The sequence below is a fragment of the Bacillus sp. MYb209 genome, assembly GCF_002975175.1.
In the GTDB taxonomy this organism is placed as follows: Bacteria; Bacillota; Bacilli; order Bacillales; family Bacillaceae_G; genus Bacillus_A.
This window is the reverse complement of the sequence record NZ_PCNZ01000005.1, coordinates 55,808-112,575: the sequence shown is the minus strand read 5'-3', so window position 1 is coordinate 112,575 and position 56,768 is coordinate 55,808. Positions and strand designations below refer to the sequence as shown.

Sequence of the window (56,768 nt, the reverse complement as noted above, 5' to 3'; positions counted from 1 at the left end):
AGCCGTTACGTGTATGGTGTCTGAAATATACCCGACTGCTCGTTTCTTTTTGCTTATAATAATAAGAGAAACTTCCAAGTCTATATACTCTTTTTTGTAAGTCTACTTTTATTATAACACATTTAGTGCCACAATAATAGAATTATCTGATTTTGTAATAAGTGTAAAAAATAAAAAGCGCAAGGAATTGTAGTTCCTTGCGCTTTTTTATATACGTTTGAAACGTCCAACGATTTCAACGGTTTCAGTAATATTCATAAATGCTCGATTGTCTACTTGGCGAATGATTCGTTTCATTTCGCCTAACTCGTAGCGAGTTACGACAGTGTAAATCATTTTCTTCTTATGGTTTGTATAGCCGCCGACAGCATCTACCATTGTTACGCCACGTATGCCGTGATGTAATAGTGAGCTTTTTATTTCCTCACCTTTTTCTGTAATTGTCATTATCGTTAATTTAATATGTTTTGTATGCACGGCATCAATTACTTTGCTGACTACAAACCGACTAATTAACGTATAAAGCGTAATATCCCATCCGAAAATAAATCCTGCTGCAACAAGTAAGATTAAGTTGAATCCAAAGATGATTGCTCCAATTGAAACATCGCGATGTTTCGCTACAATCAATCCAACAACATCAAAACCACCTGTTGAAGAAGCAAATCGGAATATGATTCCTGAGGCAGCACCGCAGATGACACCACCGAATACAGAAGAAAGTAAAATATCGTCTGAGACTTGGTGTACTGGGATAATGTTCATCGCTAAAGATGATACAGCTACAAAGTATGCCGTTAAAAAGGTTGTCTTCTTACCTAAGTAAAAGTGACTTAAAATAAGAAGCGGAATGTTTAGTAAAAAGATAAGTGCTCCGATATTGTAGTGCATTAAATAACCGATAATCATCCCTACACCAGCGAACCCACCGCTAATCATATTATGCGGGATAAAAAACATATTCATAGAAATTGCATACAAAATAGAAGCTATAAAAATAACAACTAGCTGTATGATAAATTCTAAGTGAAATGTTTTAGCTGCTGGGAAGGATAAAAAGGCGGTGTCGGGAACGTAATCGGCGTCTCCTAGTTGACCCATAGTATGTTTCATCTCCATATTCATTTTTGATTACAAGAAGAGAATAAAGCTTTTTTCAAAAACTGGCAATAGTTTTATTATAATGCAAAAATTTTATAAATTTCTAAAAAATTAAACCTATTCAAAGATACGTGTGAATATACTAAAGAAAGCGAATACATTGGTTTTCTAGCATAATTTTTTGAGAAAATATGCAAAAAAACTTTTGAGAACAAAAGGAAATAGAGAATGTTTGTTGAATGTGCTAAAATGACTTTATTAAGGATGTGAAGCGATGGAATTTTTATTGCAGGATGCAATTCTATATATATCGTTTGTAACGACAGCGCTTTGTGTATTAGAAGTCTTTTTTCTTGCTAACGTTTCTCGCTTTGTGCGTCAGCAAGCATCGAGCGGTAGACAGAGAGCTTTTAAACTAGTTGATACGTGTGAAGAGGGTACAAGAAATGTACCGCTATTTTCTATTTTTTATAAATATGGAATGATTCGTTCTGTCCGCAGACAAGAATCGAGCGGAGAGAGTGACGAGGTAGGTCCGTATACACCAATGTTTCGCTAATTAATTACGAAACATTGGAGGAATGAACATGTTAAAATCATACCGAGCTGGGCTCATTAGTTTATCATTATTACTTGTTTTTGTTTTATCTGGCTGCAGTAATGCAGGCACAATTGATTCACATAGTACGGGAATTTGGAACCATTATTTTGTATATCCAATATCGTATATGATTCAATTTGTTGCTCATCATATATCTGGTGGAAGCTTTGGGATTGCTATCATTGTCATTACGCTTGTTGTTCGTTCAGCACTGATTCCATTAGCTGTTTCGCAATATCGTAGTCAAATGAAAATGAAAAAAATGCAACCTGAATTACAGAAGCTGAAAAAGAAACACGGTGATGTGGGTAAAGATCTTGAAAAACAAAAGCTGTATCAAAAAGAAATGTCAGAACTAATGAAATCAGGCGGTTGGAATCCGTTAGCTGGTTGCTGGCCAATCTTTATACAAATGCCGATTTTCTCTGCTTTGTATTACGCGATTAGCCGAACTGAAGAGATTCGTACATCTTCATTTTTATGGGTAAACTTAGGACATGCAGATCCATATCATATATTACCGATTATCGCAGCGTTAACAACATTTATTCAAATGAAGGTGTTCCAATCAAATATAACGCCTGGAGAGCAAGTGCAAATGCTGAAAATACAGCAAATTATGATGCCAGCAATGATTTTGTTTATGGGTATTGCGGCACCGTCAGGACTTGTGTTGTATTGGATTACAGGTAACTTATTTACAATGACACAAACAATTGTATTAAGAAAAATAATGGAACGTGAAGAATTACAATTACAAAAAGCTTAGAGAAACACCGCTCGTGATGAGCGGTGTTTTTTATTTGCATCGTTAAGGAAATTTTAAGAAACCAACATTACTATTGGCATTGTATACGTAAGTGTACATGCTTTAGAAATATGAAGGAGGAAATTTCCTATGAAGAAAAAAACAGTTGGGTATTTAGCGATTGCAGGTGCTTTATCATTTGGAATTATAGGAGGAGCCTGCATACCAGCATTTGCGGCAACGAATACGCAAGCAGCTGAGCAACCTACAAAAACGGCGAAAAAGGATTTAGATGCCACTACAAAACAAAAAGTAAAAACGATTATGGATGATACAAAGAAACAATTAGAGGAACTAGGTGTGAGATTCCCAGAGAAGGGTAAGCACAAGGAAATGTTTGCAGGATTAGATGATCAGGCAAAAGAAAAAGCGAAGTCAATTTTAGAGCAAGAAAAGTCTGGAACATTAACTCGTGAGCAAGCGAAAGAGAAATTGAAAGAATTAGGCGTAAACCTTCCAGAGAAAGGGAAGCGTGGTGACATGTTCGCGAATCTAGATGATCAGGCGAAAGAAAAAGCGAAAGCAATTTTAGAGCAAGAAAAGTCTGGAACATTAACTCGTGAGCAAGCGAAAGAGAAATTGAAAGAATTAGGCGTAAACCTTCCAGAGAAAGGGAAGCACAAAGATATGTTCGCGGATTTAGATGATGCGACAAAAGAAAAAGCGAAGTCAATTTTTGAGCAAGAAAAGTCCGGAGCATTAACTCATGAGCAAGCGAAAGAAAAATTGAAAGAATTAGGAGTAAACCTTCCAGAGAAAGGGAAGCACAAAGATATGTTCGCGGATTTAGATGATGCGACAAAAGAAAAAGCGAAGTCAATTTTTGAGCAAGAAAAGTCCGGAGCATTAACTCATGAGCAAGCGAAAGAAAAATTGAAAGAATTAGGAGTAAACCTTCCAGAGAAAGGGAAGCACAAAGATATGTTCGCGGATTTAGATGATGCGACAAAAGAAAAAGCGAAGTCAATTTTTGAGCAAGAAAAGTCAGGGAAATTAACTCGTGAGCAAGTGAAAGAGAAACTGACGGAACTAGGCGTGAAACTTCCAGAGAAAGGGAAGCATGAAGACATCTTTGCGAACTTAGATGATCAGGCAAAAGAAAAAGCGAAAGCGATTCTAGAAAATGAAAAGAAACAACTAGCGGAATTAAATGTCGATCTTCCAAATCATAAATTTTTCATGAAAAAAGATGATAAATAATTGAACTATGCCGTATCTTTCGTGTGGGCAACCGAAAGATACATATGTGAGGAGGCTGTCTTTGGAACAGCCTCCTCTTATTATGTAGGTTGCTATCGTTGTCGTTTTTTGTTGGGAAGTCGATATAATTTCATTTACCAGATCACGTTGTTAACGAGAGAGCAAATTAGAGAAATATGGTAACTTCTGTTATAATATAAGGAGAGAAATATTTTTTATGTTATATAAAAAAATATATTGATTTTTTCTAACAATTCAATATAATGAACAATAACTACAAAATTCGACATCAAGAAGTGATGATGAGGACATGATCAATTTTTTACGATTCTCAGAGAGGGAGGCCTTTGGCTGTGAGCTTCCTAATACGGAAAAATGGATTACCACCTCTGAACTGCAGCAGTGAACGGATATCTAGTAATTGCTTGCCGGCAAAAACCGTTATTTAGACTTGAGAAATTGGTGAAGTGTGTCACTTTACTAATTGAAACAAGGGTGGAACCACGAATAAAACACTCGTCCCTTTTTTAGGGAGGAGTGTTTTTTTATTTCATTTTTGCATCACACTAGAATTGGAAGGAGGATACGCAGCATGCATCATGATGAGAAAAACAAAATTGGTTTAACAGTAGCACTTTCTATCGTAGTAGGAACTATTATTGGGTCTGGTGTGTTTATGAAACCAGGGAGCGTATTAGATTACTCGGGGAGTTCTAATATGGCAATCCTTGCTTGGGTAATTGGTGGTCTGTTGACGTTAGCAAGTGGTTTAACAGTAGCCGAAATTGGGGCGCAAATTCCGAAAAATGGTGGGTTGTATACGTATTTAGAGGAGATTTACGGAAGTTTTTGGGGGTATTTATCTGGCTGGATGCAAACAATTGTTTATGGACCAGCTATTATTGGAACGTTAGGTTTGTATTTTAGTTCTTTAATGATCAATTTTTTCTATTTAGATAAAGTATGGAATTTACCAATCGCAATTGGAACAGTTGTGTTCCTAGGCGTTGTAAATAGTATGGGAACAAAATATGGGGGCATCGTCCAAACGGTTACGACAGTTGGGAAGATGATTCCGATTATATTAATTGTTGTGCTAGGGTTTTGGAAAGGGAATAGTGATATCTTCAACGTAGTTGTACCGATATCAGAAAATCAAAGTATCGGGATGGCAATTTTAGCAACTTTATTTGCCTATGATGGTTGGATTTTGCTTGCTTCTATCGGCGGAGAAATGAAGAATCCAACAAAGTTATTACCAAAGGCAATGACAGTTGGGATTTTAATTGTAACTGCTGCTTACGTATTAATTAACTTAGCGTTATTAAATGTATTACCAGCAGCGAAAATTGTAGACCTTGGAGAAAATGCAACAGCGACAGCTGCGGGCATGCTACTTGGAGAATATGGCGGGAAAATTATTAGTATTGGTATTATCATTTCTATTTTCGGTTGTTTAAATGGGAAGATTTTAACGTTCCCGCGTATTCCGATGTCGATGGCAGAGCGTGGACACCTTCCGTTTTCTAAGTTTATCGCAAAGGCACACGAGAAGTTTAAAACACCAGCGAATGCGATTACTGTTGAAATCATATTAGGAATTATTTTAATGCTTATTAGTGATCCGAATAAGCTATCTGAGATTTCCGTATTCATTATTTATATTTTCTATGTAATGACGTTTATTGGTGTCTTTATTCTAAGAAAGCGTAACAAGGATAAAGAGCGTGCATATAGTGTACCGTTATTCCCAATTGTACCAATCGTTGCGATTTTAGGATCGTTGTTTGTACTTGGAAGTGCGATTATTAACGATCCGATAAGTTGTTTCTTATCGATTGGAATTGTATTTACAGGACTTCCGGTGTATTGGTACTTAAATAAGAAGAAAGAAACTGGAGTTTAATGATTGAAGGGCAGGCGTATAATACGCCTGCCTTTTTTGCTGTAAAAAAATTATACTTGCGTCCACTTTCTCTTTTGGTTACTATAATAGTAGTAACCAAAAGAGAAAGTGTGGGGGAAGACTTGAATTTTCGTGTATATATTTTAGCTATTGCGGCTTTCGTAGTCGGAACGGTTGAGCTAATTATAGGAGGAACGCTCGATTTAGTTGCCAATGATTTAGGTGTGTCGATTAGTGCAGCTGGTCAGCTTATTACAATATTTTCAGTAGTATTCGCTCTATCAGGTCCAGTTTTATTAGCAGTAACAGGAAAGTTTGAAAGAAAAAGATTGTATGTTGGGGCATTGTCGATTTTCTTAATCGGAAATATTATTTCAGCATTTAGTGTGAATTACGGGATGTTAATGTTCTCGAGGGTAATTTGTGCAGCGAGTGGATCGCTTATTATTGCACTATCGGTAACACTTGCTTCTAGTGTAGTAGAGCCACATTTTCGTGCGCGTGCAATTGGAATCATTTTCATGGGTATTAGTGGATCACTCGTACTTGGAGTACCACTCGGCCTTGTGCTTGGAAATGCATACGGATGGCGTGCTCCATTTGTATTAATTTCGATATTAACTGTTATGGCAATCGCTTGTATTTCGTTGTTCTTAACGAAAGTACCAGCGACATCAGTATTATCAATAAGAGAACAAATCGCTACGTTAAAAGATAAAAAAATTGTAAGTGCACAGTTAACATCATTTTTATTTTTAACGGGTCATTTAACGCTATACGCATATTTAACACCGTTTTTAAAAGATGTCATGCATGTTGAAGCAAACTGGATTAGTGTGTTTTACTTTATTTTCGGAATTGCAGCGGTACTTGGAGGTGGCCTTGGCGGCTGGCTTGCGGATAAATGGGGATCGCAGAAAAGTATTATTTCCATCATTATCGTATTTGCATGTGCAATCTTTATGTTGCCGATGATGACATTCTCATTCCCGCTCTTCATCATTATGATGGGATTATGGAGTATGCTGAGCTGGGCGATTTCGCCAGCACAGCAAAACTATTTAATTGAAATTGCACCAGAATCAGCTGGTATTCAGCAAGGTTTAAATAACTCTGCACTTCATTTAGGAATTGCGCTCGGTTCAACAGTGGGCGGAGTTGTTATTGAGAAATCATCTGTTATATATAACGCTTGGGTAGGCGGCGTTTTCATTATATTGGCGCTGCTTTGTACGATTTTCTCTATTACGAGAGGGCTTTCTAATCAGCTTGTGAAGGAAGAATCTATCGTTTGATAGGTTCTTTTTTTGAAGAAAATTAAAGGATTTAGTAGAGGAATAGAGAAGGTGGTAGGTAGCGAGGTGATAATATATGTATTCGAATTTTTCGATTATTGGTTTTCTAATGTCGATAGTTCCGTTATTTCTTATTATTTTTGTATTTAGATGGGTTCGTTTCATCTATCAAAATTCAGAGAAACAAGTGGAGCAGAATGAGAAAATTATTGAGCTGTTGATGGAGATAAAGGAGAAGAATAAGTAATAGTATTTATTTGTAAAATTAGTATATAAAGATATAAAGTAATCTAATTTTAGCAAATTTGAAAGGTACTTTTGAAAGTGCCTTTTTATTATGTTTAAAGGGTTGAGCACAAATTATCTTTATTTATCAATAGTCAAATGGAAATGAGGAATTCAAAACTCGCAGTTTATCCATTTAACTTTCTCAATATTTCGACAGTATGTTACAAAAAAACCACCTATTCTCTTTTTTTACTATAAGTACAATGAAACAGTAAGATTGCTTCATGTAGAAATTTATATATGGTGGTGGAGAGAGTGAAACGAAAGGTAATCGGAAAATGGTTTAGTTTTTTTAGTGCTCTTATTGTTTTATTAGGAATTGTAGTACCACAAGCAAAAGCAGAAGTAATGAACAGAGAAAAGTATGAAATGGATTGGAGTTATAGTAAAGCAAAAGATCGTGACATAAAGACCGAAATAATTAAAACTGCCTCGGGTAGTATTGCGTATTGTTTAACGCCTGATTTACGTTCTCCTAATGGAGAAGATTTACCTGATATTGGAAAAATATCTGATGCTGTATACCGTGTTTTACTTAATGGATATCCCAAAAAAAGCCCATCTGAATTAGGTGTAGCGACAGTGGAAGAAGCGCATTATGCTACACAATTAGCAGTATGGATTGCATCAAATGAATTAACTGAAGAAGATTTAGTTGTAAAAAATGAACAAGTACATAATCTTATGAAGCGTTTAGTAGAGGCTTCAAAAAAAGAAACTGGATCACAAGATGTATTTTTTAAAGTTAATTCTATAGATCCACAAACTGCAATGCAAAAAGGTGATTATTTAGAAACAGGGTTTTATGCAATTCAAACAAATGCAGTGTCTGGTTCCTATACAATTCTTCCTGAAAATGCTCCTAAAGGTATTAGAATTGTAAATGAAAGAGGAGAAGAGAAAAGTACATTATCAATTAATGAAAAATTCAAAATTTTAATTCCGAAAGATACGATTAGTGGGAATTTTAAAATGAAAGTGAAATCTACTTTAACAAATTTACAAGCAATAGCTTTTAAAGGCTCGGAAAAAATTCAAAACACAACGGTATTGTTACAAAGAAATAGTGAGAAAATCAGTACAGATTTAATCGTAAACTGGGAATCGGTAGGATCTTTAAGGATTATGAAATTAGGAGAGCAGAAGGAAGTATTAAAAGGGGCTGTGTTTGAAGTTTCTAATGAAAACTTTAAACAAAATGTTACTACAAATGATAAGGGGATTGCGGAGTTAGGAAATCTTTCTATCGGTATATATAGCGTGAAAGAAATTCAAGCGCCGGCTGGATATGTGTTAGACAATGCTGTTAAAAAAATTGAGGTGAAAACTGGTGAAACAGCTGTATTAGAATTGAAAAATGAAAATATAAAAGGTGAACTAGAAATAACAAAAGTAGATGTAGCCGATGGAAATACGAAATTACCAAATGCAGAGTTTACAATTTATAACGAGCAAGGGAAAGAAGTAGTAAAAGGAAAAACGAATGAGCAAGGTGTAGCGAAATTCAAACTGCCATACGGAAAGTACACGTATAAAGAAACAATAGCACCGAATGGATATGTAATTAATGGGGAGACATTCGCATTCGAAATAAAAGAGAATGGAGAAATTATTAAACATATCGTTCAAGATAAAAAAGTAGAAGGTGAACTAGAAATAACAAAAGTAGATGTAGCCGATGGAAATACGAAATTACCAAATGCAGAGTTTACAATTTATAACGAGCAAGGGAAAGAAGTAGTAAAAGGGAAAACGGATGAAAAAGGTGTAGCGAAATTTAAACTACCATACGGAAAGTACACATATAAAGAAACAATAGCGCCGAATGGATATGTAATTAATGAAGAGACATTCTCATTTGAAATAAAAGAGAATGGAGAAATTATTAAGCATACTGTAAAGAATAGGAAAGAAGAGAAACCCTCTACAACTCCTAAACCGGATCAGCCTCAAACACCGAGTGGAGAAGTAAAACCTTCTATAGATGATGTGAAGGCAATAGAAAAGCCTGCTAAGGATGAAGTTCGTTTACCAATGACAGGTGGTACGAAAGAGTTTGCGCTCTTATTTATTCTAGGGATTGGTTTTATTATTGCTGGTGCATATGTGTTAAGGTTGAAAAATAGAAAAGAAATGTAGAAAAATTGAGGTGGGAGTTTTACTGCCCACAAATAGCGGGATAAAAAAGAGCTGTACCAAATGAGTATGTAAAACTCCGTTTGGTACAGCTTTTTTTGTATGGAAAATTATATTATCTATTCAAATGGTAGAATCGATTTTGGGATTTGTTAATACCTCAACTTCATCAACAATTCCTTAATTTCCTCATCCTGCATAAAGAGATCATGGTGCTTCTCTGTAATCTTCGCAAGTGCAACGTCATGATAGAAGAACTCCGTAAAGAACTTCACGAAAGGTTGTGACATTGTTTTCATCGCTTGCCATGATTCTTGCTCTACACCAGCAAATAAAATTTCACGATCGTCAACGATGAGTAGTAAGTAACGCTCTAATGCGTTAGGTTCTTCAGTTGGGATTAGAAAATGCATGTTTTCTAAATCTGTTTTTACTTTTCCAACTATGAGGGACTCGATCTGGACACCCTGTTTTGCTTTTTCTTCTAGTAAAGGAAGATATTCTAAAAGGGTATCGTTCCATGCGGAGATGCGTATGGATTCTTTCGCATCTTCTACAAGTTGCCTACTTTGTACTTTAATAGAAGACTGCATTTTTAAACTCCAAACGCGGTCATCTGTAAATGACTTTTTAGAAATATTATTTTCAAGTTCTTTAATATTAGATTGGAATTCTGTCGTTAACTTTTCAATTGCTAGCTTGAGTGGTAATGCGGTATACAATTTTTTCTTTTCAGAAACAGAATCCATTACCATCCCTTTATCAATTAGTCGTGCTAACACTTCGTATATTTTTGCTTTTGGAACACCTGAATGTTTAACGATAGTTGTTGCATCTAATGGTTCATTGCTTGATACGACAACTTCATAGGCCTGGCTTTCATATTGTGAGAAACCGAATTTTTGTAGCATAGTTCCCTCCGAACGAATGAGATTATATGTTAAGGATAATGAACTATTTGTTTTTACACAAGTGTTGAGATAACAAGTAGGTTGATTGAAATGAGAATAAATTTCAAGTTTTTAAACTATATGGATTGAGCTTTCTGATTTATCTATTATACTTAATATAGTGATTAATATGATTAAATTTCATCGAGAAGGGGGTGCTTGAGGGACGATGTTGAGAAGTTTACGTTTAAAAATTGCAGTAGTATTTTCGGTGCTTATTTCTATGATGTTTGTAATATTAGGTACAGCTGTGTATCAATTGCAAAAAGAGAAAGAAACGCACTCCTTAGACCAGTATTCTGAAAATACGATGGATCTTGTGACAGAGCAGTTAACTGCATTTATGCAGCGAATTGAAGAAGATATGGGTCATTATGGAACTCATGATGATATTCAAAACATGCTACAAGATGGGGTTACCCCAGAAGAGGAGAGTTTTATTTTAAAGGAATTTTCAAGGTTTAAAAAGAATCATCCTGATATTTTAGATGTCTACATAGGGACGAAAGATAAAAAAACGTTGAGTGCAAATCTTGCTGAAGGAGGCAAAGTATCGGAAGGATATGATCCAACAAGTCGTCCTTGGTATAAAGCGTCAGAAGTAGATACAAAATCGATTATTTGGGGACAACCACAATATGAAATCGCGACGGGTAAGTTAAGTATTGGAGTTTCAAAAGCCATTGTCGGACAAGATGGTTCTGTGTTAGGTGTTGTAGCAATGGATGTATCACTAGGGACGATTCAAAAGCTACTCCATAATATTCAATATAATAATGGTGGAGAAATGTTTATCATAAATGATAAAAATATTGCCATTGTGTACTCGGAGAAAGTAAGAAAAGATGTTTCGAAAGAACCACTTGTTAAAAGTTTAAATAAAGATGAAACGAAATTTGCGGCGGCGACATTAGGTGGAAAAGATGTAGTAGCCTATAGTCAATTGTTTGATAAGATGAAATGGAAAATCGGGATTGTATATCCGAAAGAGTCCATTGATAACTTACTAATAGAAACAAGAAATACAGTTATTATAATGGCATGTATAAGTTTATTAATTGGAATATTAGCTTCATATGTATTCTCAAGAAGATTAGCAAGACCATTACAACTATTAACAAATCACGTTCAAAAAGTAGCGGAAGGTGATTTAACGTTGCAAATGAAGGTGACAAGTAAAGATGAGGTTGGTACGCTTACGACTCACTTTAATGATATGGTTGAGCAAATGAATGAAATGGTAAGTAAAATTAAAAATAGTGTATCGACAGTACAGCAATCGACTCACAATCTGCATTATTTAACGAATGAAACTGTAGCAGCTAGTAGAGAAGTTTCAGGTGCAATGGATGATGTGAGCGGAGGCGCGTCTACTCTTGCTAATAGTGTAGAGGAGGTTTCAGCGCAACTTGAAAATATGGTGCAGTCGATGGAAGAAATGAATAGTTCCGTTGGTGAAATAAAGGGAGTGACTGGCAAGGCGGAAGAAGCATCTAAGCAGGGACTCAATACGATGCGAAATTTAGTTCGTACAAGAGAACAATCATCTTCTATCGTTGTTCATACGGAAGAAGCATCCGGTAAGTTAGAGCAAAGGGTTGGATTGATTCGAAATGTGGTAGAACTTATAAAAGGTCTTTCGGATCAAACGAATTTACTGGCTTTAAATGCTTCAATTGAAGCAGCACGTGCAGGTGAGCAAGGTAAGGGCTTCTCTGCTGTTGCGGAAGAGGTTCGAAAATTAGCTGAACAATCAAAAGAGGCAACGGGTGAGATTGCAATAATGATTAGTGGTGTGCAGTTAGAAGTAAAACGAGTTGTAGAAGTTGTAAGTAAATTGAAAGACATTGCGGATATACAAAATAAAGTTACGACAGAGGCGGAGACAGAATTTCGCACAATTATGTCAGTTGTAAATACTATTAGTACCTCAGTTGAAAAAATTGTAGAAGAGGTAAATAACATAGGTCACGAGCAAGAAGAAATTACAGAAGTTATGCAAACAATTGCTAGCACGAGTCAAGAGAGTGCGGCTGTTTCTGAAGAGGTAAATGCAGCAACTGAGTCACAAGTGAATCATTTAGAAAAAGTAGCTCATACGATGGAAAGTGTGACAGAGAATATGCAGGACTTAGAGAGATTGGTTGAGCAGTTTAAAGTAGAAGAAAACAGATTAGTAAAGTGATGAGGATTTAGGTAAAATAGACAATGGATATATAAGAAGCGATTATAGGAGGTAAGTGTTACTATGGCAATTGTTGACGTATCGATTATTCCGGTAGGAACAGGTAATCCAAGTGTTAGTGAATATGTGGCAGAAGTACAAAAGGTGCTAGAGAAAAATGCTGATCGCGTGAAGTATCAATTAACACCGATGAATACAGTTATTGAAGGAGATCTTCCTGTCATTTTAGAAGTCATTCAACAAATGCATGAAGTTCCATATACGAAAGGTGCACAGCGTGTTGCGACAACAATTCGTATCGATGATCGCCGTGATAAAGTAAGTACGATGGAGAAGAAATTAAACTCTGTTCGATCAAAATTATAAGAAAAAGCAGCGATCTTCGCTGCTTTTTTCATATAGGAGGAAAATAAGATGAGTGAAAAGTTTAATGAGCAATTTGATGGATTATTAGAGAAATATACAGAATTATTGCTAGGAGAAAGTAATGAAGAGCGAAAAGAGCAGGTACAGAAATGGGCACTTTATTCTTATATAGCTAAGACGATGCCAGCTTTAGTGAAACATTGGAATGAGACGTATCCAGATGCAAAAGAAGAGATGGTACAGTTAATTACGAATATTAAAAAGCTGAATGATGAGAAGCGAAATGAGAAGTAAGAAGGCTTGAGATAATGTTACCTCAAGTTTTTGTTATTAATATCCTCATATAATTTAGATGAAATATAAATGGTTTTGTGAGCATGTCGAATATTTTCGGCATGCTCATTTTTTCCCTAGTAAACTCCTTTTTTCTAAATGTCGAAAAATATTTCTTCATATTTACAAGCGAGAATATAGGGTTTTAAATGTTTTGATAGTATTTTATAAATTATCTAAATAATTATTTGTATCAAATAATTTTAAACAGTGATATAATTTTGAAGAGGGGTAAAAAACAGATAAAGTATAGTCTTAGGGGTGAATTACATGGAACAATTAATGCGAAATTCGTTTCTTTTCTTGTCTAAAAATAAAGCGCTAACAAAACTGGCTAAAAAGTACGGTTTACGCTTTGGTGCAGGTCGATTCGTCGCAGGGGAGACGATTGAATTAGCGACAGCTGCAATTAAAGCATTAAATAAGCAAGGTCTTTGTGTAACAATCGATTATTTAGGTGAATTCGTTGATAATGAAGCGGAAGCAAATGAAATGGCTAGCGAATCGATTGAAGCGATTCGTGCAATTGGAAGAGAAGGTCTTGATTCGCAGCTTTCTTTAAAGATGACTTCTATGGGATTAGATATCTCTGACGAAATCGTAATGAACAATATGCGCCGTATTTTAGAAGCTGCAAAAGAAAATGGTGTGTTTATTACAATTGATATGGAAGACTATACGCGCTGCGGGAAAACAATTGATATCTTTAAACAATTAAAATCTGAATACGATAATATTGGTACTGTTATTCAAGCTTATTTATATCGTACAGAAAAAGATATTGAAGATTTAAATGCTTATAATCCTAATTTACGTCTTGTAAAAGGGGCTTATAAGGAACCTGAAGAAGTAGCGTTCCCAGACAAGAAAGATGTAGATGACAATTATAAAAAAATTATTAAAATGCACTTATTAAATGGAAATTATACTGCAATTGCTTCACATGACGAAGCGATTATTGAATATACAAAAAAACTTGCCGAAGAACACAATATTTCAAGGGATCAATTTGAATTCCAAATGTTATTTGGTATTCGTACAGAGCGTCAACTTGAGCTAGTAAAAGAAGGCTATAAAATGCGTGTTTACGTACCGTATGGAAACGACTGGTATGGTTACTTCATGCGCCGTCTAGCAGAGCGTCCAGCGAACGTTGCGTTCGTATTAAAAGGTATGATCAAAAAATAACCAAGGAGAAATTTCTCCTTGGTTATTTTAATTGCTGAAATGCATAGTGCGCCATTTTCTTCGTATCAGGATATAGTTGTGTACGAGTAGAAGATAATACGACGTTAATGATACGTTTACCGTCTTTTTCATCAACTGTTACAACTGTATATTTTCCGAGTGCTGATAAACCGCTTTTACTTCCAATCGCATATGGATCGTCATATAGTTCTTCTCGTCCATAGTTTGCAATTTTTGGAGAGCGCTCTGAAGTATGTAGTGTTGTATGTATTGAATTCATATATTCTAAAACGATCGGATACTTCAAGGCTTCTTTCGTAATAATAGCAATGTCATAAGGTGATACTTTATTTCCAAGTGCATCAGCACCGCTTGCGTTTTTGAAAGTTGCATGTTTTGTACCAAGTTCTTTCGCTCTAGCATTCATCATTTTAACAAACCCTTCTTTTGATCCTGCAATATGTTCTGCAATTGATTCAGCGATTGGGTCTGCACTAATGATCAGCATAAGCTTTAATGCCTCATCACGTTTTAATTTTTCACCCGCGTGAAGCTTAATCTTCTTACTTTGACTTTCCGTTTTAATCGCATTTTCCGTAACCGTAATTTCCTCATCTTCTTTTACATTCTCTAGTAAGAGAAGAGTCGTCATCATTTTGGCTATACTAGCCGGATAAGAGCGTTCATCTTCACGTTTTCCATACAAAATTTTCCCTGTGTCTGCATCGATTGTAATCCCATATTGACCAGTAATGTTAGGTTGATCTACTCTTACAACTTGTTGCCGTTGTGCATAAGAGAAGAAAATCATCCCTGTAAATAGTGTGGCAATCATTACAATCATAATTATTGTTCGTTTCATCGTCGTTCCCTCTTTTGTTTTCCATATGTACAAATAAATTGGGCAGAAAAAGCAGCCATTAATCATTATGCCACGTTCTCTGCCCAAAAATATAGCGTTATTTTTCGCCCATATTATGCTTCTTATATTGTTGGTTATTACCTTGACGCCCTTTTTCAACACCGTGATTATGCGGACCTGCATTTCCAGTTACGCTTGCTGCGCTAATTCCAGCTTTTGAAGGGTTCTTCTTAAGTTTTGCCATATATATTCCTCCAGTTTCGTCAGATTATAAAAAGGGAAAGTGCATTTTAATGAAGAAAATACACATGTATAGCATAGCCAAATGAAAGAAATATATTTATTTCAGAAAATTTTATCAATAAATATATTGCGAAAATTCAAACTGTATCATATATTTATTAGTAGAGGCTCACTCATTGATTGCGACTTATGTCGAAAAATTGAATGAGCATTCATTCAAGAATAGGGGGAGAAATGGATGTTCCAAATTAAAAAGGCTGCTGTTCTAGGTTCAGGCGTAATGGGTTCAGGAATTGCGGCACACTTAGCTAATATTGGTATTCCGACATTATTGCTTGATATTGTACCACCGGCGCTTACGAAAGAAGAAGAAGCGAAGGGACTTACATTAGAACATAAAAGTGTGAGAAATCGTTTTAGTAACACGGCTTTGCAAAAACTAGTAAAGCAAAAACCAGCTCCTCTGACAGTGAAAGGTAATCTAGCACTGATTGAAGCAGGAAACTTAGAAGATGATCTTGAGCGTCTTGCTGATGTAGATTGGATTATTGAAGTAGTAGTTGAAAACTTAGATGTTAAAAAGACACTATTTGAAAAAGTAGATGCGGTCCGTAAACCTGGCTCGATTGTGAGCTCAAATACATCAGGAATTTCCGTTGAAAAAATGGCAGAAGGTCGTTCAGACGACTTCCAGAAACACTTCTTAGGCACACACTTTTTTAACCCACCACGATATTTAAAACTTCTAGAGGTAATACCGACGAAAGAAACTGATCCACAAGTATTAAGCTTCATGAAACTATTTGGCGAAGACGTTCTTGGAAAAGGCGTTGTTATCGCAAAAGACACACCAAACTTTATTGGAAACCGCATCGGTACGTATGGCTTGCTTGTAGCGCTTCAAGAAATGATTAAGCGTGGCTATAGCATTGGAGAAGTTGACTCTGTAACAGGTCCATTAATTGGTCGTCCGAAGAGCGCAACGTTCCGCACATTAGATGTTGTTGGTTTAGATACATTTGTACACGTTGCAAATAACGTATATGAAAATGTACAAGAAGAAGAGCGTGATGTATTTAAAGTACCTGCTTTCATGCATGACATGCTTGATAAAAAATGGCTTGGAAGTAAAACGGGGCAAGGCTTCTTCTTAAAACAAGGAAAAGAAATTTTAGAATTAAATCCAGAAACGATGGAATATGAAGCGCGTAAAAAATTAAAAGCTGCATCCGTAGAGCTAAGTAAGCAAGAAAAAGGATTAGCGAATAAATTGAAAGCGCTTGTATACGCGAAAGATCGCGCAGGAGAGTTGTTATGGAATATTATCACACCAACTCTTTTATACTCTGCAAAACTTCATAAAGAAATTGCTGACGATATCGTTGCAATTGACCAAGCGATGAAATGGGGCTTCGGCTGGGAGCAAGGTCCATTTGAAATTTGGGATGCAATTGGCGTTGAAAAATCCGTTCAAAAGATGGAAGAAAACGGCGTAAATGTACCTGCTTGGGTGAAAGAAATGGTAGAGAAAGGTTTTGCTACTTTCTATAAACATGATAATGGCGATAGCTACTATTACGATAACGGTGAATATAAGCTAATCGAACGTAACAAAAAAGCAATTTCGCTTAAGCAATTAAAAGCGAAAAACGGTGTGTTAAAGAAAAATAGCGGAGCGAGCTTAATTGATTTAGGCGACGGCATCCTTTGCTTAGAATTCCATTCGAAGAGCAATGCAATCGGTATGGATATTACGCAAATGATTAACTACGCTGTTGATGAAGTAGAGAAAAATTATAAAGGTCTTGTTATCGGAAACCAATCGAAGAACTTCTGCGTTGGTGCGAACCTTGCAATGATCTTAATGGAAGCACAAGATGACAACTACTTTGAAATTGAGTGGGTTGTGAAAAACTTCCAAGATGCAATGACGAAAATTAAGTATTCTTCTAAGCCAGTTGTAGCAGCGCCATATGGTATGACACTTGGCGGCGGTACAGAAGTTTGTTTACCAGCAGCGAGCATTCAAGCTTCTAGCGAAACATATATGGGCTTAGTAGAAGTAGGTGTTGGTCTAATTCCTGGCGGAGGGGGTAACAAAGAGCTATACATTAAACACTTAAACAAGATGGCAAACGGTGTAGAATTCGACTTACAAAAAGTTGCGAATAAAGTATTCGAATCTGTAGCGATGGCGAAAGTTTCTACATCAGCACAAGAAGCTGTATCGAACAACTTCTTAGGCGATAAAGACGGTATTAGTGTGAATGGTGATCACTTACTATATGATGCGAAACAAAAAGCACTTGCTTTATATGAAGCGGGTTATAAAGCGCCTATCCGCAAAAAGATACCAGTTGTTGGTGAGACAGGATATGCAACGCTTGTACTTGGTGCAGAAGCAATGCATTTATCAGGTTACATTTCTGAGCATGATCTTCACATTGCGAAGAAACTTGCATATGTCATTGCGGGCGGAAAAGTGCCGTACGGAACAGAAGTTGATGAGCAGTATTTATTAGATGTAGAACGTGAAGCATTTATTAGCTTAGTAAGTGAGATGAAATCACAAGCAAGAATGCAGCACATGCTTGTAAAAGGAAAGCCATTACGTAACTAATAACGAGGGGAGATATCGTTCATGAGAGAAGCTGTCATTGTTGCGGGAGCAAGAACACCAATTGGAAAAGCAAAGAGGGGTTCATTAAAAACAGTTCGTCCTGACGATCTAGGGGCGTTAGTAGTAAAGGAAACGTTAAAGCGTGCGAATTATGAAGGACCAATTGATGATTTAATTTTCGGTTGTGCGATGCCAGAAGCAGAGCAAGGTTTGAATATGGCTCGTAATATCGGCGGGCTAGCAGGACTTTCTTACGATGTTCCAGCTATTACAATTAACCGTTACTGTTCTTCAGGTTTACAAAGTATCGCTTACGGAGCAGAACGCATTATGCTTGGTCACTCTGAAGCTGTATTATCAGGCGGAGCGGAATCAATGAGTTTAGTTCCGATGATGGGACACGTTGTTCGTCCGAATAGTCGCCTTGTAGAAGCGGCTCCAGAATATTATATGGGTATGGGACATACAGCAGAGCAAGTTGCTGTGAAATATGGAATTTCTCGTGAAGAGCAAGATGCATTCGCGGTAAGAAGTCATCAACGTGCTGCAAAAGCATTAGCTGCAGGGAACTTTGCTGATGAAACAGTATCTGTAGATGTAACATTACGTACTGTTGGATCAAATAACAAACTGCAAGAAGAAACAATCATTTTCGCACAAGACGAAGGTGTAAGAGCAGAGACGACGCTAGACATTTTAGGTAAATTACGTCCAGCATTTAACGTTCGCGGTTCTGTAACGGCTGGTAACTCTTCACAAATGAGTGACGGTGCAGCATCTGTACTATTAATGGATCGTGAAAAAGCAGTGAGCGATGGCATGAAGCCACTTGCAAAATTCCGTTCATTCGCAGTAGCTGGTGTACCACCAGAAGTAATGGGAATCGGCCCAATCGCTGCAATTCCGAAAGCGTTAAAATTAGCTGGTTTAGAGCTATCTGATATCGGCCTATTCGAACTAAATGAAGCGTTCGCTTCTCAATCTATCCAAGTTATTCGTGAACTTGGTTTAGATGAAGAAAAAGTAAACGTAAACGGCGGTGCAATCGCACTTGGACATCCACTTGGCTGTACAGGAGCAAAACTAACACTATCCCTTATTCACGAAATGAAACGCCGCAACCAACAATTCGGTATCGTAACAATGTGTATCGGCGGCGGAATGGGAGCAGCGGGAGTATTTGAATTACTATAAAAAAAGTGGAAGCGGCTCGTTCAGAATGTGAGGGGGATGGAGCTTCAGACGTAGAGGCGCTTTTTGCCTCGTAGGAAGAAGTGAAGCCACCGAACATTCTAGCCGCTGGAACTAGATTATAAAAAAAGTGCAGGTGGCTCGCTTAGAACAAGAGGACGCTAAAGCAAAGAATGGAAGCAACAAAGGGTTATCCCGCATTAACGGGCAGTAAAACTCCCACCTCGAAATTCGGCTGGAGCAAAGAAGTTAGGTGGGAGATCAACTGCCCGTAAACGCCCGATTGGTTCAACTAATAACCAGTGGGAAGGAACAAAACCCCCACTGATTAAAGTTTCACTTTATAAAAAATAAACGTGAGAGCCAGCTTCTTTCAAAATGAGAAAAGCGGCTTATGAAAATATAAAGGAGGAAATTTTCATGGAAAAAACAGTAGGAAGTGCGGTTAAAGGCGGTAGCTTTTTAGTAGATGAGATTACGATTGATCAAGTGTTTACGCCAGAAGATTTTTCATCTGAGCATAAAATGATTGCAAAAACGACAGAGGACTTTATCGTAAATGAAGTTCTTCCGGAGCTTGAATATTTAGAGCAACACGAGTTTGATCGTTCTGTGCGTCTTTTAAAAGAAGCTGGTGAACTTGGTTTATTAGGTGCTGACGTACCAGAAGAGTACGGCGGAATTGGTCTTGATAAAGTAAGCTCAGCGTTAATCGCAGAGAAATTCTCGCGCGCTGGTGGTTTTGCAATCACTCACGGTGCTCACGTTGGTATCGGATCTTTACCAATCGTATTATTCGGTAACGAAGAGCAAAAGAAAAAATATTTACCACTACTTGCAACTGGTGAAAAATTAGCTGCATATGCATTAACTGAGCCAGGTTCAGGATCTGATGCATTAGGTGCAAAAACAACTGCACGTTTAAATGCAGAAGGTACGCATTACGTATTAAATGGTGAAAAACAATGGATTACAAACTCTGCATTCGCTGACGTATTTATCGTATACGCAAAAATAGATGGCGAGCACTTCTCAGCATTTATCGTAGAGAAAGAATACGCTGGTGTATCTACAAGCCCAGAAGAAAAGAAAATGGGTATTAAATGTTCTTCAACTCGTACGTTAATTTTAGAGGATGCATTAGTACCGAAAGAAAATCTACTTGGTGAAATTGGTAAAGGCCATATTATCGCGTTCAACATTTTAAATATCGGCCGTTATAAATTAGGTGTTGGTACAGTTGGATCTGCGAAACGTGCAGTAGAAATTTCAGCACAATATGCAAATCAACGTCAACAGTTCAAACAACCAATCGCTCGCTTCCCATTAATTCAAGAGAAACTTGCGAATATGGCAGCGAAAACATATGCAGCTGAAAGCTCTGTATATCGTACAGTAGGTTTATTCGAAAGCCGCATGAGCACATTATCTGAAGAAGAAGTAAAAGACGGTAAAGCAGTAGCAGCTTCTATCGCTGAATATGCAATCGAGTGCTCTTTAAATAAAGTATTCGGTTCTGAAGTGTTAGATTATACAGTAGATGAAGGTGTTCAAATTCACGGTGGTTACGGATTTATGGCAGAGTACGAGATTGAAAGAATGTACCGCGATTCGCGTATTAACCGTATTTTCGAAGGAACGAACGAAATCAACCGCCTAATCGTACCAGGTACGTTCTTACGTAAAGCGATGAAAGGTGAATTACCATTACTACAAAAAGCACAAAAATTACAAGAAGAGTTAATGATGATGATGCCAGAAGAAGTAGGCGATGAGCCATTAGCACTTCAAAAATATTTAGTAAAGAACGCGAAGAAAATCGGATTAATGGTAGCTGGATTAGCAGCTCAAAAATACGGTAAAGCATTAGATAAAGAGCAAGAAATTCTTGTGAATATCGCTGACATTGTAAGCAACCTATACGCAATGGAATCAGCTGTTCTTCGTACAGAAAAAGCAATTAAAACAACTGGCCTTGAAAAGAATAAACAAAAAGTGTTATACACTGAAGTATTCTGCCAAGAAGCATTCAACGAAATTGAAGCAGATGCGAAAGAAACACTTATCGCAGTTGAAAACGGCGACATGCTACGTATGATGTTATCATCATTACGTAAATTAACTCGCCACACACCACTTAACGTAATTCCGAAGAAACGTGAAATTGCTGCGAAAATTTTAGAAGATGAGCGTTACACAGTTTAATAGATGAGAGGGAACCAGTAGCCTTATGGCTACTGGTTTTTTGTTGGTGGATTCTTGAAAAGGGCTGTTGAACATATGTATTTGTAAACGGTTTTTTTAATGGAGGTAAAGGAGATGCAGTTAATAAGAGTAGGAACAGTTCATCAAATCGCATTTTTACCGCGTCTATGTCCAATTAACTGTTACTTTGTCGAAGAAGAAACAGGATTAACTTTAATTGATGCAGCTTTACCATTTTGTGCAAAGAAGATTTTAGAATCGGCTCGAAAAATAGGGAAACCAATTACGAATATTGTTATTACACATGCACATGATGATCATGTAGGAGCACTTGATGCTATAAAACAAGAACTCCCGAATGTTTCGGTCTATATTTCTGAAAGAGATGCTCGTTTACTTGAAGGAGATTTGTCACTGCAAAAGGGAGAAAGAAACACGCCAATAAAAGTGGGGGTGTCAAGAAAGATACAGACTACTCCAGATTTTCTGTTGCAGGAGGGAGATAGAATTGGTTCTCTTGTAGCGATTGAGACTCCAGGTCATACACCAGGATCAATGGCGTTTTTAGATACGAGAAATGATGCACTCATTGTTGGAGATGCGTTTCAAACGAGAGGCGGGGTGGCGGTTGCGGGGCAATTGAAGTGGCTTTTTCCGTTTCCGGTGTTCGGGACTTGGGATGCGAATATGGCGTTAACAAGCGCTCAGAAATTGCTGGAATATAAGCCGACTATATTGGCGACAGGGCATGGGAAGATGATTAAAGATCCTTTGCTACATATGCAACGAGCGATTGAAGAAGCGGAGGGGAATTTAGCAATAAAGAAGTGAAGAATGGATTAGTAACTCATATTGTAGTTTTAGTAAAAAGAACCCTCTAATAATTTAGAGGGTTCTTGGCGCCCCATACCCATCAATTTTAGAGTACTAAGTGTCTTTAAGTAAAAAAACACCATTATTTCTGCATATTTCCACAAAAAGAATAGCGTTTTTTCATTATATGGATACAAACTTATCGTAACTTGATGGATATGTATAGTGTCGGCTGTATTATAATTATGTATGTGATAAAATCCATATCTAAAAAGGAGTGCCTCTAATATGTACAAACTCAAGACAACAGAAACTAACAATAGTGTAATTGAGTTTATTGAAAGTGTTGAAAGTCTTAAAAAGCGAGAAAATGCATATCAATTATTAGATATATTTACTGAAACAACAGGATATACAGCAAAGCTGTGGGGGCCAAGTATTATCGGATTTGGTACATACCATTATAAATATGCATCCGGTCATGAAGGAGATGCCCCATTAGTAGGGTTTTCTCCTAGAAAAGCTAAAATTAGTTTGTATTTTACAGAGGGTGATCCTAGGCGTGAAGAACTATTAAAAAACTTTGGAAAATACACGTCTGGAAAATCGTGTATATACATTAATAAAATAGCAGACATTGATATTAATGTTCTAAAAGAGCTAATTAAACAATCTGTAAGTTTTTTGAAAGAAACGTACCCAAATCATTAAGGGGATTTATGGAAAGTGAATCGATTAAATAAAGGATATGTTGAACACACTTCAGAATACTTGTTTTTAGACTACAAGATAAAGATTTCATAAGGGTTTAAATTCACTCTACCACAGTAAACTAAATACAAGCCCTCGGGCTTAAAACTAGAAAGGATTTCCATAACAGGGCATCCTTTTTTCTTTTTTTGCAGTTCAGCCGAGAAATGTGTAAAACTAGGCCGTAGAGGTACATTTTTCACTAAAAGAGGTACTATGCATATCCATCAAGCCAAGAGTCTAAGGTATTCCCAAAACTAAAAAATTTTCTTTCTCTAATTGTTTATAAGAATTCGACTCATTTTTTTCGTTTTGGGGGTAACCAGTTTCGGTAGCTTGACGGTAATGTGGTGCTACTCCTAAATGATATTATTTTGCAGGCTTTAAAAAGGTATATATAGCTAAGAAAAAGCCAAAGAAAATAAATACGATAGGATCGTGATATGGATTAGGCTCAGAGCTTTTCTGGATTTCTGTAAGGAAGTCATGTGTTTTCATGTTTATCTCTCCTTCAATTAATAAGTTTTATATGATGCGAGTGTCATGGTGAATAAGCAAGATGGTGTAATAACAAATAGAAAGAATTTTTGTAAAGGTGCTACTTTTAATTTAGGTGATTGATTTGATAACTAGGATGTTATGAGTTTTCGGAGTTTTTATTTAATAATTATTATATAGTAATTTGAATTCTAAAACTATAGAATGCAGGGTTTTCACAATATGTAAAATTGCATATTATTCTTATTTTATTTTTCGTTATGTTATTTATATATTCATATTAAGAATTATAGATAAAAATGAATTAAAACAAGTGGAGGAATAGTATGAGTAAAACAGTATTAGAAGCTTATAGCGTAGAAGAGAGAACGGACAATTTAACATATAAAAATTTATTAGTAATGATAGCAAGTATTTTTGGGTTCCTATTAATAGGGGGATTATTCCTTGTTTTAGCTCTTGGGATTTATGGAGAAGAAGCAATACGTAATAATTTAGAGGTTTATTATTTAACCCTATTTGAGGCAGCTGTTGTTACTATTGTTTCATTTGCTTATAAACCAGTGCTTCATTTTATTAAGAACATTTGGGATATATCTGTTTTGAAGAATGGGAAGACATACTTGTATCTATTAATTGATGTTATTATCATTTGTTTATCACAATATTTAATGTTTGATGTGTTTAGTTTTGAAAGCCCAGAGAAACAACAAGAACAATTAGGAAACATACCTCTTCAAAATGGCATAATTCAAAGTGTTATATATATTTTAAGTACCGATATAATTACACCAGTTATAGAAGAAATTTTATTTCGAGGTATTTTATATCGGTTTTTGGAAAAAAAATATAATTTTCTAATTGGTATCATGGGTTCTTCCTTCATTTTTGGGATTCTTCATGATGGTTATCCGATTACAGCAATGATGATGGGGATTGTATTTGCTATGTTATATAAGAAGACGCAATCTATTGTACCTAGTATCATTTTACATATTGCATGGAACTTACTTGTGAGTATAAGTATGATTGCCTCTTTATAAAATTGAACGAATATTTAGCATGAAAGATGAATGGCCTAGCTATTCATCTTTTATTTTGTTTATAAGTAGGAAAAGTTAACGCATACAATCCAAAAAGAACCAAATACTAATGACGAATGAACAAAGAAAGGCAGGTATGATCTATGCAAAATTTAACAGAGCTTGAAGTGGAAAACTTACGTCATTTAATTGGTGGACATGCGACAATCATTAACAAATTGGACCAGTATGCACAGGCTTGTACAGATCCACAACTGAAACAAATGCTGCAAAAGGATGCACAAGATGCACGAAATACGAAACAGCAATTAATGACTTTTTTAGGATAGGAGGAAGAGAGAAATGAATGAAAAAGATATGGTAAACGATTATTTAGCAGGGTTAAATTCAAGTTTAACAAGTTATGCAAATTATATTTCTCAGTCTGATAATGAACAGTTACATCAAACGTTAATTCAAATTCGTAATCAAGATGAAATGCGTCAACGTAATATGTATGAATACGCAAAGCAAAAAAGTTATTATAAGCCAGCAGCACCGGCTAATCCGATGATTGTGCAACAATTAAAAAGTCAATTAAGTGCGGAATAGTGTGCTGAAAAACGAGCGAATGAAGTCGCTCGTTTTTTTGTTTTGTACATGTCAATAAATATGTAATAAATATTTTTCCAGTTGTAACAAATATGACGAAAATTGAATATAACAATTCACAAAAAGGACAAAAGTTTGTTCAATGTTTCACAAAGTATCCATGGTTTCTATCGTGGGAATCTCTATAATGAAGAGTGTAAAGAACAAAAGAAATAGATTATATGATCAATTAGGAGAGATTGCTATGAAAAGAAATACAAGAAAAATTGCAATTATCGGTACTGGATTAGTTGGATCAAGCTGTGCGTATTCCATTGTGAATCAAGGAATCTGCGAAGAGCTATTGTTAATTGATATAAATCATGAACGTGCAGTTGGAGAAGCGATGGATTTATCGCACTGCATTAACTTTACAAATACAAGAACAAAAGTATATGCAGGAAGTTATGAAGACTGCAAAGATATGGACATTGTCATTATTACAGCAGGACCAGCGCCGAAGCCTGGACAAAGTCGTTTAGACACTTTAGGAGCAAGCGCTAAGATTATGGAAAGTGTTGTTGGCGGCGTAATGGAAAGTGGATTTGATGGCATTTTCTTACTCGCATCGAACCCAGTTGACATTATTACATATCAAGTGTGGAAGCTATCTGGATTACCTAGAAATCGTGTGATTGGTACAGGTACATCACTAGATTCTTCTCGCTTAAGAACAATTTTATCTGAAATGTTACATGTAGACCCTCGTAGTATTCATGGGTATTCATTAGGAGAACATGGTGATTCTCAAATGGTTGCTTGGTCTCATGTAACTGTTGGTGGAAAACCAATTCTGCAAATTTTAGAGGAACAAAAAGAATGCTTTGGTGAAATAGATTTAGATGAAATTGTTGAGAAGACTGCAAAAGCTGGATGGGAAATTTATAAACGTAAAGGAACTACTTATTACGGAATTGGAAATTCTCTAGCGTATATTGCTCGCTCAATCTTCAATGATGATCACCGTGTTATCGCTGTTTCAGCCATTTTAGATGGTGAATATGGCGAATACGATATTTGTACAGGAGTACCAGCAATTATTACTAGAGACGGTATAAGAGAAGTGGTAGAACTGAACTTATTAGAAGATGAAGAAAGCCGCTTTGCAAAATCAAACGATGTTTTACGCGATTATATGAAAACAATTGGTTACTAAATTATAGGAGAAGGTGAAACAAATGAAGGAATATATAATGTCTCGTATGTTTAAAGCTTCTGCCGGAATCGCACAGGGTATTTTCGTATCCCTTGGAATTGGTTTACTGATCGAAAATATAGGAAGAATTGTTGATATCCCGTTACTTATTACAATCGGAGTTGTTGCAAAATCACTTATGGCACCAGCAATTGGAGCCGGGATTGCTTTTATGCTCGGTGCAAACGGACTTGTAATTTTCTCAGCGATGGTAGCTGGAGCAATTGGAGCTGGTTCAATTTCAATTACTGAAGCTGGTCTCATCATTAAAACAGGCGAACCAATTGGTGCATTATTAACAGCGACTTTAGCAGTTTATATTGGTAAACGATTAAGTGGAAAAACTGCTTTAGATATGATGCTCGTTCCATTTGCAGCAATATTAGGTTCTGGTTTAGTCGGTATTTGGTTAGCTCAAAATATTAGCCCAGTTTTAAATACAGTTGGAGCATTCATTAAAGATAGTTCAGCTGGTAGCCCATTTATCGCTTCTATCGTGATTGCTGTAGTTTGGGGACTATTACTTATCTCTCCAGCTTCATCAGCTGCTTTAGCGATAGCACTTAGCTTAGATGGTGTTGCAGGCGGTGCAGCACTTGCAGGATGTGTTGCTCAATTTATCGGATTCTCTGTTATTTCAGCGAAAGAAAATAATTTAGGTGGCATATTAGCTCAGGCACTTTGTACTCCAAAAGTACAGTTGCCGAACATTACTAAAAATCCAATGATTCTCGTCCCAACTGTCGTCGCCAGTGCTATAGTGGGCCCAGTATCAGCATTAATTTTCCAACTGGAAGCAGGAAAAGAAATTGCAGGTCTTGGATTAAGCTCCCTTATCGCACCAATTAATTTAATTTCCAGCCAAGGGTGGGAGGTTGTCCCAGCGATGATAATCACTTATATTATCATCCCAGTAGCTGTTTCTTATATACTTTACATTGCTCTTAAAAAAGCAGGTCGTATTCATTCTGGTGATATGACTGTACCGCAATCTTAATTTGAAAATCTCCTTAATATAGAGAAAAGCAGACTGAAGAAGCCACAGTCTGCTTTTTTACATTTTATGATTTTGTTTTACTGGAACTGTCACTGTTTCTTTTGCTAATAAGAGCTGGACACCGAAGTATAGTACACTTGCGAGCGTCATTCCAGAAACTGCATCTACAAAGGCATGCTGCTTCGTAAATAATGTTGATAAAATAATAAGCGTACCGAAGAAAGTAAGGATGTAATATTCCAAAGTATGCTGTTCTCTACGCTTAAAGGCAGCTAACATAATTACAAATGTCGTAAGGACATGAATGCTTGGGAAGCAGTTTACTGGATGATCAATACTATAAATATAGCGGACTAGTTCGGAAAATACATCTGTTCCAACGACGGTTGGGCGTGGTACAGTTGTCTGCCAAAAAAAATAAATCGAAAAACAAGCAAGTTTTCCAAGAATTACACTACTTAAAGTGACATAATATTGCTTTCGATCAGCAAAACAGTAATAAATAAGTGCACCGTATAAGTATGGAAACCAAAGTAAGTAAGGAATAATAAATGCTTTCACAAATGGAATCCAATCATCTACTACAGTTGTGACATCTACTGCGTGAACAGTAGATTTATTTAATACATCGTAAAGGGGACTTACGAGTACGAGTAGAAGTATATAACTTAACGGAAGAAGAGATGAAAGTTTAAATTTTTTCATGATAATCTCCTATGTTTTAGTAATGTAAATAAATTCAATTGATTATAATATAGAAAATCCAATTGGGCTATCGATTTTACTTACATTTTCTTGAATTCACCTTACATTTTTGTCACTTGACTTAAAAGAGGGGGAGGGTGCTATATGAAGCGTTCACTTTATTTCTTAGTTTTTATATTGTTATGCCTAGTGAGTACTGGGTGTGCAAAGGATAAAGAAGGAGAGAATTTAGAATATAACGGGAGAGCACTCGTCATTGGAGTTGTTGGTGAAAAGCCGAAAGATACATTTAGAAATATAAAGTTTGAAAAAGTGAAGTTAGAAGAGATGCGGGAGAAATCAGCAAAAGTTGATGGTTTTCTCGTCATGAAAGAATATTTTCAAGAAGCATCAAAGGAACAGTATACGGACTTATTTTTATCGTTAAAGAAGCCGGTGTTTTTTATTGGTTTACAAGATAGACCGTATTTGATTTTTACTGAAAAAGATTTAGATTTTGACAATGCTCCAAGGGATAGGGCAATGATGTATACGCAAGGTTTTGTGAATATGGGAAGACCCGAAGGACAATATTGGGGTATAGGATTATATAATGATACGGTTTCCAATCAAAATATTCATAATATGTATATAGTAGTATTTCAAACCATTTCGGATTATTTAAGTCGATGATGAAGGAGCCTGTAAAAGGGCTTCTTATTTTTTAAATAAACGTTTGTTTAAGAGATATGTTCGGTATAGAAAATCATGTTTTTCAACGGTGATATAGAAAAACATGAAATTAATCAAACGTTTGTTTAAGAGGTATGTTTGGTATGGGAAAAATCATGTTTTTCAACGGTGGATGTAGAAAAACACGAAATTAATCAAACGTTTGTTTAAGGTATTTGTTCGGTATGAAAGAATCTACGTATTCCAAAGGCTGAGGTAGAAAAATATGAAATTAATCAAACGTTTGTTTAAGATATATGTTCGGCGTGGGATGAGAAAAAACTTTTAAAAAAATTATATATTTATTTTTTCTTAATAAATGGCGGAAAAATAAGAAAAATTAGCAGGATTATTAAAAATTATCACGAAATAAGTAAAAGTTTAGCGAATAATCGTTTGAAATAATAAAATGTTTTCTATATGATAAAGGTAAAGGTTAGTAAAAAAGTAGGTGAATTTATGACAGTAACATTTTATTCATATCCAAAGTGTGGCACATGTCAAAAAGCAAAGAAATGGTTTGAGGCAAACGATGTAGCATATGAGATGATTCATATTGTTGAAAATCCACCGTCAAAAGAAGATTTACGTAATTTACATGAGAAAAGTGAATTACCATTAAAAAAATTCTTTAATACAAGTGGTATGCGTTACCGCGAACTTGGTTTAAAAGATAAGTTAAAGGATGCAAGCGAAGACGAAATGTACGAGCTTTTAGCATCTGATGGCATGTTAATTAAACGTCCAATTGTAACAGATGGAACGAGTGGAACACTTGGTTTTAACGAAGAGCAGTTTGAAAGTGTGTGGAAAAAGTACCAATAAGGTATTTTTACATAATTAATACATTCACTGGAGGTACAGTCATGAGCATTCCAAATAATTTACGTTACTCTGAAGAACACGAATGGGTAAAAACAGAAGGTAATGCGGTTGTTATCGGTATTACTCATTTTGCGCAAGGTGAGTTAGGCGATATCGTATTCGTTGAACTTCCTGAAGTAGGTGCAACAATTCAAGCTGACGAGCCATTCGGAAGCGTAGAATCTGTTAAAACAGTTTCTGAATTATACGCACCTGTAAGTGGTAAAGTTGTAGCAGTAAACGAAGAATTAAGTGACCAACCAGAACTAGTTAACGAATCTCCATACGAGGGTGCATGGATGGTTAAAGTTGAACTTTCTGATGCAAGCCAAGTTGAGAAGTTATTAACTGCAGAAAAATATGCAGAAATGACAAACCAAGACTAATTATAGTCGAAGAAAAAGGACAGCCTTTGTGCTGTCCTTTTTTATTTTATGTACATAATAAGTTTTAAATCACATATAAATGAATCAGCTATTAGGGGAATAACTTCTCTTCGGTAAGATTTCATGTGTTTTTTGTGCGAAAGAACCTTAGCCAACAGGGCTAAACAGTCGGTTCCGCTTTTCGTTATGATCCAGCTCCAGCGGCTAGATTGTTCGGTGGCTCCGCGTCTTCCTGCGAGGCAAAAAGCGCCTCTACGTCAGAAGCTCCATTCCCCTCACAATCTAAACGAGCCGGTTCTGCTTTTCGTTATGATCCAGCTCCAGCGGCTAGAACAGTCGGTCATTTCACTCCTTCACTTGAGGCAAAAGGCGCCTCTAGTTCAGGAGTTCCAATGCCCTCTTGTTCTGAGCGATCCGCTTCCGCTTTTCTTTTGCAAAAATAAACAGGAAACAACATGAAAATAACGAATATACTATATACTAAGTTAAAGGTTGTATAGTATATGGTGATCGGGTGATGACATATGATTTATGTGGAAAAAGTCATTATTGTAGAAGGTAAATCGGATAGAAGAAAGATTGAATCTATTATTCGTGAACCAGTGGAAATTGTTTGTACAAATGGTACAATTGGTTTGTCGAAAATGGATGAGCTCATTGATCAATTTTTTGATAAGGACGTATATGTGCTAGTGGATGCTGATGATGCAGGAGAAAAGTTAAGGAAACAATTCCGAAAAGAATTTCCGCAAGCAGAGCATATTTATATTGATCGCTCGTATCGCGAGGTGGCGACTGCACCTTCTTCACATTTAGCAAATGTGTTATGGGGAGCTGACATTGACGTTTATACAGAATATTTACGGTAAGGAATGATAGAAGTGATTGATTGGACAGGTGCCGAAGCTACAGCCCTAATAGGAAATGAAGAAAAAACAGTGTTATATGTGTATACACCAATGTGTGGAACATGCCAATTAGCAAAGAAGATGTTAACGGTCGTCGAGATGACGATTGAAGATTTGAAAATTGGAATGTTAGATTTAAATTATGCCCCGCATTTAGCGAAAGAGTATGGGATAGAAAGTGTACCGTGTTTACTTATTTTTGAAAATGGGACACTGATGAAGAAAATATATGCATTTCATTCGGTTGAATATTTATATACGGAATTAAAGTAGGCGGCAAAGTTTTTGCCGCCTCGACATATTTCTTGGGAAATATGTCGACATGCGTGATAGATACAGTATTTGTCGAGCGAAAGTAACAGGATTGCTCTTTAATAAGAGGGAATGGTATGTAATAGAAAGTGATATGAGGGATGTGATTTAGGATGAAATTATATTCTTTGCTGCAATCATTTGTAAATTACGCTAATGGTCAATATCATTTAGAACCGCTTTTAAGGCAAGGAGAAAGAACTGTTAATTTTCGTTTTGGAGATGAATGCTGTTCGTTACAAATTTCAAGAGATTATATAGAACTTTTGAAAGAGGCGAGAGGAACGGAACAAATCGTTTGTTTAGAGGAAGAGGATGTACAAAAATTAGTGACTGGAAATATGAGGTTGCAAAAGTTAATGAGTGATGGACGGGTACAATATTCTGGAACGTATCGAACGATGTTATTAGTTGAATCGATGTTTCATATATGTAAACCGATGTCAGTCGGAGCTTAAAATTCTGAAGTTTCTTTTTTTACGAAAATTTCTGTTGACACAGCATGTGGATATTGATACAATTCAATTCATAAAATATAGACAATTTCATAAATTTTAAATCAGACGAAAATTTAATCTGATTTCTCTTATTAAGAGAGGTGGAGGGACTGTGCCCTGTGAAGCCCGGCAACCGTCAACTTATGTTGAAATGGTGCCAATTCCTGCAAAGCAAATGCTTTGAGAGATGAGAGAGAGGGATAATGTTGTTATATACGCATATAAACCTTTCTGCTTCTCTAGAAGCGGAAAGGTTTTTTTGTTGTTTGAATGCGGAGGACATTCAAACAGCAAGATGAGCAGTAGCGATAGATTACACGCATCAAAAATAAAAAATTGCGGAGTAAATCTAAAATCTTTATGAAATCTAGCTCCAGCGGCTAGAACAGTCGGTCGTTTCATCCCTTCCTATGAGGCAAAAAGCGCCTCTACGTCAGGGATTCCAACGCCCTCTTGTTCTAAACGAGCCGCTTGCGCTTTTTATTTAAAAAAGGGGTGATACACCATGATTTTATTAGAGAATGTAAAGAAAATATATAAGGCAAAAAGCGGTGATGTCACTGCTGTAGATAACGCCAACTTACAAATAGAGAAAGGCGAAATATTTGGTGTTATCGGATATAGTGGCGCTGGGAAAAGTTCTTTAATCCGATTGTTTAATCAGTTAGAGAAACCAACGTCTGGGCAAATTACAATTGCGAATCGTGTGATTTCAGCAATTACTGGAAATGAACTTCGTAAGGCAAGACAAGAAATCGGAATGATTTTTCAGCATTTCAACTTACTTTGGTCACGAACTGTGCGTGAAAATATCGCATTCCCACTTGAAATTGCAGGTGTCGATAAGGCGGAGAGAAGAAAACGTGTCGATGAGTTAATTCATCTTGTTGGATTAGAGGGAAGAGGAGACGCGTACCCATCTCAGCTAAGTGGTGGACAAAAGCAGCGCGTCGGGATTGCAAGAGCGTTAGCTAACAATCCACAAGTACTTTTATGTGATGAAGCAACGTCAGCTCTTGATCCGGAAACGACGGATCAAATTTTGGATTTATTGTTAGATATTAATAAGCGTCTCGGATTAACAATTGTATTGATTACGCATGAGATGCACGTTATTCGCAAAATTTGTAATCGAGTTGCTGTAATGGAGAAAGGGAAGATCGTAGAAACGGGTCCAGTACTTGACGTATTCCGTAATCCACAGCAAGACATTACAAAACGATTTGTACAGCAGTTAACTGATTCTGAAGATACGAATGAAACGATTGAAAGTTTAATAGAAAAGTATCCAGATGGAAAAGTAATTCGTTTGCAGTTTGTCGGTGAAGCGGTAGAAAGACCGGTACTTCAAAGGTTAATGCAGCGCGGTGATATAGAAGTTAGCATTTTGCAAGGAAATATCGCACAAACGAATAACGGCTCTTACGGAAGTTTAGTCGTTCATTTAAATGGTGAAGAAACAGCAATCCAGCAAGCAATAGAAGGGATTCATCAAGATCAAGTAGAGCTGGAGGTGATTGCACATGGATAAGTTAATCGCAAATGTTGATTGGAATCAAATGTTAGAAGCAACTGGTGAAACGTTATATATGACGGCAATCGCAGCGCTTGCCACATTTGTTTTAGGACTTATTTTAGGACTATTACTCTTTATGACAGCGAAAGATAATTTATGGGAAAATAAAGCGATTAATACGGTGATTGGAGCGTTTGTAAACATTTTCCGTTCTATACCGTTCATCATTTTAATTATTTTATTAATCCCATTCACAAAGATTCTTCTTGGAACAATTCTCGGAGCGAGTGCAGCGCTGCCAGCTTTAATTATTGGAGCGGCACCATTTTACGCGAGAATGGTTGAAATCGCACTTCGTGAAATTGATAAAGGTGTAATTGAAGCTTCAAAAGCAATGGGAGCAAAAACAAGCACAATCATTTTGAAAGTATTAATTCCAGAAGCGTTACCAGCATTAGTATCTGGTATTACGGTAACGACAATTGCTTTAGTAGGTTATACAGCAATGGCAGGTGTTGTTGGTGCTGGTGGCCTTGGAACACTTGCTTATTTAGAAGGGTTCCAGCGAGGAAATAACGATGTAACAATCGTTGCGACAATTTGTGTATTACTAGTTGTATTTTTCATTCAGTGGATTGGTGATAGTGTAACGACTCGAATAGATAAAAGATAATGAAAAACGGGAGGGTATTTCAAATGAAAAAATTATTACTTACAGCACTTATTACAACTTCGATTTTTGGGCTAGCTGCTTGTGGTGGGAAAGATAAAGATGAAAAGAAACTAGTTGTTGGTGCTTCTAACGTACCGCACGCTGTTATTTTAGAAAAGGCAAAGCCGTTACTTGAGAAAAAAGGAATTGAGTTAGAAATTAAAAAATTCCAAGATTACGTGTTGCCGAATAAATCATTGGCGGATAAGGATTTAGATGCAAACTACTTCCAGCACATTCCGTATTTAGAAAAAGAAATTAAAGATAAAAAATATGATTTTGAAATAGCGGGGAAAATTCATTTAGAACCAATTGGCGTGTACTCTCAAAAATATAAGAGCTTAAAAGAACTTCCAGACGGGGCGACAATTATTATGAGTAATTCTGTTGCTGATCATGGACGTGGTTTAGCAATTTTACAAAAAGAAGGCATTTTAAAAATTAAAGACGGAGTAGATCCAGTTAAAGCGACTCCGAAAGATATTGCAGATAATCCGAAAAACTTAAAATTCAAAACGGATATCGAGCCTGGTTTATTACCACAAGTGTATAACAATAAAGAAGGCGATGCAGTTCTAATTAACTCTAACTATGCAATTGATGCGAAATTAAATCCAGAAAAAGACGCAATTGCAATTGAAGGTAGTGATTCACCGTACGCAAACGTAGTAGCAGTTCGTAAAGGCGATAAAGATAAGAAAGAAATTAAAGCTCTTGTAGAAGTGCTGCATTCTAAAGAAATTGAAGATTTTATTAATAAAGAATATAAAGGGGCAGTTGTTCCTGTAAAAGAATAATCGTTTGAAGAAGGGCTGGTGTATGCCGGCTCTTTTTTCTAACTACATAACTATAGGGGAGAAGGGGAGACGTCATATGAAAAAGATTATACTGTCAGCTGTTACAGCACTGTCTGTATTTACATTAGCTGCCTGCGGGGGGAAAGAGGAGAATAAGCTTGTTGTTGGAGCTTCTAACGTGCCGCACGCTGTTATTTTAGAGAAAGCACAACCGATATTAGAGAAAAAAGGTATTAAATTAGAGATTAAAAAATTCCAGGACTATGTGTTACCGAATAAAGCGTTAGCGGATAAAGAAATTGATGCGAACTACTTTCAACACATTCCGTATTTAGATAAAGAAATTCAAGAAAAAGGATATAAAATTGTAAACGCAGGAAAAATTCATTTAGAGCCAATGGGCATTTATTCTAAGAAATATAAAAGCTTAAAAGAGCTTCCAGATGGAGGAACGGTTATTATGAGTAATAACGTAGCTGAGCGTGGTCGTATGTTAGCGTTGTTACAAAAAGGCGGCGTTATTAAATTAAAAGACGGTGTAGATGTTGTTAAAGCGACAGTAAAAGATGTTGTAGAAAACCCGAAAAATTTAAAGTTTAAAACAGATGTAGAACCTGGACTTTCACCGAAGCTGTACGAAAACAATGAAGGTGATGCTTTATTTATTAATTCAAACTACGCAATTGATGCAAAATTAAATCCGAAAAAGGATGCAATTGCAATTGAAGGATCAGACTCTCCTTATGCAAATATTATTGCAGTTCGTAAAGGCGATGAGAAGAAAAAAGAAATTAAAGAACTAGTAGAAGTACTACATTCAAAAGAAATTCAAGATTTTATTAATAAAGAATATAAAGGTGCTGTACTTCCGGTAAATGAATAAGTGCAGGAAAGGACTGGAAATTACCAGTTCTTTTTTCTTTATATAAATAAGAAGAAAGGTGTATCATATAAGGATGCAAGGGAAATACTTATATACATTTGTGAAAAAATTGTTACATTTTTTCAGCGTTTGCGATATCATTTTATTTGATATAAGATTAGAATGAGAATAAAATGAGAATATGAACGTTTTAGTAATTTTTAAAATGTATATATAGGATTAATGGAGGTATTGAGATGGCTGGTTCTACATTAACGGTTAAAGACTTACATGTATCAATTGATGGCAAAGAAATTTTAAAGGGTGTAAACCTTGAAGTAAAAGGTGGAGAAATCCACGCAATCATGGGACCTAACGGAACAGGTAAATCAACTTTATCTTCTGCAATTATGGGTCACCCAAAGTATGAAGTAACAGAAGGTAGCATCATCATCGACGGTGAAGATGTATTAGAAATGGAAGTAGACGAGCGCGCGCAAGCAGGTCTATTCCTAGCAATGCAATATCCAAGTGAAATTAGCGGAGTAACAAACGCTGACTTCTTACGTTCTGCAATTAATGCACGTCGTGAAGAAGGCGAAGAAATTTCTCTTATGAAATTTATCCGTACATTAGATAAAAACATGGAATTCCTAGAAATGGATCCAGAAATGGCACAACGTTACTTAAACGAAGGTTTCTCTGGTGGTGAGAAAAAACGTAACGAGATTCTTCAATTAATGATGATTGAGCCAAAAATCGCAATCTTAGATGAAATCGACTCTGGTCTTGATATCGATGCATTAAAAGTTGTATCTAAAGGTATTAACCAAATGCGCGGTGAAGATTTCGGTTGCCTAATGATTACGCATTACCAACGTCTATTAAACTACATCACTCCAGACTTCGTTCACGTTATGATGAACGGTCGTATCGTTAAATCTGGTGGCCCTGAGCTTGCACAACGTCTAGAAGCTGAAGGTTACGACTGGATTAAAAAAGAATTAGGTATTGAAGACGAAACAGCAGAGCAAGAAGCGTAAGAGAGGAGCATAAACATGACAATCGGTACATTACCTTTCGATCAAGAAACAATCCGTCAGCGCGCAAGCGAAGTAAACGAAGCTGCTTGGTTGACTGAGTTCCGCTTACAAGCTCTTGCACAAGCAACTGAACTTCCAATGCCAACGCCTGATAAAACGAAAATTGACAAATGGGACTTTATCGGAAAAGGCGACGCTGCTAAGCAAGAGCCTGTAAGTTCTTTAACAGAGCTTCCAGAGGCAGTGAAAAACTTAATCGATGAAAATAACAGCGTATTGGTACAACGTACTGGTACAACTGCGTTCGTTTCTTTAGCAGACGAAGCGAAAGAAAAAGGTGTTATTTTTACAGACATCGTAACAGCTGCAACAGAGCATACTGAACTAGTACAAAAGTACTTAATGAAAGACGGCGTGAAAGTAGACGAACATCGTCTAACTGCACTTCATGCTGCATTAATCAACGGCGGTGCATTCGTATATGTTCCGAAAAACGTTGTTCTTGAAACTCCACTTCAAGCTGTATTCTTAGTAGACGGCGAAGAAGCTAACGTATATAACCACGTATTATTCGTAGCTGATGCGAACAGTACTGCAACTTATGTAGAAAACTACGTTGCAAATGAAAATGCTAAAGGTATTGCAAATATCGTAGCAGAAGTAATCGTGGAACAAGGCGCACAAGTGAAATTCGGTGCGGTTGATTTATTAGCGAAAGATGTAACAACTTACGTTAACCGCCGCGGCATTGTTGGACGCGACGGCCGTATTGATTGGGCTCTAGGCCTTATGAATGACGGAAATACAATCTCAGAGAACGTTACGAACTTAATGGGCGACGGATCATTTGCTGATACAAAAACAGTAACAATTGGCCGTGGTAACCAAACACAAAACTTTACAACTAAAGTTGTTCACTTCGGTAAACACTCTGAAGGTTGGATTTTAAAACACGGAGTACAAAAAGATAGTGCAACATCTATCTTTAATGGAATTGGTAAGATTGAACACGGTGCATCTAAATCAAATGCACAACAATCTTCTCGCGTTCTTATGTTAGATGAGAAAGCTCGCGGTGATGCAAACCCAATTCTTTTAATCGACGAAGATGATGTAATGGCAGGTCACGCAGCTTCAGTAGGCCGCGTAGATCCATACCAATTATACTACTTGATGAGCCGTGGGATTCCAAAACGCGAAGCAGAACGTTTAGTCATCCATGGATTCTTAGCACCTGTAGTAAATGAGCTTCCAATTGAAGGAGTAAAAGCACAGCTTGTTGAGGTAATTGAAAGGAAAGTTCGCTAATGAATATTCATGAAATACGCAAACAGTTTCCAATTCTTGATCAAAAAGTGAACGGCAAACAACTTGTTTATTTCGATAGTGCAGCAACTTCTCAAAAACCAATTCAAGTCATTGAAACGTTAGAACGTTATTATAAAGAATATAATTCTAACGTGCATCGCGGTGTTCATACGCTCGGTACGAAAGCTACCGACGCGTATGAAGGTGCACGTGAGAAAGTTCGCAAGTTTATTAATGCGAAATCAATGGAAGAGATTATTTTCACGCGCGGAACGACAACTGCATTAAATACAGTAGCAGCTAGCTATGGTCTTGATAATGTAAAAGAAGGCGATGAAATCGTCATCTCTTACATGGAGCACCATAGTAACATCATTCCGTGGCAACAAGTTGCGAAGAAAACTGGCGCAACTTTAAAATACCTTCCGCTTCAACTAGACGGTACAATTTCTTTAGAAGATGTTCGTCAAACAGTTACACCGAATACAAAAATCGTTTCTATTATGCACGTGTCAAACGTACTTGGAACGATTAACCCTGTAAAAGAAATCGGAGCAATCGCACATGAAAACGGTGCAATCATGATCGTTGATGGAGCACAAAGTGCACCTCATATGAAAGTGGATGTACAAGATTTAAACTGTGATTTCTACGCATTATCTGCTCATAAGATGTGCGGACCAACAGGTGTCGGCGTATTATATGGTAAGAAAGAATTGCTAAACAATATGGAACCAATTGAATTTGGTGGTGAAATGATTGATTTCGTAGACTTACAAGAGTCTACTTGGAAAGAGCTTCCGTGGAAGTTCGAAGCAGGTACACCGATTATCGGTAATGCAATCGGACTTGGTGCGGCAATTGATTTCTTAGAAGAAATCGGTCTTCATAATATTGAAAAGCATGAACATGAATTAGCGCAATACGCTTTAGAAAGACTATCAGAAGTAGATGGCGTTACAATTTATGGTCCAAAGCATCGCGCTGGTCTAGTTACATTTAATATTGAAGACGTACATCCTCACGATGTAGCAACTGTATTAGATGTAGAAGGCATTGCGGTTCGCGCAGGACATCACTGTGCACAACCACTTATGAAGTGGCTAAAAGCTTCTTCAACAGCACGTGCGAGCTTCTATTTATATAATACAAAAGAAGAAATTGATACATTTGTTGAATCGCTAATCAAGACAAAGGAGTATTTCACAAATGTCATTTAATAATTTAGATACGTTATATCGTCAAGTTATTATGGATCATTACAAAAATCCTCGTAACCATGGCGTGTTAGAAGATAGTGTTACCGTTAACTTGAACAATCCAACTTGCGGCGATCGTATTCAACTTACGATGAAAGTAGAAGAGGGTATTGTACAAGAAGCGAAGTTTGAAGGCGAAGGATGTTCAATTTCAATGTCTTCAGCTTCAATGATGACACAAGCAGTAAAAGGAAAGAAAATTGAAGAAGCACTTCAGCTTTCTAAAATTTTCTCTGACATGATGCTAGGAAAAGAGTATGATGACAGCATTGATTTAGGAGATATTGAAGCATTACAAGGCGTATGCAAGTTCCCGGCACGTATTAAATGTGCAACATTAGCGTGGAAAGCGTTAGAAAAGGGCTTAAACGAAGATAAGTAATGTTAAAGGTTCCTAAAAACGAGGTTATATAAGGAGGGACACACCAACATGGCGAAGCAACTGCCAGATATCGGCGATTATAAATATGGTTTCAAGGATAAAGACGTTTCGATTTTCCGTGCTGGACGCGGTTTAACAAAAGAAATCGTTGAAGAGATTTCACGTATGAAAGAAGAACCACAGTGGATGTTAGACTTCCGTTTAAAATCACTGGATAAGTTCTATGAAATGCCAATGCCACAATGGGGCGGCGACTTAAACGACTTAGATTTCGATGAAATTACGTACTACGTAAAACCATCTGAGAAATCTGAGAAGTCTTGGGATGAAGTACCTGAGGAAATTAAAGCGACATTTGATAAATTAGGTATTCCTGAAGCTGAGCAAAAATATTTAGCTGGTGTATCTGCACAGTACGAATCTGAAGTTGTATACCACAACATGAAAGAAGACCTAGAAGCTCTAGGAATCGTCTTCAAAGATACAGATAGCGCATTAAAAGAGAACGAAGATATTTTCCGCGAGCATTTCGGAAAAATAATCCCACCAACAGACAACAAATTCTCTGCATTAAACTCTGCAGTTTGGTCTGGTGGATCATTCATCTACGTTCCAAAAGGTATTAAAGTTGATACACCACTTCAAGCGTATTTCCGTATTAACTCTGAAAATATGGGACAATTCGAGCGTACGCTTATCATCGTAGACGAAGGCGCACATGTACACTACGTAGAAGGTTGTACTGCACCTGTTTACACGACTAACTCACTGCATAGTGCGGTAGTAGAAATCATCATTAAGAAAGATGCATATTGCCGTTATACAACAATCCAAAACTGGGCGAACAACGTATACAACCTAGTTACAAAACGTGCGGTTTGTGAAGAAAACGCAACGATGGAATGGATTGACGGTAACATCGGATCTAAATTAACGATGAAATACCCAGCAGTTATCTTAAAAGGCGAAGGCGCTCGTGGTTTAACATTATCTATCGCGATTGCTGGTAAAGGCCAACACCAAGATGCTGGTGCGAAAATGATTCACTTAGCACCAAACACATCTTCAACAATCGTTTCTAAATCGATTGCGAAGCATGGTGGTAAAGTAACTTACCGTGGTATCGTACAATTCGGACCAAAAGCGAAAAACTCTCGTTCTAATATTGAGTGTGACACGTTAATCATGGATAACCAATCTACATCTGATACAATTCCTTATAACGAAATCAAAAACGATTACGTTTCACTTGAGCACGAAGCGAAAGTATCTAAAGTATCAGAAGAACAATTATTCTACCTAATGAGCCGCGGTATTTCTGAGCAAGAAGCTACAGAAATGATCGTAATGGGCTTCATCGAACCATTTACTCGCGAGCTTCCAATGGAATACGCAGTAGAAATGAACCGCCTAATCAAGTTTGAGATGGAAGGTTCTATTGGTTAAATAGAAATATGAAAGCGCCCTGCTATGCAGGGCGCTTTTTTATGTTATATATGGAGCTCGGGCGTAGATACCCCACTTAGTATTTAGCTAAATGTATCAACGATTATTCAAATATATCGACTTGTCGACAAAGACATGGAGGACGGCCGAAAATACCCCTTAATACGTGAAAAGAGCCATCAAAAGACGGCTCTAAAATCCAAACGCTACAAATATAAAAGGAACGCATACTAATATAAAAATAACTAATATAAGTAAGACGAAGATACCGATAAATCTTAATTTGCTCTCTTCGTTTTTACATAGGGCAATCATGCTGAATATGAGGCCGAGAATAATAAGTGGGACACTAATAAATAGAAATAGATTAGGCAAGTAAAGTACGGAAGTGATAAATAAAATGCCTCCTGCTAATGAAAACCATAGTGAGAGAAAACTATATCGATTAATAGAGAACACCTCCTTACATAGATGATAATGTGAAATTTTCCATGTTGAAAGGAGAATCTTTTGCTTTTTCTTATAATGCGAGTACAATGTAGAATAGCAAGAAAAGACGAAAAGTATTTACAGGATTATTGCGTACGTGTAGCGTAAATGGCAGTAAGGAACTGAGAGGAGGTTTTTTCTCTGAATATAAATAAAGAAACGATCATCCACCTTTATCATACAAACGATATACATAGTCATTTTGAAAATTGGCCGCAAATTTCTCGGTTTGTACTAGGGGAGAAAAAGCGAAGGCAGGAAGCGGGAGAGACTGTTTTAACTGTGGATATTGGCGATCATGTGGATCGTTTTCATAGTATTTCGGAAGCGACAAATGGACTTGGGAATACAAAGTTATTAAATGAGGCGTTATATGATTATGTAACGATCGGAAATAATGAAGGAATTACATTAGCGAAGGAGCATTTGAATCGTCTATATGATGATGCTGGGTTTGAGGTGCTCGTAGCGAATTTATTTGAAAAAGAGGGCGTACGTCCAGCATGGGCGAAGCCTTATAAATTACATACAACGACAGATGGGATTACGATTGCCTTTATTGGATTAACGGTAGCTTATCCAGAGTTTTATCATATGTTAGATTGGCATATTGAAGATCCAATCATCCATTTAGAGTCTATTTTAGAAGAAGTTAAGGATACAGCTCATATTACGGTTGTGCTTTCTCATCTTGGAAAAAGTATGGATGAGTATATGGCGGAGCATTATGATATAGATGTTATTTTAGGGGCACATACGCATCATTTATTTGAGCGTGGTGTTCTTGTAAACGATACTTTGCTTTGCTGTTGTGAAAAGTGGGGACATTACGTCGGTCACGTTCAGCTTACTGTGGATAAAGAGACGAAGCAACTCTTGAAAAAAGACGGTAGAGCGATTAAGACAGAACGGTTAGGTGCTTATAGCGAGCCGTTATCCACAATTGAAATGCTAAAGGAAGAAAGTAAACAGATAATGGCTGAGCCTGTCGTTCATTTAAAAGAATCATTGCCGGTCGATTGGTTTAAGGAGACGTCATTTTCTCATATGTTGGCAAGTGCACTTAAAGAGTGGTGTAATGCGGATGTTGGGATGGTGAACGCTGGTGTACTTCTTGATGGATTAAATGAAGGTGTTGTGACGCGCGGAGATATTCATCGAATTTGTCCACATCCAATTAATCCATGTCTATTAAAAGTACCAGGGAAAACGTTAAGAGAAGTTATTTTGAAAGCGCGCCGTCCGAATATGGAGAATCTTGAGGTGAAAGGATTCGGATTTCGTGGAAAAGTAATGGGGAAAATGATTTACGATGGTTTGGAAGTGATTCCAGATACGATTCCAGGGAATAAAATTTTACTAGAAGATGTATTGATTAATGGCGAATCGCTGGAATTAGACCGGATATATACGGTAGGAACGATTGATATGTTTACATTCGGATACTTATACCCAGAGCTATCCACACTTTCTGACAAACAATATTATATGCCAGAATTACTTAGAGATGTGTTAACAGATATGTTGATAACTTATACATCTTCAGTCAAACTATAGGCTAGTTAACTTGTAACACTCATTTTTCTCTTGTCATAAAGATAAGAAAGAGAGGAGTGTGAACTATGGTTAATGTAGAGCCAATTATAATTGATAACTATACGTTCATTGCTGTTAGCGTAAAACTTCCAAAGACAAATTTGCTAGCTGTAATGAGCGATAAAGGATATATTATGTGCGGTGCTTTAGATGTAGGTCTTCTAAATGAGAAGTTAGGAGATCGAGGAATTATTGCTGGCCGTGCAGTTGGTGTAAGAACGATTGAACAACTTCTTGAAGCACCACTAGAATCGGTAACGACTGGAGCAGAAGCTTTAGGTATTCCAGTAGGAACGATTGGAAAAGATGCACTATTAAAAATGAGATAAGTATATATCGTCCCTCTTTCTTGCATAGAAATAGTATAAGAAGGAGGGTTTTCTTATGCGTAAATTTCGTTCGAACAATTCGCGGTTGCGAAGGGGACCGATTTCCTTTCGGTATATACTGCTTATTTCGTTTATTATTTTTATCGTAATGGTAGTTCAAGGTTTATGGATTGTAAATAAAAGTATTCAGCCAGCGTTAATTAAGTATGGAGAAACAGAGACGCATAAAATGGCAACAGCAGTTATGACGAAAGCGGTAAAAGACCGAATTAATGAAGGGTTTGATGTAGATTCATTAATGAAAGTGCAAACGGATAGGAATGGGAAAGTATCTACAATTGATTTAAATACAAAACAAGTAAATGAAATATTAACATCGACTACTGCATACATAGAGAAATATTTACAACAAGTAGAAAAAGGGGATACGAAAGCACTTGGTATTTTTGAAGAGAATGGGGTATCTATGTCAATTCCTTTTGGACGCATAACCGATAATGCGCTTCTTGGTAATATAGGGCCGGATATTCCGATTAATTTTACGCCAATTGGTCATGTGAATACGGATATTAAACAGCTAGTTGAGCCGCAAGGAATTAATAATACAGCGATCAAAATTATTATGGAAGTGGAAGTGACGTTACAAGTTATGATTCCGTTACGCACGAAAGAAATTAAGGTGAAGCAAAATATTCCGATTGCGACGCGCATCGTTCAAGGTGAGGTGCCTACTTATTACGGAAGTGGCGGAGTTGTTGTACCAGATAAAAAATAACCGTAGCAATTCGCTACGGTTATCGTTTTGTATTTGCTCGTTCTTTTCGTTCCCAAAGGCTTAAATGCATGTATGGATCGAAAGCCCATTCTGTATAGCCATTGTCTTTATACATGCCGAAATGTAAGTGGGGTGGGAACTTTCCAGCTGTGCCAGGAGGACCGTAACCAGTACTACCGACAAATCCGATTACTTTTCCTGGTTCGACAATTTGTCCGAGCTGTATTTCTTTAGAGAACCCGCCTAAATGAGCGTAATAGTGGTAATTATTATGAAGATCACGAATACCAATGCGCCATCCACCAAGACGATTCCATCCTTTTGTTTCAATAACGCCATAGCAAGTGGATCGTACAGGTACGCCATATCCAGCAAAAATATCGGTTCCTTCATGAATTCTCCTGCCGCCAAAACTTCTACCAGCACCAAAAGTACTACGATAGCTATGGTCACTGCGAATAGGGAGAGGGAAAGCATTTCCTTCTAAATTAATGCGCCCATAATGTTTATAAATTCGGGCGTATTCTGTAATTAATTCAACTGTTTTTGCACGTCTATAATATTCCCAAAGCATAATGTTAATACGGTCTTCTGACGTTCCTTGTTTCTTTAAAATGGTTGCTGCTGTATGCAGAAGATCACGGTCGTTATTTGCATTTGCAAATCCATCTTTGTCACCATCTAAACCCATTCCGCCAAATAGAGAAATCGTATGGGGGAGAGTATCATTACTATTAACAGGTCCAGCCCATATTTCAGGTTTGAAATAAAGGGAAATGATGGCATCTGGTTTTTTCGGAATATCCTTTCTTACGCCCCGTATGTTTCTTTCATATTGATCCATTGCAGCTAAGTAATACCACGGAATACTTGAAGATTGCTCAGTTTCTTTATATAGTGCCATGCGCTTTTCATATATGCTTTGCTGATTATCTTCACCGTAAGCGATGTTTTGGTGGAGAAGAAAGCAAATCGAAAGCAAAAGAGAAATTTTTCGAAGCATGAAATAGACTCCTTTCACAACATCACTCTTTTTAGTGTGGGATATACGGAGTATTTCATTATAGGGAACGATTGGAAAAAATCTTAGAATCTTCATTTGAGCAAATCGCTTTCATGCGTTAGAATAGATATGTTACATTGAAAGAAGCGAACACGGTAAACTATTTCATATTGTGCGGAGTTGATAACCATGACAAAACAAACAGAGTATAAGCGCAAGCCCGAATGGTTGAAAATTAAGTTAAACACGAATGAAAACTATACAGGCTTAAAGAAAATGATGCGTTCTAAGAATCTTCATACAGTTTGTGAAGAGGCGAAATGTCCGAATATTCATGAATGCTGGGCTGTAAGGAAAACAGCAACATTTATGATCTTAGGTGCGGTTTGTACACGTGCTTGTCGTTTTTGTGCGGTTAAAACAGGCTTGCCAACTGAGCTTGATTTACAAGAGCCAGAACGCGTAGCAGATTCTGTAGTACAAATGGGCTTAAAGCACGTTGTTATAACAGCGGTTGCACGTGATGATTTAAAGGATGGCGGGGCAGCTGTTTTTGCTGAAACAGTACGCGCTGTTCGTCGCAAAAATCCATTTACGTCAATCGAAGTATTACCATCTGATATGGGTGGGGTAGAAGAAAACTTAAAAATGTTAATGGATGCAAAACCAGATATTTTGAACCATAACATTGAAACAGTACGTCGATTATCTAACCGAGTTCGCGCTAGAGCAAAATATGATCGTTCATTAGAGTTTTTACGTCGAGCAAAAGAAATGCAGCCTGATATTCCAACTAAATCGAGCATTATGGTGGGCTTAGGTGAAACAAGAGAAGATTTAATTGAAGCAATGGATGACTTACGTGCAAACAATGTGGATATTTTAACTCTTGGACAATACCTACAACCATCTAAGAAGCATTTACCAGTTATTAAATATTACCCACCAGCAGAATTTGCAGAGCTTAAAGAAATTGCACTTAGCAAAGGATTTAGCCACTGTGAAGCTGGTCCACTTGTACGTTCTTCTTATCATGCGGACGAGCAAGTACGTTCTGCAAAAGAAAAAGTAGCAGAAGCGAAATAATGAAAAAAGAGAGCTAATGATTAGCTCTCTTTTTTCTTATACTCTAAAACTGTATTTTGACACGTTGATAAAATTCGTTTTAATTCCTCTGTGGATAATTCAATTGTAAATTCAGGTACACCAGGTGTGATTAAAACTTTCTTGTAAGTATAAATTGAACTGTCCACAATAATCGTTACATCTTGTGAATAACCGAAAGGAGCTACACATCCTGGCATGCAACCAGTCTCTTCTCTTAGCTCATCAGGAGAACAGAGAGATAAGCTTTCTCCTGTTATTTCTTTCATCTCTCCTCGGTTGAGGCGAGTTCCCTCTAACGTAAAGAATACGTAATACGCCCCGGATTTTGATTTTAAAAATAGGCTTTTACTTGGAGTACCTTGTAAGCCGAGCCTTTCACGAACGATGCGATCAGTCTCATAGTCAAGTACTGGTTCGTGTTCAAACTTTTCATATGAAGCATTTGTTTTATGTAGTAAAGAAAGTACGTCTTCGTACATATTGAATGATACCCCTCTCTATGTTTTACTGCAGTCTCGCCATATCTTCTCGCGGTGTCAACTGAATGTATTGGAAAGGGATATTACTTGGATGGCGCTTCCCATAATCGTTTTATGATAGATTGTTCATCAAGTGTAATTTCATAAATATCAGGATTCGTTAAAGTTTTCCATTCGTCAAAGCCAATAGTATGATCAAAGTGCTTTAAAATTAATGTGAGTAAGTTGCCGTGTGTAACGAGTAATGTTGTGTCATGCTCTAGCTTTAAAACTTCCTGAATAAGTGAGATTGCGCGATCCATCGCTTGTTTTGTTGACTCTCCGCCCAAAAAGGCAATATCTATATTGGTAAAAGTGTATTCTAGTTTTTGAAGCCAATCATCCATTGAAACAGTGCTTAATATGCGTTCTGCTAACCGTTCATCTTCTTGAATAGATAAATTAGCTTGGAGGGCATATGGCCGAATAGAATCGATAGCTCGGACAAATGGGCTTGAAATAATATGATCTATTTGTAGATGATTTGCTATGAGGAATGTAGCAACGGTGTTTGATTGGTCTCTTCCCATGTTTGTTAATTCGGCATTACGCTCTTGTCCAGTTGCTGAACAATGCCTGATTACAATAATTTTCTTCATATTTCATCCCCTTCTTTCAAGTTGACGATATATACTTCGACAAATGTGGGAAAAATTCCTTTTTCTTGGAAAGGGCATAGTGATCTAAGTATGTGGAAAAGTAATGTGGATAAATGAAAATTTGAGGTGCAATTATGAAAAAAATAATATGCATTGTATTCAGTATTTATTTTCTCATACAATTGTCCACAGCATATGCACAATCAAATCAAGAATTAGAATACCCGAGCAATCAAAATAAGTCGTTTGTGAATGAAGATGTGTTTTATGAACAGTTAGATAAGAAGGTCTATAAGGAATACAAAAATGCGGCGTATAGTGTTCGAAAGAAAATTTTATGGAAAGAAGTACAAGATGCAGAATTTACCTTCCGAAAAAAAACAGATGTTGGCTGTCGAAGTAGAGTGGTGATTCAAGATGTATTTGTTCATCCTGATCGCCAAGTGTATTTTTTTGCTTCCTTTTCTCAAGATGAAGTAGATGAGTTTCATAAGTATATAGTTATAGATGCAGAAATAAAGAGGGAGCTTTTAGGAGGAAAAAGCTATCACCATTGCGATAATCCACATGAAAAATAAACCACCAAAATTGGTGGTTTATTTTTACTCTGAAGCACTCACTAATTTCTCTTTCATTTTGCGAATAAGAACGAAAGCGCCAATCGCGAAGAGAAGAGTAATTCCTTCTGCTACAAAGATGTTAATCATTTTTGTTTGGTAAAGTGCTGCGAAAAAGTCCACAAGTGCGTGGAATAGTATAGCGTATACGAGGAAAATGTATTTCTTTTGTTTTACTGCGTATACGACAAGCATTGTGAAAGCAATTTGCAGAACGAGTGCCATAATTCTTTCTAAGCTACCAAGTAAGTATAAGTAGGCAGGTTGCTCTATTAACAAGTCCTTGATATGGCTCAACTGTGGGTATTGTTCAACCATTCGAGCGAAGCTACCATTGTTAATAGATGTTGCAAAGGTAAGAGTTTGAAGCCCAGCGAATCCGCCGACTAAAATCGATTCAATACCGCCGTGTCCAATTCCGTACGCAAGACCGTCTTTATAATCTCGATATTTTTTTAGTAAGTAGTAAAAGGCAACGAAACGACCTAGTTCTTCAAAAATACCAGCAGTTAGTCCGCCGAAAATCGAAAAGATAAATGGGTTCTTTAAAAATTCAGCTGTTGTGGGATTACCACGCATGAATAATTGGAATGGTGTTTCGAGAATTTGGGTAAACCCGATAAAGATAAGGATACCAACGCCAACTATTTTCCAATTAATATTATATTTCTTACGGAAATAAACGAGTACAATAATTGGGACCAGAACCGAAACAACGAGTTGAATTATGATACTGGCAATTACAGTATTTGAAACCATACTTTCACCGCTTTCTAATGTATGTACATATATATTATGCATGAAATGTAGGAGAATGTGGAGAGATGAATCTTTCAAAAACAAAATGAAATTTTTATTGACTCTAACGTTGCGTCATACTTTATCGTATGTATTAAGGGGGAGATACGCATGACAATGAGGATAAAAGAAGTAGCTAATTTAGTTGGAATTAGTGTGCGCACACTGCATCATTACGATGAAATTGGGTTGTTAACCCCAGATGAGACGACAGAGTCTGGATATCGTCTGTATTCCAATGAAAATTTAGAAACACTACAGCAAATTTTATTTTTTAAAGAGCTTGGCTTCCCTTTAAAGAAGATTAAGGAAATTATCATGAGTCCTTCATTCGACCGTGAAGAGGCATTACAGCTTCATAAGAAAATGCTTCTTGAAAAGCGAGCTAGGTTGGATAAAGTGATAGCGACAATTAATAAAACAATTCAGCATACAAAGGGAGAGATTGAGATGACGAATAAAGAGAAATTTGAAGGATTTGATTTTAGCCATAACCTGTACGAAGAAGAAGCGCGTGAACGATGGGGAGATGAGGCTGTAGATAAAGCGAATAAAACAGCGAAGGGTATGTCTACAGAGAAACAGGAGGAGTTTAATACTATTTACAGAAATCTAGCGACACTTCGAAATGGAGCACCGGATTCTAAAGAGGCGCAAGAAGCAATCGGGGTATGGTACGATTACTTGCAAAACTTCGGTGAATATTCATTAGAGGCATTTAAGGGACTCGGTCAAATGTATGTTGCTGATGAGCACTTTACGAAAAATATTGATAAGTTTGGTGAAGGTTTAGCGCAGTTTATGTGTGATGCGATGGAGGTTTATGCAAATCGTAAGAAATAGTAAAAAGGTGGAGGTTTTCTCCACCTTTTTATTTTTTTATCATATCATTTAAAGTTTGATCCCCCGTATTGTTCAAATGAGGATTATCGCTCATTTCACGTTTTAACATATCAAGACTTTGTTCATATTCTTTATCGTTTAAGCTACCAGATTGGAGACCTTGAATTTGAGAAATCAACTTTTGGTTTGTTGATACATATGCTTTATAATAGCGAGGGACGATGGACAAAGCTGTTTTATATACTTGATCTGTTACGAGTTTCGGATCCGTTGTGTTTGCACGGTATACAACGAACACTTCATCGTCGGTAACGAGTGTAGCGGCATTGGTGACATCAGGAAGTTTGACTGTCATGCTCGTAATCATTTCGGCGACTTTCTCACGGTTAATAGCGCCTACTTGTTTGTTAGATACTTCATGCTTCTGTTTAGAAGAATAACCGAATCTCGTTAACCTTGTATTTGTGTTTTCCGTATGATACATGTCGTTTTTGTTGGAAACAAGAACACGACTTCCTTCTTCACGCTCCATTTCGGCTTTATTAGTTGATTGGCAGCCTGCAAAGAAGGAAAGAGTGAGAAGAGAGAGTATAATTTGCTTTTTCACGATGTATCACCTCCTTCTCCATAGCATGCACTAATTTTCAATTTTTTGTATTTGAAATTGTTGGTTGTTATGCTTTGTGATACGATAAAAAGAAGAATGCTTAGAGAGGAAGTTCATAATGGAGCAAAAGCAAGAGATTCATACTACGGTGAGCGTTAATAATGTTCAGTACGAAGTAATTAAAAACTTTCGTGACGGTTTTAGTGAAGAAGCACTTAAAGAGCGCTATGCAGAAATTTTAAATAAATATGATTATATCGTTGGAGACTGGGGTTATGAGCAACTTAGATTGCGTGGATTCTTTGATGATAGTAATCAACGTTCGACATATGATACGAAAATTAGTACTTTATCAGAGTATTTATACGAGTACTGTAACTTCGGTTGTGCACACTTTGTATTACGAAAAGTGAAGAAATGAAAAAATCCTCTTACGATTGTAAGAGGATTTTTTCATAGCAGTTATACCAATTATGAGGAGGCTGTTTACTCTCAAAATAAACAGCACCTCGGCAAATATAATTGTTTTTTTCATATAGGCTTAATGAAACAGGGTTACCTGTAAAGCAATCTAGGCGTATTCCTTTGTAACCCTCCCGTCTTGCTTCATCTTCCCAAAAGGATAATAGTACTTTGCTATATCCTTTTCCTTGCGCGAGCGGATGGATGACGAAAGAGTGAACGATAAGAAAGCGTCCGTATGTTTCTGACCAGTCAATCAATTTGTATTCTGGAGACTCTGCTTCGTTTAAGACAACAGCGCCGACAAGTACTTGGTCTTGGAATAGACAATACAATTCGTCCTGTTCTAAATGATAGGAAATATGTTCGAGCGTCGGATAAGAATCGTCCCATTGGTAAATTTGATTCTGTAAGAGTGCTTCTTTACATTCTGTATACATCAAATTTAATTCGTCCAATAAATCAATTGTGCCTTTTTTTATTTTTAGCATAATCGTCTCCTTTACAAGAAAATTGAAATAAAATCACCTTCAGAAAGTGTTGTATTTGGTTTCATTTGTTGCCCGTTCAATTGGATATACCCATTTTTAATTTTATCCACAATGAGTGTACGGCTCCAATCTGAAATATATGTGGATAACACTTTATCAATCCGGTGGAAACCAAAAACTATGTCTAATACGATCGTTATTTCGGCTATACCACTTTCTTTGTATTGTGTAATGGAAATGGTAGTACTTGTTTCAGTTTGTTCTTGCTGAGCCATATCGACAGTTTCGACGTGATCAGTAAATGATTTATAAATGTGAAGCTTTTGGTTCCACGTATGATCTTTCGGACATTTATAAATTGCAAATCGGTATATGTTTTTTCCATTTGCGTTATGCCTGCGAATATTCGTATCAGTAAAAAGGGCAGTGCGCCTACAATTTTTACAATATTTTTCGATTGTGGATAACTCATTTTCATATAAACTCCAAGAAAGTTGTACTTTCTGCATTTTCCTTCACCTCTTATATAGTGGTAAAGGAACGTAATACAGCTATTTGGATGTCTTGTAGTATGAAGACATGAGAAGTAGACAAAAATAAAAGGAGATTCCCCTAAGAGGAACCTCCGTAAACATCATACTACAGATGCGTTACGTTCCTTCGTAATGGGAATGGGCAGACTACTCCCTTGAAAAAGCACGGTGCTTTTTTGAGAGTAATGCTATCCAATTGCTGGTCCATTACAAAGTAAATGTTGGCATACGTAGATAACGTCCTTTCTATCCAAATAGATTTGTTCATAAGTATAACATAAAAGATTGAAAATTCAAAACTTTAAATGTAAAAAAACACCAGCTAAAATAGCTGGTGTATAAGATAAATTATATAAGTTCAAATAAAAATGAGCGTAATTCTTCTGCAATTTCTTCAGACATAGAAAATGCATGCTCTAAGTAGCCTGGTTCGTTTAAATCGTCAGGACCGATGATAGCAAATTTGTTGCTCTGCATATCAAGGACTATCGTTTTACCGTAATGACGATCAGAGTATAGAAGCGCTAAATCATGACGCTCATTTTCCCCCATAAAGCTAACGAAACGAGTTTTTGTAGCGACTGTATCGTCGTACAGAAAGAAACGTTCTTCCATACACATGGCTCCTTTATTAAATATCTAAGTTTAAGTGTGGTTTATGGTCTAAATGGTGGTGTGTTTTAATGAATCGTACCGTTCTTGTTTTGTAACGCATAACGATAGAATATGTTTCAGCTAAATCTCCGCCAAGGAATTTCACGCCGTCTAATAATTCACCAGCAGATACACCTGTTGCTGAGAAGATTGCGTCATCACCAGATACTAAGTCATCTAACATAAGAAGTTGACGAGGATCTTCTAATCCCATTTCACGGCAACGAGCTTCTTCTTCTTCGTTCATTGGAACTAAGCGTGCCTGCATTTCACCTTCAAGGCATTTTAATGCTGCAGCAGAAATAACGCCTTCTGGAGCTCCGCCTACACCTACGAATAAGTCGATACCTGTCCCAGGTAGAGCTGTAGCGATTGATGCACCAACATCTCCATCACCAAATAGTTTTACGCGTGCACCTTTTGCACGAACACGGTCAATAATCTCTTGATGACGTTCACGTTCTTGCACGATAACCGTTAGGTCACGAATTTTTTTATTGTTTGCTTCTGCTACAATTTCAATTGTTTTTTCAATTGGATCATCTAAGCTAATTTTACCAGCTGCTTTTGGACCAACCGCGATTTTTTCCATGTACATATCCGGAGCATGAAGAAGGTTTCCTTTATCTGCGATTGCGATAACTGCCATTGCATTTGCAAGGCCTTTCGCAACGATGTTTGTACCTTCTAATGGATCAACGGCGATATCTACTTCTGGACCGTTACCTGTTCCTAGTTCTTCACCAATATACAACATCGGTGCTTCATCAAGTTCTCCTTCACCGATTACAACTGTACCTGCCATGTTTACTGAATCGAACATATCACGCATAGCTGTAGTTGCTGCATCATCTGCTTCGTTTTTCTTTCCGCGGCCCATCCACTGTGCAGATGCTAAGGCTGCTGCTTCTGTTACACGGACAATTTCTAGTGCGAGTTCACGTTCCAAGGTTGCATTCCTCCAATTTCAAAAATCATACAAATATAACTATAACAAATAACGAGGAAAAGGTGAATTCGAAAAATTGTCGATTTTTTCAGAAGAAAGCGTTACAATTAAAATGTAAATGCTTTAATTTCCAGGTAGGTGACATTCATGTACTTCGTAGACAGAAAGAAAATAGAACAAATGCTAGTATGTTTAGAACGAGCAACAAATACATTTCAAGAGAAAAAGACATATGAAACCGAGTTTGAATTTTATGCATTAGAGCGCATAGCCCATCTTATTATCGATTGTATATTAGATGTAGGAAATGCGATGATTGATGGATTTATTATGCGCGATCCAGGAAGTTACGAAGATATTATTGATATTTTAATGGACGAGAGAGTTATAAGTGGAGAAGAGGGAGCGCATATTAAAGAAATTATTCTTCTTCGAAAAATGCTTACGCAAGATTATATTCAAATGAATCATGATGAATTATATAAGACGATTCAAAAACATATTGCCGTGGTAGAGAAATACCCAGTGAATATTCACAGTTATTTAGAAAAGGAATTAGGGCCTGTATCTGCATTTGTACCAGAATAATTGTGCTTATAAGATCCCCAAAATACTTTTTGGGGATCTTATATTGTATATGAGAAAAGGGAGAAGGGCGAGTTATGGGGCAAGCACGTACGACGAAAGAAGAGATTGTACAATTGTTGAAGGTAAAGGGCGAGCATACTGTAGCAGAATTAGCCGAAGCTTTAGAAATTACGGAAATGGCAATTCGAAGGCATTTAAGTAATCTTGAGAAAGATGAGCTAATTTATTCAAAGATGGTAAGGCAGCATGTTGGACGACCAACATATTTGTATGGATTAAGTCAAAAGGGAGAAGATACATTCCCGAAAGAATATAAGCAGTTTGCTATTGAAATACTAGATGATTTAGCTCGAATGGGCGATGAAAAAATACTTCGTTACGTTTTACAAGCGAGAACGAAACGAATGGAAGAACAGTTGCAAAAGAAGATAAGTAATCAAAGTAATTTAGCGTATAAAGTACAGGAACTAGCTGCTATGCAAGAGAAAAATGGTTATATGGTTCAAATAAAGAGAGATGGGGAACGCTCTTTCATACTTGAAAAGCAAAACTGCCCGTTAAAGGAAATAGCGGAGAAATTCCCGCAAGTGTGTGAAGATGAAAAAGATATGTACAAGCGATTATTTGTAGATGCAAATGTGAAGACGTTAACGAACATGTGTGAAGGCGATTGTAATTGCTCGTATCAAATAAAAGAGAAAAAATGAACGTTATGGGACGCTTTAGGGTAAAGCGTTTTTTTCTTTTGAAAAAGGGGTTAATATAAGAGTGGTATGATAGGTGAGAACGTTAACATAGAAGGAGAGACAAATAGATGTATAAAGGTTATTTAATTGACTTAGACGGTACGATGTATCGCGGAGAAGAACAAATTGAAGAAGCAAGTGACTTCGTAAAAGCATTAGGAGAACGTGGTATTCCATATTTATTCGTTACAAATAACTCAACTCGTAAACCAGAACAAGTTGCAGAAAAACTTGTTCGTTTCGATATTCCAGCGAAAGCGGAGCAAGTATTCACAACGAGTATGGCTACAGCGAACTTTATTTATGAGCGTAAACAAGATGCAACTGTATATATGATTGGTGAAGAGGGCTTACACGATGCTCTTGTTGAAAAAGGATTTGAACTTGTGGATGAAAATCCTGATTTCGTCGTTGTTGGTTTAGATCGCGATATCACATATGAAAAGTTAGCAAAAGCATGTCTTGCTGTACGTAACGGTGCGACGTTTATTTCAACAAATGGGGATATTGCGATTCCGACTGAGCGCGGATTATTACCAGGGAACGGTTCATTAACATCAGTTGTTGCAGTATCAACAGGTGTGGATCCAATCTTTATCGGTAAACCAGAATCAATCATTATGGAACAAGCGTTAAAAGTGCTTGGCATAGGAAAAGAAGAAGCTTTAATGGTTGGGGATAACTACGATACAGATATTTTAGCGGGGATAAATGCTAGTATGCATACCCTTCTTGTCCACACTGGAGTAACAACTGTGGAGAAGTTAACAGAATATGAAGTACAACCAACGCAAGTTGTGCATAACTTGACGGAGTGGATTGAGAAGATGTAATGAAAGGCAGGTAACCGGGAGCGGTTGCCTGTTTTTTTATGCATAATTGCATATGTACTATAGTTATATAAAATGTAAAATTTACATGTGGTGATATAAAGGGGGAGGGAATAAGAGTGTATTGGATGTCATGTATTATGTTTGTTTTTACATTATGTGTTTTGTTCTTTGTTCTATGGAAGATATATAAAATAAATGAAATGAAAAAAAGCGCGGGAAAACTTATTGCAACATATCCTCGGGTGAAACGACGTTGGATTGCATTACTTGGACCAGCGTACTTCATCGGACAATGTATGTATATATATGCTCAGTACGTAAGTGGTGATATTGGTACAGTTGAACAGTTTCTCATTCAGTCAGGTAGTTATGCTGTAGCAAGTTGTTTTATGACTTTAATAGCTATCCATCTGATTAAAAGTGTACAAATATATGAAAAAGGTGTAATAGACGGATTGAACTTTTATTCATACGAAGAATTAAAAGGCTATAAAACATCAACATGGGAAAATCCAAAAGAAAATATATTTTTATATCGCGGGCGAGAAAAAATGAATGACAATGTAAATTTACTTATTAGACAGGAAGATATGAATGAATTAGAAAGTATACTTCAAAGATATATTCCGAAATTGATGATGAAATAAAAAACTCCGGTTGTTATAACCGGAGTTTTTTATTAAAATGCGCGATTCACAACGTCTTTAACTTCTTCAAGATATTGTTTACGCACACTGTCATCCACAGAAGGAACACTTGTATAGAATGTATGCTCAAGTGTTTCAATGCCTGTAAATTCAAAAATACCAACATCCGCTGTTTTCTTCATTGCGTCAAACATACCGCCTGCTGTGTATGCCTCTTTCGTATTACCCATTGTAGATAATAACAATCCTTTTTTACCGCTTAATAACTTTTCAATGCCATTTCCACCGTAAGCATAAGCGAAGCCGTGGCTAAATACACGGTCAACATATCCTTTTAAAATAGCAGGAAGTCCTGCCCACCAAACTGGATAAATAAATGTAATGCTATCAGCCCAAGAGATATGCTCTTGTTCTTCTTTAATATCTTCTGGTGTGTTTCCTTGAGAAAATGAGGTGAAATCGGAAGCGCCTA

General features: G+C 36.8%; 62 protein-coding genes, 1 riboswitch and 1 other annotated feature (1 of these 64 cut by a window edge). Of the genes, 46 read left to right on the top strand and 16 right to left on the bottom strand.

Annotation, left to right across the window (positions count from 1 at the left end):
- Nucleotides 1–207 precede the first annotated feature (207 nt).
- Entirely contained in the window at nt 208–1,101 is an 894-nt protein-coding gene (locus CQZ94_RS11765) for a YitT family protein (protein ID WP_016096587.1), read from the bottom strand.
- A 274-nt stretch (nt 1,102–1,375) separates the two neighbouring features.
- Here CQZ94_RS11765 and CQZ94_RS11760 point away from each other — a divergent pair, with 274 nt between their 5' ends.
- The 6 genes from CQZ94_RS11760 to CQZ94_RS11735 all read left to right on the top strand — a co-directional run bounded on the left by CQZ94_RS11760 (nt 1,376) and on the right by CQZ94_RS11735 (nt 9,338).
- Complete coding sequence (locus CQZ94_RS11760; protein ID WP_002015967.1) at nt 1,376–1,660, top strand: hypothetical protein; 285 nt, start codon at nt 1,376–1,378, stop codon at nt 1,658–1,660.
- Nucleotides 1,661–1,688: 28 nt separating this feature from the next.
- Nucleotides 1,689–2,471, top strand: a complete 783-nt coding sequence (locus CQZ94_RS11755; RefSeq protein ID WP_105585531.1) for a membrane protein insertase YidC — start codon at nt 1,689–1,691, stop codon at nt 2,469–2,471.
- 129 nt (nt 2,472–2,600) lie between these two features.
- Nucleotides 2,601–3,710 (top strand): hypothetical protein, encoded by a 1,110-nt coding sequence (locus CQZ94_RS11750; protein WP_105585530.1) that lies wholly within the window; start codon nt 2,601–2,603, stop codon nt 3,708–3,710.
- A gap of 290 nt (nt 3,711–4,000) precedes the next feature.
- Nucleotides 4,001–4,237, top strand: a binding site (T-box leader).
- 65 nt (nt 4,238–4,302) lie between these two features.
- Nucleotides 4,303–5,616 carry an APC family permease gene (locus tag CQZ94_RS11745; protein ID WP_105585529.1) on the top strand — a complete coding sequence of 438 codons (1,314 nt, stop codon included), beginning with the start codon at nt 4,303–4,305 and terminating at the stop codon, nt 5,614–5,616.
- Complete coding sequence (locus tag CQZ94_RS11740; protein WP_105585528.1) at nt 5,616–6,911, top strand: MFS transporter; 1,296 nt, start codon at nt 5,616–5,618, stop codon at nt 6,909–6,911. Before CQZ94_RS11745 ends, CQZ94_RS11740 begins: the two co-directional genes overlap by 1 nt.
- A 528-nt stretch (nt 6,912–7,439) precedes the next feature.
- The gene (locus CQZ94_RS11735; protein ID WP_181149479.1) at nt 7,440–9,338 is read left to right on the top strand and encodes a thioester domain-containing protein; all 1,899 of its coding nucleotides are present in this window, start codon (nt 7,440–7,442) and stop codon (nt 9,336–9,338) included.
- Nucleotides 9,339–9,487: 149 nt separating this feature from the next.
- On the opposite strand, the gene CQZ94_RS11730 is transcribed toward CQZ94_RS11735, so the two are convergent.
- Complete coding sequence (locus tag CQZ94_RS11730; protein WP_105585526.1) at nt 9,488–10,246, bottom strand: TrmB family transcriptional regulator; 759 nt, start codon at nt 10,244–10,246, stop codon at nt 9,488–9,490.
- A 208-nt stretch (nt 10,247–10,454) separates the two neighbouring features.
- Between CQZ94_RS11730 and CQZ94_RS11725 the strand changes: the two genes are divergently transcribed.
- The 4 genes from CQZ94_RS11725 to CQZ94_RS11710 all read left to right on the top strand — a co-directional run bounded on the left by CQZ94_RS11725 (nt 10,455) and on the right by CQZ94_RS11710 (nt 14,357).
- A complete protein-coding gene (locus CQZ94_RS11725; protein ID WP_105585525.1) occupies nt 10,455–12,470 on the top strand; it encodes a methyl-accepting chemotaxis protein in 2,016 nt (671 codons plus the stop codon).
- Between the two features lie 63 nt (nt 12,471–12,533).
- Entirely contained in the window at nt 12,534–12,836 is a 303-nt protein-coding gene (locus CQZ94_RS11720; RefSeq protein ID WP_001018862.1) for an MTH1187 family thiamine-binding protein, read from the top strand.
- 48 nt (nt 12,837–12,884) lie between these two features.
- Nucleotides 12,885–13,130: a YusU family protein gene (locus tag CQZ94_RS11715; protein WP_002145027.1), complete on the top strand. Its 246-nt coding sequence runs from the start codon at nt 12,885–12,887 to the stop codon at nt 13,128–13,130.
- Nucleotides 13,131–13,439: 309 nt separating this feature from the next.
- Nucleotides 13,440–14,357: a proline dehydrogenase family protein gene (locus CQZ94_RS11710; protein WP_105585524.1), complete on the top strand. Its 918-nt coding sequence runs from the start codon at nt 13,440–13,442 to the stop codon at nt 14,355–14,357.
- 22 nt (nt 14,358–14,379) lie between these two features.
- Here CQZ94_RS11710 and CQZ94_RS11705 read toward each other — a convergent pair whose 3' ends face one another.
- The gene (locus tag CQZ94_RS11705) at nt 14,380–15,219 is read right to left on the bottom strand and encodes a D-alanyl-D-alanine carboxypeptidase family protein (protein ID WP_105585523.1); all 840 of its coding nucleotides are present in this window, start codon (nt 15,217–15,219) and stop codon (nt 14,380–14,382) included.
- A 97-nt stretch (nt 15,220–15,316) separates the two neighbouring features.
- Nucleotides 15,317–15,463, bottom strand: coding sequence for a YuzL family protein (locus tag CQZ94_RS11700; protein ID WP_001096344.1), 147 nt, complete (start codon nt 15,461–15,463; stop codon nt 15,317–15,319).
- A 237-nt stretch (nt 15,464–15,700) separates the two neighbouring features.
- Here CQZ94_RS11700 and CQZ94_RS11690 point away from each other — a divergent pair, with 237 nt between their 5' ends.
- The 5 genes from CQZ94_RS11690 to CQZ94_RS11665 all read left to right on the top strand — a co-directional run bounded on the left by CQZ94_RS11690 (nt 15,701) and on the right by CQZ94_RS11665 (nt 23,002).
- Complete coding sequence (locus CQZ94_RS11690; RefSeq protein WP_105585522.1) at nt 15,701–18,082, top strand: 3-hydroxyacyl-CoA dehydrogenase/enoyl-CoA hydratase family protein; 2,382 nt, start codon at nt 15,701–15,703, stop codon at nt 18,080–18,082.
- A gap of 21 nt (nt 18,083–18,103) precedes the next feature.
- Nucleotides 18,104–19,276, top strand: a complete 1,173-nt coding sequence (locus CQZ94_RS11685; protein WP_001206343.1) for an acetyl-CoA C-acetyltransferase — start codon at nt 18,104–18,106, stop codon at nt 19,274–19,276.
- A 417-nt stretch (nt 19,277–19,693) separates the two neighbouring features.
- On the top strand, nt 19,694–21,478 hold the full coding sequence (locus tag CQZ94_RS11675; RefSeq protein ID WP_105585521.1) for an acyl-CoA dehydrogenase family protein: 1,785 nt from the start codon (nt 19,694–19,696) through the stop codon (nt 21,476–21,478).
- Between the two features lie 114 nt (nt 21,479–21,592).
- Nucleotides 21,593–22,309, top strand: coding sequence for an MBL fold metallo-hydrolase (locus CQZ94_RS11670; protein WP_105585520.1), 717 nt, complete (start codon nt 21,593–21,595; stop codon nt 22,307–22,309).
- Between the two features lie 270 nt (nt 22,310–22,579).
- Complete coding sequence (locus CQZ94_RS11665) at nt 22,580–23,002, top strand: DUF1801 domain-containing protein (RefSeq protein ID WP_105585519.1); 423 nt, start codon at nt 22,580–22,582, stop codon at nt 23,000–23,002.
- A 408-nt stretch (nt 23,003–23,410) separates the two neighbouring features.
- Here CQZ94_RS11665 and CQZ94_RS31710 read toward each other — a convergent pair whose 3' ends face one another.
- The gene (locus CQZ94_RS31710) at nt 23,411–23,539 is read right to left on the bottom strand and encodes a hypothetical protein (RefSeq protein ID WP_255832848.1); all 129 of its coding nucleotides are present in this window, start codon (nt 23,537–23,539) and stop codon (nt 23,411–23,413) included.
- A gap of 326 nt (nt 23,540–23,865) precedes the next feature.
- Here CQZ94_RS31710 and CQZ94_RS11660 point away from each other — a divergent pair, with 326 nt between their 5' ends.
- The 5 genes from CQZ94_RS11660 to CQZ94_RS11635 all read left to right on the top strand — a co-directional run bounded on the left by CQZ94_RS11660 (nt 23,866) and on the right by CQZ94_RS11635 (nt 27,404).
- Nucleotides 23,866–24,582 carry a CPBP family intramembrane glutamic endopeptidase gene (locus CQZ94_RS11660; RefSeq protein ID WP_105585518.1) on the top strand — a complete coding sequence of 239 codons (717 nt, stop codon included), beginning with the start codon at nt 23,866–23,868 and terminating at the stop codon, nt 24,580–24,582.
- A gap of 143 nt (nt 24,583–24,725) precedes the next feature.
- Nucleotides 24,726–24,911 carry a hypothetical protein gene (locus CQZ94_RS11655; protein ID WP_001180550.1) on the top strand — a complete coding sequence of 62 codons (186 nt, stop codon included), beginning with the start codon at nt 24,726–24,728 and terminating at the stop codon, nt 24,909–24,911.
- Between the two features lie 13 nt (nt 24,912–24,924).
- Entirely contained in the window at nt 24,925–25,173 is a 249-nt protein-coding gene (locus tag CQZ94_RS11650; RefSeq protein WP_002015950.1) for a spore coat protein, read from the top strand.
- A gap of 244 nt (nt 25,174–25,417) precedes the next feature.
- Nucleotides 25,418–26,368 (top strand): L-lactate dehydrogenase, encoded by a 951-nt coding sequence (locus CQZ94_RS11640; RefSeq protein ID WP_242234667.1) that lies wholly within the window; start codon nt 25,418–25,420, stop codon nt 26,366–26,368.
- 22 nt (nt 26,369–26,390) lie between these two features.
- Complete coding sequence (locus CQZ94_RS11635) at nt 26,391–27,404, top strand: PTS sugar transporter subunit IIC (protein ID WP_105585516.1); 1,014 nt, start codon at nt 26,391–26,393, stop codon at nt 27,402–27,404.
- Between the two features lie 57 nt (nt 27,405–27,461).
- On the opposite strand, the gene CQZ94_RS11630 is transcribed toward CQZ94_RS11635, so the two are convergent.
- On the bottom strand, nt 27,462–28,109 hold the full coding sequence (locus CQZ94_RS11630; protein ID WP_105585515.1) for a phosphatase PAP2 family protein: 648 nt from the start codon (nt 28,107–28,109) through the stop codon (nt 27,462–27,464).
- Nucleotides 28,110–28,253: 144 nt separating this feature from the next.
- On the opposite strand from CQZ94_RS11630, the gene CQZ94_RS11625 reads away from it, so the two are divergent.
- The 18 genes from CQZ94_RS11625 (at nt 28,254) to yunB (ending at nt 44,301) form a co-directional block, all read left to right on the top strand.
- A complete protein-coding gene (locus tag CQZ94_RS11625; RefSeq protein WP_105585514.1) occupies nt 28,254–28,781 on the top strand; it encodes a hypothetical protein in 528 nt (175 codons plus the stop codon).
- Between the two features lie 498 nt (nt 28,782–29,279).
- On the top strand, nt 29,280–29,645 hold the full coding sequence (locus CQZ94_RS11620; protein ID WP_105585513.1) for an arsenate reductase family protein: 366 nt from the start codon (nt 29,280–29,282) through the stop codon (nt 29,643–29,645).
- Between the two features lie 41 nt (nt 29,646–29,686).
- Complete coding sequence (gene gcvH, locus CQZ94_RS11615) at nt 29,687–30,070, top strand: glycine cleavage system protein GcvH (RefSeq protein WP_000026895.1); 384 nt, start codon at nt 29,687–29,689, stop codon at nt 30,068–30,070.
- A 524-nt stretch (nt 30,071–30,594) separates the two neighbouring features.
- Entirely contained in the window at nt 30,595–30,939 is a 345-nt protein-coding gene (locus CQZ94_RS11610) for a toprim domain-containing protein (RefSeq protein ID WP_000640865.1), read from the top strand.
- A gap of 3 nt (nt 30,940–30,942) precedes the next feature.
- On the top strand, nt 30,943–31,251 hold the full coding sequence (locus CQZ94_RS11605) for a thioredoxin family protein (RefSeq protein ID WP_002015940.1): 309 nt from the start codon (nt 30,943–30,945) through the stop codon (nt 31,249–31,251).
- 152 nt (nt 31,252–31,403) lie between these two features.
- On the top strand, nt 31,404–31,748 hold the full coding sequence (locus CQZ94_RS11600) for a hypothetical protein (RefSeq protein WP_002015939.1): 345 nt from the start codon (nt 31,404–31,406) through the stop codon (nt 31,746–31,748).
- 125 nt (nt 31,749–31,873) lie between these two features.
- A riboswitch (SAM riboswitch) is annotated at nt 31,874–31,981 on the top strand.
- A gap of 311 nt (nt 31,982–32,292) precedes the next feature.
- Nucleotides 32,293–33,318, top strand: coding sequence for a methionine ABC transporter ATP-binding protein (locus CQZ94_RS11595; RefSeq protein WP_061673671.1), 1,026 nt, complete (start codon nt 32,293–32,295; stop codon nt 33,316–33,318).
- The gene (locus CQZ94_RS11590; RefSeq protein WP_071770926.1) at nt 33,311–33,976 is read left to right on the top strand and encodes a methionine ABC transporter permease; all 666 of its coding nucleotides are present in this window, start codon (nt 33,311–33,313) and stop codon (nt 33,974–33,976) included. Before CQZ94_RS11595 ends, CQZ94_RS11590 begins: the two co-directional genes overlap by 8 nt.
- A 23-nt stretch (nt 33,977–33,999) precedes the next feature.
- Nucleotides 34,000–34,812, top strand: a complete 813-nt coding sequence (metQ, locus tag CQZ94_RS11585) for a methionine ABC transporter substrate-binding lipoprotein MetQ (protein ID WP_105585511.1) — start codon at nt 34,000–34,002, stop codon at nt 34,810–34,812.
- A gap of 76 nt (nt 34,813–34,888) precedes the next feature.
- Nucleotides 34,889–35,695: a methionine ABC transporter substrate-binding lipoprotein MetQ gene (gene metQ / locus CQZ94_RS11580; RefSeq protein ID WP_105585510.1), complete on the top strand. Its 807-nt coding sequence runs from the start codon at nt 34,889–34,891 to the stop codon at nt 35,693–35,695.
- A 236-nt stretch (nt 35,696–35,931) separates the two neighbouring features.
- A complete protein-coding gene (gene sufC / locus CQZ94_RS11575; RefSeq protein ID WP_002112662.1) occupies nt 35,932–36,717 on the top strand; it encodes a Fe-S cluster assembly ATPase SufC in 786 nt (261 codons plus the stop codon).
- A gap of 15 nt (nt 36,718–36,732) precedes the next feature.
- On the top strand, nt 36,733–38,025 hold the full coding sequence (sufD, locus tag CQZ94_RS11570; protein WP_105585509.1) for a Fe-S cluster assembly protein SufD: 1,293 nt from the start codon (nt 36,733–36,735) through the stop codon (nt 38,023–38,025).
- Nucleotides 38,025–39,245, top strand: coding sequence for a cysteine desulfurase SufS (sufS, locus tag CQZ94_RS11565; RefSeq protein WP_002015930.1), 1,221 nt, complete (start codon nt 38,025–38,027; stop codon nt 39,243–39,245). The genes sufD and sufS overlap by 1 nt, the downstream gene beginning before the upstream one ends.
- Nucleotides 39,235–39,666 (top strand): Fe-S cluster assembly sulfur transfer protein SufU, encoded by a 432-nt coding sequence (sufU, locus tag CQZ94_RS11560; protein WP_000009523.1) that lies wholly within the window; start codon nt 39,235–39,237, stop codon nt 39,664–39,666. Before sufS ends, sufU begins: the two co-directional genes overlap by 11 nt.
- A gap of 48 nt (nt 39,667–39,714) precedes the next feature.
- Complete coding sequence (gene sufB, locus CQZ94_RS11555) at nt 39,715–41,112, top strand: Fe-S cluster assembly protein SufB (RefSeq protein WP_070145358.1); 1,398 nt, start codon at nt 39,715–39,717, stop codon at nt 41,110–41,112.
- Between the two features lie 630 nt (nt 41,113–41,742).
- On the top strand, nt 41,743–43,158 hold the full coding sequence (locus tag CQZ94_RS11545) for a bifunctional metallophosphatase/5'-nucleotidase (protein ID WP_255832909.1): 1,416 nt from the start codon (nt 41,743–41,745) through the stop codon (nt 43,156–43,158).
- Between the two features lie 65 nt (nt 43,159–43,223).
- Nucleotides 43,224–43,526, top strand: a complete 303-nt coding sequence (locus tag CQZ94_RS11540; protein WP_002015926.1) for a YunC family protein — start codon at nt 43,224–43,226, stop codon at nt 43,524–43,526.
- 55 nt (nt 43,527–43,581) lie between these two features.
- Complete coding sequence (gene yunB / locus CQZ94_RS11535) at nt 43,582–44,301, top strand: sporulation protein YunB (protein ID WP_105585507.1); 720 nt, start codon at nt 43,582–43,584, stop codon at nt 44,299–44,301.
- Between the two features lie 19 nt (nt 44,302–44,320).
- Here the strand turns inward: yunB and CQZ94_RS11530 are convergent, their stop codons facing one another.
- Nucleotides 44,321–45,304, bottom strand: a complete 984-nt coding sequence (locus tag CQZ94_RS11530; protein WP_105585506.1) for a M23 family metallopeptidase — start codon at nt 45,302–45,304, stop codon at nt 44,321–44,323.
- A gap of 189 nt (nt 45,305–45,493) precedes the next feature.
- Here CQZ94_RS11530 and lipA point away from each other — a divergent pair, with 189 nt between their 5' ends.
- Nucleotides 45,494–46,390: a lipoyl synthase gene (gene lipA, locus CQZ94_RS11525; RefSeq protein ID WP_105585505.1), complete on the top strand. Its 897-nt coding sequence runs from the start codon at nt 45,494–45,496 to the stop codon at nt 46,388–46,390.
- A 20-nt stretch (nt 46,391–46,410) separates the two neighbouring features.
- Here lipA and CQZ94_RS11520 read toward each other — a convergent pair whose 3' ends face one another.
- Both CQZ94_RS11520 and CQZ94_RS11515 read right to left on the bottom strand, forming a co-directional pair.
- Entirely contained in the window at nt 46,411–46,890 is a 480-nt protein-coding gene (locus CQZ94_RS11520) for a YbaK/EbsC family protein (protein ID WP_105585504.1), read from the bottom strand.
- 83 nt (nt 46,891–46,973) lie between these two features.
- The gene (locus CQZ94_RS11515; RefSeq protein WP_105585503.1) at nt 46,974–47,528 is read right to left on the bottom strand and encodes a histidine phosphatase family protein; all 555 of its coding nucleotides are present in this window, start codon (nt 47,526–47,528) and stop codon (nt 46,974–46,976) included.
- A gap of 134 nt (nt 47,529–47,662) precedes the next feature.
- On the opposite strand from CQZ94_RS11515, the gene CQZ94_RS11510 reads away from it, so the two are divergent.
- On the top strand, nt 47,663–48,106 hold the full coding sequence (locus tag CQZ94_RS11510) for a hypothetical protein (RefSeq protein WP_105585502.1): 444 nt from the start codon (nt 47,663–47,665) through the stop codon (nt 48,104–48,106).
- 24 nt (nt 48,107–48,130) lie between these two features.
- Here CQZ94_RS11510 and CQZ94_RS11505 read toward each other — a convergent pair whose 3' ends face one another.
- A complete protein-coding gene (locus tag CQZ94_RS11505) occupies nt 48,131–48,946 on the bottom strand; it encodes a YhfC family intramembrane metalloprotease (protein WP_105585501.1) in 816 nt (271 codons plus the stop codon).
- 108 nt (nt 48,947–49,054) lie between these two features.
- Between CQZ94_RS11505 and CQZ94_RS11500 the strand changes: the two genes are divergently transcribed.
- The gene (locus CQZ94_RS11500; protein ID WP_105585500.1) at nt 49,055–49,786 is read left to right on the top strand and encodes a MerR family transcriptional regulator; all 732 of its coding nucleotides are present in this window, start codon (nt 49,055–49,057) and stop codon (nt 49,784–49,786) included.
- 28 nt (nt 49,787–49,814) lie between these two features.
- On the opposite strand, the gene CQZ94_RS11495 is transcribed toward CQZ94_RS11500, so the two are convergent.
- Nucleotides 49,815–50,393 carry a YhcN/YlaJ family sporulation lipoprotein gene (locus CQZ94_RS11495; RefSeq protein ID WP_105585499.1) on the bottom strand — a complete coding sequence of 193 codons (579 nt, stop codon included), beginning with the start codon at nt 50,391–50,393 and terminating at the stop codon, nt 49,815–49,817.
- Between the two features lie 118 nt (nt 50,394–50,511).
- Between CQZ94_RS11495 and CQZ94_RS11490 the strand changes: the two genes are divergently transcribed.
- Entirely contained in the window at nt 50,512–50,814 is a 303-nt protein-coding gene (locus CQZ94_RS11490; protein WP_002015914.1) for a YutD family protein, read from the top strand.
- Between the two features lie 10 nt (nt 50,815–50,824).
- On the opposite strand, the gene CQZ94_RS11485 is transcribed toward CQZ94_RS11490, so the two are convergent.
- From CQZ94_RS11485 to glpX, 4 genes are all read right to left on the bottom strand, one after another.
- Complete coding sequence (locus CQZ94_RS11485) at nt 50,825–51,346, bottom strand: GNAT family N-acetyltransferase (RefSeq protein WP_105585498.1); 522 nt, start codon at nt 51,344–51,346, stop codon at nt 50,825–50,827.
- Between the two features lie 11 nt (nt 51,347–51,357).
- Nucleotides 51,358–51,855: a cytoplasmic protein gene (locus CQZ94_RS11480; RefSeq protein ID WP_105585497.1), complete on the bottom strand. Its 498-nt coding sequence runs from the start codon at nt 51,853–51,855 to the stop codon at nt 51,358–51,360.
- Between the two features lie 372 nt (nt 51,856–52,227).
- Nucleotides 52,228–52,494 (bottom strand): DUF3055 domain-containing protein, encoded by a 267-nt coding sequence (locus CQZ94_RS11470; RefSeq protein ID WP_000392612.1) that lies wholly within the window; start codon nt 52,492–52,494, stop codon nt 52,228–52,230.
- 16 nt (nt 52,495–52,510) lie between these two features.
- Complete coding sequence (gene glpX, locus CQZ94_RS11465) at nt 52,511–53,482, bottom strand: class II fructose-bisphosphatase (RefSeq protein WP_002174048.1); 972 nt, start codon at nt 53,480–53,482, stop codon at nt 52,511–52,513.
- Between the two features lie 147 nt (nt 53,483–53,629).
- Between glpX and CQZ94_RS11460 the strand changes: the two genes are divergently transcribed.
- The 4 genes from CQZ94_RS11460 to CQZ94_RS11445 all read left to right on the top strand — a co-directional run bounded on the left by CQZ94_RS11460 (nt 53,630) and on the right by CQZ94_RS11445 (nt 56,296).
- Entirely contained in the window at nt 53,630–54,070 is a 441-nt protein-coding gene (locus tag CQZ94_RS11460) for a DUF86 domain-containing protein (protein WP_105585496.1), read from the top strand.
- A gap of 74 nt (nt 54,071–54,144) precedes the next feature.
- Entirely contained in the window at nt 54,145–54,777 is a 633-nt protein-coding gene (locus CQZ94_RS11455; RefSeq protein WP_105585495.1) for a helix-turn-helix transcriptional regulator, read from the top strand.
- Nucleotides 54,778–54,884: 107 nt separating this feature from the next.
- Nucleotides 54,885–55,649 carry a TIGR01457 family HAD-type hydrolase gene (locus CQZ94_RS11450; protein WP_105585494.1) on the top strand — a complete coding sequence of 255 codons (765 nt, stop codon included), beginning with the start codon at nt 54,885–54,887 and terminating at the stop codon, nt 55,647–55,649.
- A 116-nt stretch (nt 55,650–55,765) separates the two neighbouring features.
- Nucleotides 55,766–56,296 carry an iron ABC transporter substrate-binding protein gene (locus CQZ94_RS11445; RefSeq protein WP_105585493.1) on the top strand — a complete coding sequence of 177 codons (531 nt, stop codon included), beginning with the start codon at nt 55,766–55,768 and terminating at the stop codon, nt 56,294–56,296.
- A gap of 32 nt (nt 56,297–56,328) precedes the next feature.
- On the opposite strand, the gene CQZ94_RS11440 is transcribed toward CQZ94_RS11445, so the two are convergent.
- Nucleotides 56,329–56,768 carry the 3' portion of an NAD(P)H-dependent oxidoreductase gene (locus tag CQZ94_RS11440; protein ID WP_105585492.1) on the bottom strand. The gene runs 142 nt beyond the window's last position, so 440 of the gene's 582 nt are visible here — the last part of the coding sequence; the start codon falls outside the window, past its right edge; its stop codon occupies nt 56,329–56,331.

Coding starts and splice junctions, on each gene's coding strand:
- CQZ94_RS11765 (WP_016096587.1), bottom strand. CDS start 1,101: ATGGGTCAACTAGGAGACGCCGATTACGTTCCCGACACCGCCTTTTTA.
- CQZ94_RS11760 (WP_002015967.1), top strand. CDS start 1,376: ATGGAATTTTTATTGCAGGATGCAATTCTATATATATCGTTTGTAACG.
- CQZ94_RS11755 (WP_105585531.1), top strand. CDS start 1,689: ATGTTAAAATCATACCGAGCTGGGCTCATTAGTTTATCATTATTACTT.
- CQZ94_RS11750 (WP_105585530.1), top strand. CDS start 2,601: ATGAAGAAAAAAACAGTTGGGTATTTAGCGATTGCAGGTGCTTTATCA.
- CQZ94_RS11745 (WP_105585529.1), top strand. CDS start 4,303: ATGCATCATGATGAGAAAAACAAAATTGGTTTAACAGTAGCACTTTCT.
- CQZ94_RS11740 (WP_105585528.1), top strand. CDS start 5,616: ATGATTGAAGGGCAGGCGTATAATACGCCTGCCTTTTTTGCTGTAAAA.
- CQZ94_RS11735 (WP_181149479.1), top strand. CDS start 7,440: ATGGTGGTGGAGAGAGTGAAACGAAAGGTAATCGGAAAATGGTTTAGT.
- CQZ94_RS11730 (WP_105585526.1), bottom strand. CDS start 10,246: ATGCTACAAAAATTCGGTTTCTCACAATATGAAAGCCAGGCCTATGAA.
- CQZ94_RS11725 (WP_105585525.1), top strand. CDS start 10,455: ATGTTGAGAAGTTTACGTTTAAAAATTGCAGTAGTATTTTCGGTGCTT.
- CQZ94_RS11720 (WP_001018862.1), top strand. CDS start 12,534: ATGGCAATTGTTGACGTATCGATTATTCCGGTAGGAACAGGTAATCCA.
- CQZ94_RS11715 (WP_002145027.1), top strand. CDS start 12,885: ATGAGTGAAAAGTTTAATGAGCAATTTGATGGATTATTAGAGAAATAT.
- CQZ94_RS11710 (WP_105585524.1), top strand. CDS start 13,440: ATGGAACAATTAATGCGAAATTCGTTTCTTTTCTTGTCTAAAAATAAA.
- CQZ94_RS11705 (WP_105585523.1), bottom strand. CDS start 15,219: ATGAAACGAACAATAATTATGATTGTAATGATTGCCACACTATTTACA.
- CQZ94_RS11700 (WP_001096344.1), bottom strand. CDS start 15,463: ATGGCAAAACTTAAGAAGAACCCTTCAAAAGCTGGAATTAGCGCAGCA.
- CQZ94_RS11690 (WP_105585522.1), top strand. CDS start 15,701: ATGTTCCAAATTAAAAAGGCTGCTGTTCTAGGTTCAGGCGTAATGGGT.
- CQZ94_RS11685 (WP_001206343.1), top strand. CDS start 18,104: ATGAGAGAAGCTGTCATTGTTGCGGGAGCAAGAACACCAATTGGAAAA.
- CQZ94_RS11675 (WP_105585521.1), top strand. CDS start 19,694: ATGGAAAAAACAGTAGGAAGTGCGGTTAAAGGCGGTAGCTTTTTAGTA.
- CQZ94_RS11670 (WP_105585520.1), top strand. CDS start 21,593: ATGCAGTTAATAAGAGTAGGAACAGTTCATCAAATCGCATTTTTACCG.
- CQZ94_RS11665 (WP_105585519.1), top strand. CDS start 22,580: ATGTACAAACTCAAGACAACAGAAACTAACAATAGTGTAATTGAGTTT.
- CQZ94_RS31710 (WP_255832848.1), bottom strand. CDS start 23,539: ATGAAAACACATGACTTCCTTACAGAAATCCAGAAAAGCTCTGAGCCT.
- CQZ94_RS11660 (WP_105585518.1), top strand. CDS start 23,866: ATGAGTAAAACAGTATTAGAAGCTTATAGCGTAGAAGAGAGAACGGAC.
- CQZ94_RS11655 (WP_001180550.1), top strand. CDS start 24,726: ATGCAAAATTTAACAGAGCTTGAAGTGGAAAACTTACGTCATTTAATT.
- CQZ94_RS11650 (WP_002015950.1), top strand. CDS start 24,925: ATGAATGAAAAAGATATGGTAAACGATTATTTAGCAGGGTTAAATTCA.
- CQZ94_RS11640 (WP_242234667.1), top strand. CDS start 25,418: ATGAAAAGAAATACAAGAAAAATTGCAATTATCGGTACTGGATTAGTT.
- CQZ94_RS11635 (WP_105585516.1), top strand. CDS start 26,391: ATGAAGGAATATATAATGTCTCGTATGTTTAAAGCTTCTGCCGGAATC.
- CQZ94_RS11630 (WP_105585515.1), bottom strand. CDS start 28,109: ATGAAAAAATTTAAACTTTCATCTCTTCTTCCGTTAAGTTATATACTT.
- CQZ94_RS11625 (WP_105585514.1), top strand. CDS start 28,254: ATGAAGCGTTCACTTTATTTCTTAGTTTTTATATTGTTATGCCTAGTG.
- CQZ94_RS11620 (WP_105585513.1), top strand. CDS start 29,280: ATGACAGTAACATTTTATTCATATCCAAAGTGTGGCACATGTCAAAAA.
- gcvH (WP_000026895.1), top strand. CDS start 29,687: ATGAGCATTCCAAATAATTTACGTTACTCTGAAGAACACGAATGGGTA.
- CQZ94_RS11610 (WP_000640865.1), top strand. CDS start 30,595: ATGATTTATGTGGAAAAAGTCATTATTGTAGAAGGTAAATCGGATAGA.
- CQZ94_RS11605 (WP_002015940.1), top strand. CDS start 30,943: ATGATAGAAGTGATTGATTGGACAGGTGCCGAAGCTACAGCCCTAATA.
- CQZ94_RS11600 (WP_002015939.1), top strand. CDS start 31,404: ATGAAATTATATTCTTTGCTGCAATCATTTGTAAATTACGCTAATGGT.
- CQZ94_RS11595 (WP_061673671.1), top strand. CDS start 32,293: ATGATTTTATTAGAGAATGTAAAGAAAATATATAAGGCAAAAAGCGGT.
- CQZ94_RS11590 (WP_071770926.1), top strand. CDS start 33,311: ATGGATAAGTTAATCGCAAATGTTGATTGGAATCAAATGTTAGAAGCA.
- metQ (WP_105585511.1), top strand. CDS start 34,000: ATGAAAAAATTATTACTTACAGCACTTATTACAACTTCGATTTTTGGG.
- metQ (WP_105585510.1), top strand. CDS start 34,889: ATGAAAAAGATTATACTGTCAGCTGTTACAGCACTGTCTGTATTTACA.
- sufC (WP_002112662.1), top strand. CDS start 35,932: ATGGCTGGTTCTACATTAACGGTTAAAGACTTACATGTATCAATTGAT.
- sufD (WP_105585509.1), top strand. CDS start 36,733: ATGACAATCGGTACATTACCTTTCGATCAAGAAACAATCCGTCAGCGC.
- sufS (WP_002015930.1), top strand. CDS start 38,025: ATGAATATTCATGAAATACGCAAACAGTTTCCAATTCTTGATCAAAAA.
- sufU (WP_000009523.1), top strand. CDS start 39,235: ATGTCATTTAATAATTTAGATACGTTATATCGTCAAGTTATTATGGAT.
- sufB (WP_070145358.1), top strand. CDS start 39,715: ATGGCGAAGCAACTGCCAGATATCGGCGATTATAAATATGGTTTCAAG.
- CQZ94_RS11540 (WP_002015926.1), top strand. CDS start 43,224: ATGGTTAATGTAGAGCCAATTATAATTGATAACTATACGTTCATTGCT.
- yunB (WP_105585507.1), top strand. CDS start 43,582: ATGCGTAAATTTCGTTCGAACAATTCGCGGTTGCGAAGGGGACCGATT.
- CQZ94_RS11530 (WP_105585506.1), bottom strand. CDS start 45,304: ATGCTTCGAAAAATTTCTCTTTTGCTTTCGATTTGCTTTCTTCTCCAC.
- lipA (WP_105585505.1), top strand. CDS start 45,494: ATGACAAAACAAACAGAGTATAAGCGCAAGCCCGAATGGTTGAAAATT.
- CQZ94_RS11520 (WP_105585504.1), bottom strand. CDS start 46,890: ATGTACGAAGACGTACTTTCTTTACTACATAAAACAAATGCTTCATAT.
- CQZ94_RS11515 (WP_105585503.1), bottom strand. CDS start 47,528: ATGAAGAAAATTATTGTAATCAGGCATTGTTCAGCAACTGGACAAGAG.
- CQZ94_RS11510 (WP_105585502.1), top strand. CDS start 47,663: ATGAAAAAAATAATATGCATTGTATTCAGTATTTATTTTCTCATACAA.
- CQZ94_RS11505 (WP_105585501.1), bottom strand. CDS start 48,946: ATGCATAATATATATGTACATACATTAGAAAGCGGTGAAAGTATGGTT.
- CQZ94_RS11500 (WP_105585500.1), top strand. CDS start 49,055: ATGACAATGAGGATAAAAGAAGTAGCTAATTTAGTTGGAATTAGTGTG.
- CQZ94_RS11490 (WP_002015914.1), top strand. CDS start 50,512: ATGGAGCAAAAGCAAGAGATTCATACTACGGTGAGCGTTAATAATGTT.
- CQZ94_RS11485 (WP_105585498.1), bottom strand. CDS start 51,346: ATGCTAAAAATAAAAAAAGGCACAATTGATTTATTGGACGAATTAAAT.
- CQZ94_RS11480 (WP_105585497.1), bottom strand. CDS start 51,855: ATGCAGAAAGTACAACTTTCTTGGAGTTTATATGAAAATGAGTTATCC.
- CQZ94_RS11470 (WP_000392612.1), bottom strand. CDS start 52,494: ATGGAAGAACGTTTCTTTCTGTACGACGATACAGTCGCTACAAAAACT.
- CQZ94_RS11460 (WP_105585496.1), top strand. CDS start 53,630: ATGTACTTCGTAGACAGAAAGAAAATAGAACAAATGCTAGTATGTTTA.
- CQZ94_RS11455 (WP_105585495.1), top strand. CDS start 54,145: ATGGGGCAAGCACGTACGACGAAAGAAGAGATTGTACAATTGTTGAAG.
- CQZ94_RS11450 (WP_105585494.1), top strand. CDS start 54,885: ATGTATAAAGGTTATTTAATTGACTTAGACGGTACGATGTATCGCGGA.